Raw genomic sequence first — 55,821 nt, forward strand, 5'->3', positions numbered from 1 at the left:
CCACCTCGCAGAGGTCCTCGGCGGCGACCTTGGTCGCGCCGTAGACGTTGCGCGGGACCGGCACGACGTCCTCGTCGACCCAGGCCGCCGGCTCGCCCGGCGCCGGGGACAGGGCGCGCCCGTACGCGCTCGTCGTGCTCGTGACGACGACCCGGCCGACCCCGGCGCCGGCCGCCTCCTCGACCACCGCCAGGGTGCCCTGCACGTTGGTCCGGACGAAGGCCTCCCGGGGGTGGGACGCGACGTGCGGCTTGTGCAGGGTGGCGGTGTGCAGCACGCCGTCGGCGCCGCGCAGCGCGTCCCGCAGCGCCGCGCGGTCGGCCACGTCGGCGACGACGTCGGTGGTGGGCGAGGGCAGCAGGTCCAGGCCGAGCACCCCGTGGCCCTCGGCGCGCAGGACGCGCACGAGGGCCTCGCCGAGGTGCCCGGCGCTCCCGGTGACGACGAGGCGCACGGGGGAGTCGTACCACCGGCGGCCGCCCGGGCGCACCCCGGTAGCCTCGCGGCCGTGAGCGACCGGACCCTGCTCGTCACCCTGACCGGCCGCGACCGCCCGGGTGTCACGAGCGCGCTGTTCGAGGCCCTGGCGCGGGCCGACGTCGCGGTGCTCGACGTCGAGCAGGTCGTCCTGCGCGGGCACCTGGTGCTGGGCGTCCTCGTGCGCGCCGAGCGCGACGAGGCGGCGCTGGTGCGCGCCGCGGAGGCCGTGGGGGAGCGGCTCGGCCTGCAGGTGGAGGTGAGCGCCGGCGCGGGGGACGCCCCCCGGCGCGCGCCCGGCCGCAGCCACGTCACCGTCATCGGCGACCCGCTGCGCCCGGCGGCCATGGCCGCGCTCGCCGGGCGGATCGCCGACGCCGGGGCCAACATCGACCGGATCGTGCGCCTCGCGCGCTACCCCGTGACCGGGCTGGAGATGGAGGTCTCCGGCATGGCGCCGGAGCGGCTGCGCGCGGTCCTCGCCGCCGAGGCGGCCCGCCAGCGGGTCGACGTCGCCGTGCAGCGCTCGGGGCTGCACCGGCGGGCCAAGCGCCTCGTCGTCATGGACGTCGACTCGACCCTCATCCAGGGCGAGGTCATCGAGATGCTCGCCGAGCGGGCCGGGTGCCTCGAGGAGGTCGCGCGGGTGACCGAGCGGGCGATGCGCGGCGAGCTGGACTTCACCGCCTCCCTGCTCGAGCGCGTCGCGCTGCTCGAGGGGCTGTCCCTCGACGACGTCGCGGCGGTGCGCGACGCGGTGCGCCTCGCCCCGGGCGCACGCACCCTGGTCCGCACCCTCAAGCGCCTCGACCACGAGGTCGGCATCGTCAGCGGCGGCTTCACCCAGGTCACCGACCACCTCGTCGCGGACCTCGGGCTCGACCACGCCGCGGCCAACACCCTCGAGGTCGCGGACGGCCGGCTCACCGGCCGGGTCACCGGACCGGTCGTCGACCGCGCCGGCAAGCGCGCGGCGCTCGAGCGCTTCGCGGCCGCGGCGGGGGTGCCGCTCGCGCAGGCCGTCGCCATCGGGGACGGGGCGAACGACCTCGACATGCTCGAGGCCGCGGGGCTCGGCATCGCCTTCAACGCCAAGCCGGTGGTGCGCGAGGCCGCCGACACCGCGGTCAACGTGCCCTACCTCGACACGATCCTCTACCTGCTCGGCATCACCCGCGACGAGGTCGAGGCGGCGGACGCCGAGGCCGGCACGCCGACCCCCGCGCCGGCCATCGTGCGCTGAGCCGCTCAGGCGTGGTGGGCGGCCTCGTGCTCGCGGTGGCCCACCGGCTCGAGCTGGAAGGTGCAGTGCTCGACGTCGAAGTGCCCGGCCAGGCACTGCCCGAGCCGGTCGAGCACCTGCCCGGAGCGCCCCTCGGCGAGGTGCCGGGCGTCCACGACGACGTGGGCGCTGAGCACGGGCACGCCGCTGGTGATGGTCCAGGCGTGCAGGTCGTGCACGTCCACGACCCCCTCGACGGCCCGCACGTGGTCGCGGACGTGGTCCAGGTCCACCCCGCGCGGCGTCGCCTCGAGCAGCACGTCGACGACGTCGCGCAGCAGCGACCAGGCGCGCGGCAGGACCATGAGCCCGATGGCGACCGAGGCCACCACGTCGGCGCGCGACCACCCGGTGAGGGCCACGACCACCGCGGCGGCGACCACCGCGGCCGAGCCGAGCAGGTCGCCGAGGACCTCGAGGTACGCGCCGCGCACGTTGAGGCTCTCCCGCGCCCCGCGGCGCAGCAGGAGCAGGCAGCCCAGGTTGGCCGCGGCGCCGACCAGGGCGACGACGAGGACGAGCCCGCCCGACACCTCCGGCGGGTCGTCCCAGCGGCGCACGGCCTCCACGAGGACCCAGGCGCCCACCGCGGCGAGCAGCACGGCGTTCGCCAGGGCGGCGAGCACCTCGGCGCGCTGCAGGCCGTACGTCCGCGCGCCCGTCGCCGGCCGGGCGGCCAGCGTGGCCGCCACCAGGGCCGCCGCCACGCCCGCGGCGTCGCCCGCGACGTGCCCGGCGTCGGCGAGCAGCGCCAGCGAGCCGGACACCAGCCCGCCGACGAGCTGCAGGGCGGCGGTCGCGACCGCGACGACGAGCACCACGAGCAGCCGCCCCCGGTGCGCACCGGTCGCGGTGCCGTGGGCGTGGTCGTGCCCGTGCGCCTTCCCTGCGCGCACCGGCAGCGGGTGGTCGGCGCAGGGCTCGTGCGCCCGGGGCTCGTGCGCGCCGGGCGACCCGTGCTCGCTCATGCCCCCAGTGTGTCCGCGTCCGCCGCCACGACCGGGGTCAGGGGTCGACCTTCTGCCCCTTGCCGATGACGACGATCCCGCCGTCGGAGACCGTGAACCGCTCGCGGTCGCGGTCGAGGTCCACACCGATCTGCGCGCCCTCGGGGATGACCACGTTCTTGTCGACGATCGCGTTGCGCACCACGGCGTGCCGCCCGACCTGCACCCCGCCCATGAGGACGGTGCCGTCCACGTGGGCGTACGAGTGCACGGTCACCCCGGGGGACAGGACGCTGTTCTCGACGAGCGAGCCCGAGACGACGACGCCCGGCGCGACCATCGAGTTCACCGCCCGCCCGACCCGGCCCTGGTAGCCGTGGACGAACTTCGCCGGCGGCCACGGCGGGTGGTCGGTGTAGATCGGCCACTCGTGGTTGTAGAGGTTGAAGACGGGGTGGACCGAGATGAGGTCCATGTGCGCGTCGTAGAACGAGTCGAGGGTCCCGACGTCGCGCCAGTAGCCGCGGTCGCGGTCGGTGGTGCCGGGCACGTCGTTGTCGCGGAAGTCGTACACGGCGGCCTCGCCGCGCTCGACGAGCATCGGGATGATGTTGCCGCCCATGTCGTGCTTGCTGTCCGGGTCGGCCGCGTCCTTGGTCACCGCGTCGATGAGGACGTCGGTGCTGAACACGTAGTTGCCCATGGACGCGAAGATCTCGTCCGGGGAGTCCGGCAGCCCGGGCGGGTCGGCCGGCTTCTCCCGGAACGCCGTGATCCGGTTGCTGCCCTCGGCCACCTCGATGACCCCGAACTGGTCCGACATCGAGCGGGGCTGGCGGATGCCCGCGACCGTCACGCCGGCGCCGGTGGCCACGTGCTGGCGCACCATCTGGCCCGGGTCCATCCGGTAGATGTGGTCGGCGCCGAAGACGATGACGATGTCCGGGCAGTCGTCGGTGATGAGGTTGAGGCTCTGGTAGATCGCGTCGGCCGAGCCCGCGAACCAGTGCGGGCCGAGGCGCTGCTGCGCGGGGACCGGGGCGACGTAGTTGCCGAGCAGGGTCGACATGCGCCACGTCTTGGTGATGTGGCGGTCGAGCGAGTGGCTCTTGTACTGCGTCAGCACCACGATCTTGAGGTAGTGCCCGTTGACGAGGTTGGACAGGACGAAGTCCACCATCCGGTAGATGCCCCCGAAGGGCACCGCCGGCTTCGCGCGGTCCGCCGTGAGGGGCATGAGCCGCTTCCCCTCGCCGCCGGCGAGGACGATCGCGAGCACCTTCGTCGCTGCCATGGCCGCACGCTAGCGAGCGCACGTGACGACGACCACACCGGGCCTCCCGACACGCGGGCGCGCGGGTCTACGCTCCCGCACGTGCCGGACCCCACTGCAGCCCTGCGCGTCGACCTGCTCACCCGCGAGTACCCGCCCGAGGTGTACGGCGGGGCGGGCGTCCACGTCGAGTACCTCGCCCGCGACCTGCGCCGGCTCGCCGACGTGCGCGTCCACTGCTTCGGCGCCCCGCGGGACGAGCCGGGCGTCACCGCGTACGGCGACCCGCCCGGCCTCGCCGGGGCCAACGCGGCGCTGCGGACCATGGGCGTGGACCTGGAGATGGCCGCCGGCGCCGCGGGCGCCGACGTCGTGCACAGCCACACCTGGTACGCGAACCTCGCCGGGCACGTCGCCTCGCTCCTGCACGGCGTCCCGCACGTCGTCACCACGCACAGCCTCGAGCCCCTGCGCCCGTGGAAGGCCGAGCAGCTCGGCGGCGGGTACGCGCTGTCGTCGTACTGCGAGCGCACGGCGATCGAGGGCGCGGCGGCCGTCGTCGCCGTGTCGGCCGGCATGCGCCGCGACGTGCTCCGGGCGTACCCGTCGGTCGACCCCGACCGCGTCACGGTCGTCCACAACGGCATCGACACCGAGCAGTACGCGCCCGATCGGGGCACGGACGTCGTCGAGCGGATCGGCATGGACCCCTCCCGCCCGAGCGTGGTCTTCGTCGGGCGGATCACCCGGCAGAAGGGGCTGCCGTACCTGCTGCGCGCTGCCCGCTCGCTGCCCGAGGACGCCCAGCTCGTCCTGCTCGCCGGCGCCCCGGACACCCCGGAGATCGCCGCCGAGGTCGAGCAGCTCGTCGACGGGCTGCGCGCGACCCGCCAGGGCGTCGTGTGGGTCGCGGAGATGCTGCCGAAGCACGAGGTGGTGCAGGTCCTCACCCACGCCACGGTCTTCGTGTGCCCCAGCGTGTACGAGCCGATGGGCATCGTGAACCTCGAGGCCATGGGCTGCGAGACGGCGGTCGTCGCCTCCGCGACCGGCGGCATCCCCGAGGTCGTCGCCGACGGCGAGACCGGGGTGCTCGTCCCGCTGGAGCAGGCCGACGACGGCACCGGCACCCCGCTGGACCCCGACCGCTTCGTCGCCGACCTCGCCGCCGCGCTCACCGGCCTGCTCGAGGACCCGCAGCGCGCCGCGGGGATGGGCCGGGCGGGGCGGCGCCGGGCGGTCGAGCGCTTCAGCTGGGCGAGCATCGCCGAGCGGACGCTGGAGGTCTACCGCTCTGTCCTCTGAGGGGCCCGCGGCGCGCCCCTCAGTCGCGCGCCGGCTCCAGCACCGCGTTGCAGGCCGCGGCCACCGCCCGGCGCCCGGCCCGGTCCAGCGGTGCGAGGGCCCCGAGGCGCGCCGCCGCCTCCCCGGCGGTGGCGGCGCCGCCCGGGCTGCGCCGCGCGATGGCCGCGACGGCCAGCACCAGCCGGGCCTGCGCCATGACGCGGTGCGCGCGGGCGGGGTAGCCCGGGGCGAGGCCGTCGCCGGCCCCCTCGCGGGCCCGGGCGACCTCCGCCAGCGCGGCCGGGTCCGAGCGCGCGACGTCCAGCCGGGACAGCAGCTCGGTCGCCGCGCGCACGGCGCCGGCGAGCTCGCGCTCGGCCTCGGCGAGGGGCGGCAGGTCGCCGACCCGGGGGGCCGCGACCGCGTACGCGCCCCAGCGCACGGCCGTGCCCGAGGAGCCCAGCGCCTGCACGTCGGGGACGAGGCCGACCGGGCGGGCCCCGCCGTCGGTCAGCACGGCCTCGCCCGCCAGGACCGCGGGCGCGTTGAAGGCCGGCGGCCCGGGCAGCCCGGCCGCGTCGCCGGGGGCGGGCAGGACGAGCCGCAGGCCGGTGACGCCGGCCGCGCGCAGCGTGCCCAGGGCGAGGGTGAGCCCGACCTCGCCGTCGTCGAGGCCGGCCAGGCCCACGGGCACGTCGTCGGCGGCCCGCACCCGGTGCAGGTCGTCGCCGGCCACCACCTCGGCGGCGGCCTCGTCGAGGCTGGCGGCGCCGGCCAGCACCGCGTTGCCCCACGCCACGAGGCGGGCGGAGCGGGGCAGGGCGAGCGGGTCGGCGGCGGCGGGCGTCAGCGGCACGCGGACCAGGGTAGGTGGGCCCGGCGCCGCGTCGCCCGCCGAGCGCGAGGTCCCGCGCGCGGGAGGTCCGGCGAGCGCCGGGTCCGGGTCCCCGCGTAGGGTCCCGTGGTCGTGAGCCCCGCACCCCCCGTCCTGGACCTCGACGGCGTCAGCGTCGTGCGCGGGAGCACGACCCTGCTCGACCGCGTGAGCTGGACCGTGCGCGAGGGGGAGCGCTGGGTCGTGCTCGGGCCCAACGGCGCCGGCAAGACGACGCTGCTGCAGCTCGCCGCCGCGCAGCTGCACCCGACCTCGGGCACCGCGCACGTGCTCGGCGAGCAGCTGGGGCTCGTGGACGTCTTCGAGCTGCGGCCGCGGATCGGGCTGTCCAGCGCCGCGCTCGCCGAGCGCCTCCCGCGCCAGGAGCGGGTGCGCGACGTCGTGCTCACCGCCTCCTACGCGGTCGTCGGCCGGTGGCGGGAGGCGTACGACGCCGTCGACGAGGCGCGCGCCGACGAGCTGCTCGCCGCGCTGGGGGTCGCGCACCTCGCCGCCCGCCTCTTCGGCACCCTGAGCGAGGGCGAGCGCAAGCGGGTCCAGATCGCCCGCGCGCTCATGGCCGACCCCGAGCTCATGCTCCTCGACGAGCCGGCCGGCGGCCTCGACCTGGGCGGGCGGGAGGACCTCGTACGCCGCCTCGGCGCCCTCGCCGCCGACCCGGCCGCGCCCGCCATGGTGCTCGTCACGCACCACGTGGAGGAGGTGCCGCCGGGCACCACGCACGCCCTGCTGCTGCGCTCCGGGCGCGTGCTGGCCGCCGGCCCGGTCGGCGAGGTCCTCACCGCGCAGGCGCTCGGGGCGTGCTTCGGCCTGCCGCTCGTGCTCGACCGCGCCGACGGCCGCTGGGCCGCGCGCGCGGCCGTGGCGCCCCGCTGAGGACGCGCCGGCGACCCGCCGTGCGGCGGGTCACGGCGCGGGACGCTGCTCCTTTACCTACACTTGACGTGTGGGCGACTGGATCTCGGACAACGCGTGGCTGGCGTGGGTGATCGTCGCGCTGGTCCTCGCCGGCGTCGAGATCATGACCCTCGACCTCATCTTCATCATGCTCGCGGCCGGCGCCCTCGCCGGTGCGCTGGGCGCCGGCCTCGGCCTGGCCCTGTGGGCCCAGCTGCTCGTCGGCGGACTCTCCGCGCTCGCGATGCTGCTCGTCGTGCGCCCCGTCGCGCTGCGCCACCTGCGCACGCCGCACGAGGTCCGCACCGGCATCGCCGCCCTCGTCGGCAGCCAGGCCGTCGTCCTCGAGCGGGTCGACGCCCTCACCGGGCGGGTCAAGCTCGCCGGCGAGGTCTGGTCCGCCCGCTCGTACGACCCCCACGCGGCGATCGAGCCCGGGCGCACCGTGGACGTGGTGCAGATCGAGGGCGCGACCGCGATCGTCCTCGCCGCCGACTAGACCCGCCTCACCGAACCCCTGGAGGACCGCCCGTGGACACCGGATCCGCCGTCGCGCTCGCCGTCGCCGTCGTCGTCGTCCTGCTCGTGCTCGTCACGCTGGCCAAGACGGTGCGGATCATCCCGCAGGCGCGGGCGGGCGTCGTGGAGCGGCTGGGGCGCTACAACCGCACCCTCACGCCCGGGCTCTCGATCCTCGTCCCGTTCGTCGACCGCCTCGCGCCGCTCATCGACCTGCGCGAGCAGGTCGTGTCGTTCCCGCCGCAGCCGGTCATCACCGAGGACAACCTCGTCGTCTCCATCGACACGGTCATCTACTTCCAGGTGACCGACCCGAAGGCGGCCTCGTACGAGATCGCCAACTACATCCAGGCGGTCGAGCAGCTGACGGTCACGACGCTGCGCAACGTCGTCGGCGGGCTCAACCTCGAGGAGACCCTCACCAGCCGCGACCAGATCAACAGCACCCTGCGCGGCGTCCTCGACGAGGCCACCGGCCGCTGGGGCATCCGGGTCAACCGCGTCGAGCTCAAGGCCATCGACCCGCCGGCGTCGATCCAGGACTCGATGGAGAAGCAGATGCGCGCCGAGCGCGACCGCCGCGCGCAGATCCTCACCGCCGAGGGCACCAAGCAGTCGCAGATCCTCACCGCCGAGGGCCAGCGCCAGTCCGACATCCTGCGGGCCGAGGGCGAGGCGCAGGCCGCCATCCTGCGCGCGGACGGCGAGGCGCAGGCGATCCAGAAGGTCTTCGAGGCCATCCACGCCGGCGACCCGGACCCCAAGCTGCTCGCGTACCAGTACCTGCAGACGCTCCCGCAGATCGCCAACGGCTCGTCCAACAAGCTGTGGATCGTCCCCAGCGAGCTCGGCGAGGCCCTCAAGGGCATCGGCGGGATGCTGGGCCAGGGCGGCCCGGGCGCCGCCGCGGCGGGCCCGGTCGTCCCGGCCGGCGGCGCGGCCCCGGCGGGCACCGTCGAGCCGCCGCGGGCCGTCCCCCGCCCGGCCGCGCAGGTGGACGGCGCGGGCTCGGCCGGTCCGGCGGCGGGCGACGCGGGGCGCACGGGCGCCTGAGGGGCGCCCTCAGGCGCGGGGGACCTCCGGCGCCAGCGCCGGGTCGAGGTCGCGGGCGACGCCGAGCACGAGGTCGACGTACCACTGCGCGTGGTTGTAGTGCCACAGCGCCCGCTCGAGCGTCGCCGGGTCGCCCGCGCCGGTGGCGCAGAGGTACGCCGCTGCGCTGGCGACCGCGTCCGCCGGGTCGTGGACGTCGGTGTCACCGTCCCCGTCGCCGTCCACCCCGTACCGGGCGAACGTCGCCGGCATGAACTGCATCGGCCCCTGCGCGCCCGCGGAGGAGTCCACGGCGTTGGCCCCGTGGTCGGACTCGACCTGCCCGACGGCGGCGAGGACCGCCCAGGGCATGCCCGGGCAGGTCGCGGCGGAGCGGTGGTAGAGCACCGCGTACTCGGCCGGCACCCCCCGGCCCTCGGCCTGCGCGGCGCGGGCGCCCTCGGTACGGGCGGCGGCGACCTCGGCCCGCCGGGCGGCGGACGCGGCCCCGCGGGCGGCGGCGAGCGCCCGCGCCCGCGCGGCGGCCGCCGCCGCGGCCTCGGCGGCGGCCGCGGCCGAGGCGGTGGCCTCGGCCGCCCGCTGCTGCTCGGCGAGGCGCGCGGCCTCGGCGACGAGCGCGTCGTGGCGGGCCCGCGCCCCGGCGACGAGGGCGTCGAGCGCCTCGCGCCGGGCGCGCACGTCGTCGGCGCGCGACCGGACCGCGTCGGCCCGGCGGGCCGCGGCTCCGGCGGCGCGCTCGGCCCGGCGGGCGTCGCCCTGGCGCGCCAGCAGCAGCGCCCGGTCGGCGGCGACGACCCGCTGGACGTACGCGAGCCGCTGCAGGAGGTCGCCCCGGCTCGCGAGCGCCCCGGCGTACTGCCCGAGGGGCCCGCCGCCCATGTAGAGCGCGCGCACCCGCGCGGCCCGGGCGTCGTCGGCGGCGCCGGCGGCCCCGCGGGCGGCGTCCGCCCCCGCCGCGGCGCCGAGGGCCCGGGCGGTGGCCGAGGAGACGTCGGCGAGCGCGGCGTCGTACGCCGCCACGGCGTCCCCGAGCCGTCGCGCGAGGTCGTCGAGGTCCCGCTGGGCCTCGGCCGCCCCGGCCGCCGCACCGGCGGCGGCGGCGCCCGCGGCGGCCGCACCAGCGGCGGCCGCGGAGGCCCCGGACCCGCCCGCGGGCAGCGGGGCGGCGAGCGCCGGGGCCGCGGGGACCAGGACGGCGGGGAGCAGGGCCACCGGGAGCAGCAGGGCGAGGGCGGCGGCTGCGGCGGTGCGGCGGGGGAGGACCACGGGGTGCACGTCGGCACGCCGGGGGCCCTGCTGTAGCCCGCCGCGGGCGTGCGGGAGGATCGCGCGGTGACCGTCCTGGAGCTGCTCGGCGTGGCGCTGGCCGGGCTGGCGGCGGGGACGATCAACACCGTCGTGGGCTCGGGCACGCTCGTGACCTTCCCGGCGCTGCTCGCCGTCGGGCTGCCGCCGGTCGTCGCCAACACGTCCAACTGCCTCGGGCTGGTCCCGGGGTCCGTCGTGGGGGCGTGGGGCTACCGGCACGAGCTGCGCGGGCAGCGGGCGCGCGCCCTGCGGTTCGGCGCGGCGTCCCTCGTCGGCGGGGTCGTCGGCGGGGTGCTCCTGCTCGCGCTGCCCGAGGACGCGTTCTCGGCGGTCGTCCCGGTGCTCATCGTCGTCGCCTGCGTGCTCGTCGTGCTCCAGCCGCGGCTCGCGCGGCGCGCGGCGCGGCGCGGCGGGGCCCGTCCGCACGGCGGCCCGCTGCTGCTGCTCGGGGTGGCGGGCACCGGGGTCTACGGCGGCTACTTCGGCGCCGCGCAGGGCGTGATCCTCATGGGCCTGCTCGGGGCGACGCTCGCGGAGGACCTGCAGCGGCTCAACGCGCTGAAGAACGTCCTCGCCGGGCTCGTCAACGCCGTCGCCGCGCTGCTGTTCATCGTCGCGGGCGAGGTCGACTACCGGGCGGCCGCGGCCGTCGCGGTGGGCGCCGCCCTCGGCGGTCTCGTGGGTGCCCGGATCGGGCGCCGGCTCTCGCCGGCGGCGCTGCGCGGCCTCGTCGTCCTCGTCGGCCTGCTGGCCGTGGCGCAGCTGGTGGTGGCGTGACGGTGCGCGTCGTCGAGGTCGACAGCCCGGACGACCCGCGGCTCGCGGACTACGTCGGGCTCACCGACGTCGCCCTGCGCCGGCGCCTCGAGCCCGAGCACGGGCTCTTCCTCGCCGAGGGCGAGAAGGTGGTGCGCCGCGCCGTGGCGGCGGGCTACGCCGTGCGCTCGGTCCTGCTGGGGCGCAAGTGGCTCCCCGGGCTCACCGACCTGCTCGAGGCGACCGGCGCGACGGCGTACGTCGCCGACGACGCCCTGCTGGAGCGGCTCACCGGCTTCGCGGTGCACCGCGGGGCCCTGGCCTCGGTGCAGCGCAAGCCGCTGCCGCGGGTCGAGGACCTGCTCCGCACCGCGCGGCGGGTCGCGGTGTGCGAGGACGTCGTCAGCACGACGAACCTCGGCGCGGTCTTCCGCGGCGCCGCCGCCCTCGGCATGGACGCGGTGCTGCTGACGCCGCGCTGCGCCGACCCGCTCTACCGGCGCGCGGTGAAGGTCGGGATGGGCGCGGTCTTCTCGGTGCCCCACGCGCGCTTCGAGGCCTGGCCGGACGGGATCGACCTGCTGCGCGACGCGGGGCTGCCGGTGCTGGCCCTGACCCCCGCCGAGGGGTCGGTGGCGCTCGACGCGGTGCCGCCGCACGTGCGCGAGCGCTGCGCGCTGCTGCTGGGCACCGAGGGCGAGGGCCTCAGCGCGGAGGCGATCGCCCGCGCGGACCTGGCGGTGCGCATCCCCATGGCCCCCGGCGTGGACAGCCTCAACGTCGCCGCGGCCGCCGCCGTGGCGTTCTACGCCCTCGGGGAGCGGGGGGGCCGCGCGTGACGACGGGGGAGACGCCGCTGGAGCGGTCCGCGCGGCGCCGGGGCCAGCCCGAGGCGACGCTGCTCGACCGAAACCTCAACGAGCTGCTGCAGGAGCTGCGCGTCGCGCAGACCGGCGTGCAGATCCTCTTCGCCTTCCTGCTGACCCTGCCGTTCAACGCGCGCTTCGACGGCACCACCGAGGTCCAGCGGGTCGCGTACGTCGTCACGCTGCTGCTCAGCGCCGCCGCCACCGGCACCCTCATCGCGCCGGTGGCGTTCCACCGGCTCGTCTTCCGCCGCGGCAAGCGCGAGGAGCTCGTACGGGTCGCGAACACCCTGGCCGTCGTCGGCCTCGGCCTGCTCCTGCTCGCGGTCTCGGGGGCGGTGTTCCTCGTGGTCGACGTGGTCGTGGGCGGCACGGGTGCGGTGCTGCTGGCGGGCGGTGCGGCCGCGTGGTTCCTCGTGCTTTGGGTGCTCCTGCCGCTGCGCGCGCGCCACCGCTGAGCCCCCGGTCACCGCCGGAAGCGCGCCACCAGCCCCGCGAGGAGCGCGCCGAGGAAGGCGCCGGCGAGCCCGCTGAGCCCGCCGAGGAACGGCACGAAGAGGAACACCACGCCCACCACGGCGGCGATGGCCGCGGCGGGCACGATGGCCGCGGTCGCCGCCTGCCGGAGCCCGGCGCCGCGCGGCGCGCGCGGTGCGGGCGCCGAGGCCCCGCCGCGGGCGGGGCGCGCGGGGCGGCCCTGCGCCGACCCGCCGGAGAGGGAGCGGTCGACCTCCGCGAGGAGGGCGTCGATGTCGTCGGGGTCGCGTCCGGGCATGCCCCCATGCTCGCCCCTGCGCGCCGCGAGGTCGAGCCGCGCGCGGCGATCCCGGGGTCCGCTCAGGGACCTCCCCGAGGGGTCAGGCGCCGACCTCCACGCCCTGCAGCTCCACGCCGCGGTGGGCGGCGAGCCGCTCGGCCTGCCCCTGGGCGCCGTCGAGGGCGGCGGGGTCCCAGAGGTCCAGCTGCACCCGCAGCCGGCGCCCGGCGGCCCGGGGGCGCCACAACCCGGCGAGCTCGCCGTCGTGCAGGACGGCGCCGGGGCGCCCGAGCACCGGCCACAGCGCCTTCGCGCGGGCCCGGTCGGGCACGAGCAGGCTGCGGTCGCGCGCCTGCAGGAGCAGGTCGTACGGCCCGAGCAGGCGCGTCCCGCGGACCGGTCCGGCGGCGAGCCGGTCGGCGTCGGCCGCGAGCACCCAGCGCCGCTCGCCGTCGACCCGCACCTCGAGCGCGTCCTGCGGCCAGCGGGCCCGCACGTCGGCCACCGGCGCGTCGAGGTAGCCGGCGACGAGCTGCGGCGTCGCCGGGCCGAGGAACCGCAGGCAGCCGCGCACCACGTCCAGGTGCGCGGGCACGTCGTCCGCGGGGGCGAAGCCGGGCACGGGGCGCAGCACGGGCGGGCTCGTCCCGGGTTCGAGCTCGAGGCCGGCGCGCAGCGCGGCGAGCCGGAACGGCTGCTCGAAGAGGTGCACCGCACCGCACGGCCGGCAGTGGCGCACGTACGGGGCGGGCAGCGCGTCGGAGACCGCGCGCGAGACCTCGCCCTTGACCCGCGGGGCGGGGACCGCCGCGCGCATCGCCCCGGCGACGGCGTCGAGGGCGTCGAGGACGGGGATCCCGGCGGCCTTCAGCGGCTTGCTCGCGTCGTACACCCGCTTGGCCGCGTCGGCCTCCCCGAACGGCGCCACCGCCGCCGCCACGCCGGGCAGGTCCTGCCGCCGGTACGCGTGCGGCGCGCCCCGCACGGACCACACGAGCGCCAGGTGCCCGCCGGCGGTCCGCGCCCGGCGCACGCCCCGCAGGGCGAGGGCCCACGCGGCGCCGTCGGGGCCGGTGTCCTGCACGCCGAGGTCGAGGACGGCCGCGTCGTCGGCCGACCCCTCCTCCCGGTCGAGCTCCTGCGCCCGGACCCGGAACGCCAGCACCTGCCCCCGCGGCACGTCCACCCGGCGACGCTACCGCCCGCCCCCACCCCGCCGCGATCGTGCGCGCACGGTGGCGCGTGCGGTCAGTCCCGGCTGCGGGCCCCCTCGCGGGTGCGGCCCAGGTCGACGTCGCGCTCGGGGTGCCGGCGGAGGTACTCCTGCTCGAGGGCCGCCGTGCGGCCCGTGTGCGCGGACAGGGCGTCGCCCGAACCGTGCAGGAACGTCTCGTGGCGCGTCTCGTGCAGGTGGGCCAGCTCGCGCACGAGGTCGGCCTCGTCGAGGGTGCTGGGGTCGATGCCGTGCGCGCTGTCCGCCATGCGGTGCTCCTCCTGGTGGTCGGGCCCGGCCGGGTCGGCCCGTGGTCGGGGGCCGGGACGCCAGCCGCGTACCCGGGGGCGCGACGGGCCTAACGCCGCCGCGGCGAGGTGCATGGTCGCCGCCGGGGAGCCGCACGGTCGCGGGCGGGGAGCTGCAGGGTCACGACAGGGCGGGTTCAGGGGAGCAGGCGCCGCGCGGCGGCGAGGACCTCGTCGACGGTGATCCGCAGGGTGAGGGGGTCGGGGACGCCCGCCCGCCCGCCGCCGCCGGTGTCGACGCCCTCGACGCCGTGCCACAGCACGGCGTGCCGCTCGGGGTGCACGAGGGGCGCCCAGCGCCCGGGCGGCTCGGGCCCGAAGAGGTGCACGGCGGGGGCGCCGCAGGCCGTGGCGAGGTGCCCGACGCCCGTGTCGCCGACGACGACGAGCGCCGCCGACTGCAGCAGCGCGACCATGCCGGGCAGGTCGAGCGCGCCGGCGAGGACCGCGCCGGGGCCGAGCCCGCGGGCGACCTCCTCGGCGAGGGGGCGCTCGGGCGCCGAGCCGGTGACGACGACGCGCCGCCCCTCGGACGCCAGCGCCCGGGCGACCGCGGCGAAGCGCTCGGCCGGCCAGCGCCGCGCCGCGTACGCCGCGCCGGGGTGGACCACGACCGCCCCCTCGACCGCGGGGGCGTCCTGGGCCGGCGGCAGCAGCAGGTCGGCGGGGTCGAGCTCGTACGACGGCACCAGGCGGGCCCAGCGCCGCACCTCGTGCTCGCGCTCGTCCCACGCGGGACCGGGCACCCCCGGCACGTCGGGGTGGGCGAAGGCGACGAGGCGCGCCGGGCGGGTGGCCAGCAGCAGGCGGTGGCTCCGCGGCCCGCGCCCGTGCAGGTTGACCGCGACGTGCCCGTCGCCGGTCCACGCGAGCGGGGCGAGGTCCTCGCCGGCGGGCACGACCTCGTCGACCACCCCGGCGCGCCGCAGGAGCCCGCCGGCGGCAGGGCCGGTGGCGAGCACGACGCGGGCCCCCGGCCAGGCGCGGCGCAGGCCGCGCAGGGCCGGGAGCCCGGTGAGCGCGTCCCCGAGCCCGAGGGCCCGCAGGACGAGGAGCCTCACGGGTAGGAGGGCTCCTCCGACGTCGTGATGACGAGCTCGCGGACCTCGCAGCCCGCGGGCTGCTGCAGGGCGAAGAGCACGGCCTGCGCGACGTTCGCCGGGTCGTTGAGCTTGGCGTCGGGGCCGGGCTTGTACTGCTCGGTGCGCCCGTCGAAGAAGGCGGTCGCCATGCCCGAGGGGACGAGCAGGGTCACGCCGACCTGGCCCTTGGTCTCGGCGGCGAGCGCGCGGGTGAAGCCGATGACGCCGAACTTCGAGGCGCAGTACGCCGTCGCGTCCGAGACCGCCTTGAGCCCGAGGCTCGAGGACACGGTGACGACCTTGCCCTGGACCCGCTCGAGGTAGGGCAGCGCGGCGCGCACGACGGCGGCCGTGCCGAGCAGGTTGACGAGCACGACCTTGTCCCACTGCTCGCCGGGGATGTCGACGAGCCGGCCGCAGGCGTCGGTGCCGGCCGCGGTGAGGACCGCGTCGAGCCCGCCGTGCCGCTCGGCCACCCGGCGCACGGCCTCCTCGGCGGCCCGGGTGTCCGACAGGTCGACGACCTCGTGGTCGACCCCGTCCGCCGGGGCGTTCACGTCGAGGACGACCGGCGTGCCGCCGGCCTTGGCGACGGCCTCGACGGTCGCGGCGCCGAGGCCGGACGAGCCGCCGGTGATGAGCACGGTCCCGAGTGCCAACGCACTCCTCCTTGGTTCGTTCGTACGGGGGTCGGGGTCGCCCTAGCGGGGCGCGCCGCTGGTGATGCGGGTGACGAGGCCGGTCGTGGAGCGCCCGTCGAGGTACGGCAGCACCACGGGCTGCCCGCCCCACGAGCGGACCAGGTCGGACTCGGGCAGGGCGACGTCGGCGTAGTCCCCGCCCTTGGCCCACACGTCGGGGCGCAGCCGGTCGAGCACGGCCTCGGGCGTGTCCTCGTCGAACACCACGACGGCGTCGACGCACTCGAGCGCCTCGAGGACCCGCGCGCGGTCCCCGGCGGTGACCAGCGGCCGCGTGGGCCCCTTGAGCCGCGAGACCGAGGCGTCGGAGTTGAGGCAGACGACGAGCGCGTCGCCGAGGGCGCGGGCCGCGCGCAGCGTCGCCACGTGGCCGGCGTGCAGCAGGTCGAAGCAGCCGCCGGTCGCCACCACGGTGCCACCGGCCCCGACCGCGGCGCGCACCCGGCGCGCGACGTCCTCGGGCGTCGAGGTGCCGGGCGCGGCGGTGCCGGGCGCGGGGGCGGTGCCGGCCGGCGGGGCCGCGGCCGGCGCGCCGGAGGGCTCGTCCCGCACCTCCACCGACGCAGCGCCGCCGGCGGCGACGAAGGCGGCGGCCGTGGCCACCGCGTGCGTCAGGGCGTCGGACAGCCCGCCGCCGTGGGCGAGCGACTGGGCCGCCGCGGTGGCGAAGCGGTCGCCCGCCCCGCAGCTGTCCCCGTGCGCGGCGAAGGGGGCCGGGGCGACGACGGGCGTGCCCTGGCCGTACGACAGGAGCGCGCCGCGCGCGCCGAGCGTCACCGCGACGGCGCCGGCGCGCCAGCGCCGCACCAGCGCGGCGGCGCGCGCCTCGGCCGCGGCGAGGGGCGCCGCGGGCAGGTCGTCGAGCGGGCCGCCGAGGCGCTGGGCCTCGTCCGCGTTCGGCGTGACGAGGGTCGCCCCCGGGACGGGGGCGGCGCCGCGCGGGTGCGGGTCCCACACGAGGGGCACGCCGTGCGGGCGCTCCTGCAGGGCCGCGCGCACCTCGGGCAGCGAGGTCGTCCCGCCGCCGTAGTCGCTGACGAGCACCGCGCCCGCCCCGGCCAGGACCTCGCGCAGCCGCTCGGCCGCGCCGCTCGCGTCGGGGGCGCCGGGCCCGCCGCGGTCGAGGCGCACCAGCGAGGTGCCGCCCGCGCGCACCCGCACCTTCTCGCGCGTGCCGTGCGCGTCGGGCAGCGCCACGAGGGTCACGACGGGGGAGAGCAGGGCGCGCAGCCGCTGCGCGGCCGCGTCGTCGCCGAGCGCGGTGACGAGCACGACCTCGTCGCCGTCGCGCGCGGCGAGCAGGGCGGCCAGGCCCGCGCCCCCGGGGCGCACGCGCTCGCGCTCCACGTCGAGGACGGGGGCGGGGGCGTCCGGGCACAGCCGCGTCGTCGTGCCCTCGACGTCGACGTCGAGCAGGACGTCGCCGACGACGACCAGGGGCCCGCTCACGCCGGCACCTCCCGCGCCGCCGCGGCGAGGCCGCTGAGGTCGAGCACCTGCGCGGGCCGCCGCGCCACCCCGAGGGCGACGTCGACGGCGCCGGCGAGCATGTGCACCGCCACGAGGTGCAGCTCCTGCACGGTCGCGGTGGAGGGGGCGTCCACGCACACCGCCTCGTCGGCCGCCCGGGACAGGTCGTTGGGGCCGGGGCCGGTGAGCGCCCAGACCCGCAGCCCCGCGCGCCGGCCCGCCTCGGCGGCCGCCACGACGTTGCGGCTGCGCCCCGACGTCGACAGGAGGACGAGGACGTCGCCGGGGCGCCCGTGGGCGCGCACCTGCCGCGCGTAGACCTCGTCCGGGCCGTAGTCGTTGAGGATCGCCGTGAGGCTCGACGTCTCCGCGTGCAGGCTCAGGGCCGAGAGCGGCTCGCGGTCCTCCACGTAGCGGCCCACGAGCTCCGCCGTGAGGTGCTGCGCCTCCGCCGCGCTGCCGCCGTTGCCGGCCGCGAGCAGCCGCGCGCCGCCGCGCAGCGCGGCGGCCAGCTCGCGGCCCCAGCGGTCGAGGGCGTCGGCGTGCGGGGCGAAGGCGTCCAGGCTCTCGCGCAGGTGGCGCAGGTGCCCGGCCGAGGAGCCGGCGGTGGGCAGGCAGCCGCTCACCGGACCACCCCGGCGGCGCGCTCGCCCTCCAGCCCGCGCAGGTCCACCACGTCCCCGTCCTGACCGTCCTCGACCTCCGCCACGGGGGAGACCGTACGGGGCGACAGCACCTCGCCGTACACCCGTGCCGTCTCCGTCGCGATCCGCTCCCACGAGTAGCGCGAGCGGGCGCGGTCGATCCCGGCCTGGCCGTACGCCTCGAGGCGGAACGGGTCCGCGAGCAGGCGCCGCAGCGTGGCGCCGAGGCGGTCCGGGCGGCGCGGCGGGACCAGCAGCCCCGTGATGTCGTCGGCGATCGTGTCGAGCATCCCGCCGACGGCCGAGGCGACCACCGGGCGCCGGCAGGCCATGGCCTCCAGCGGCACGATGCCGAAGGGCTCGTACCAGGGGACGCAGACGACGACGTCGGCCGAGCGCAGGAGGGCCGGCATCTCCTCGCGCCCGACCTGCCCCACCATGAGCACGCGGTCCGAGACGCCCCGGCGCTCGGCGAGCGCGCGCAGGCGCCGCGCCTCCGGGTCCTCGCCGAGGTGGGCGGCGTCGGGGCCGCCGGCCACGACGAGCTCGGCGTCCGGCACCGCGGCCAGCGCCGCGATGGCCGTGTCGACGCCCTTGCGCTGCACGAGGCGACCCACGGTGAGGATGCGGGTGCGCTCGCCGCGCTCGGCCACCGGGCCCGACTCGGTGAACTGGTCGATGTCCACGCCGCAGGGGATGATCGCCACGTCGCGCCGGTCCGCGCCGAGCCGGACGAGCTCGGACAGCTCGTCGGTGCAGGTCGCGACGATCCGGTCCACGTCGCGGGCGATCGCCTTCTCCAGGCGGACCCGCTCCGGCGGGCTGGTGTCGGCCGCCCCCTGGTGCCGCCGCTTGACCACGCCCAGGGCGTGGAAGGTCTGCACGACGGGCACCCCGGTCGCGCGCCGCGCGATGAGCGAGGCGAGGCCGGACATCCAGAAGTGCGCGTGGGCGATGTCGGGGCGCTCGGCCCCCCAGCGCCGGGCCAGCTCGTGCCCGAAGTCGGGCATCCACGCCAGCAGCTCGTCCTTGGGCAGCGGCACCGGCGGGCCGGCGTCCACGTGGTCCACGACGAAGCCCGGCTCCACCTCGACCCGCTGCGGCAGCGAGGGGTCGTCGCGGCGGGTGTGCACGACCACCTCGTGCCCCTGGCGGGCCAGCGCGGCGGACAGCGCCGCGACGTGCACGTTCTGCCCGCCCGCGTCGACGCCGCCGATCGCCGCCAGCGGGCTCGCGTGCTCGGACACCATCGCGATCCTCATCGGACCACCTCCTCGATCAGCCGGTCCCAGTCGCCCAGGAACCGCTCGAGCCCGTAGCGGCCCAGGGCCGCGGACCGGGCCTCCTTGCCGACGGCCACGGCCCACTCGGGGTCGTGCACGAAGCGGCGCACCGCGTCCACGAAGGCGTCCACCCGCGTGGTGACCACGCCCGCGGCCTGCGGCACCGCCTCCACCGCCTCGGTCGTCGCGAGCGCGACGACCGGCATGCCGAGCGCCATCGCCTCGAGCAGCGACAGGCCCAGCGACGTCCAGCGCAGCGGGTGGGCGTAGACCCGCCGCCGCGCCAGCTCGGCGTGCATCGCCGCCTGCGGCAGGTCCTCGTGCACGGCCAGGCGGTCCGGGCCCAGCCCGAGGTGCCCGGGCAGCGCCGCGACCTTCATGCCGTAGACGTCCACGGGGGCGGCCGCCGCGATGCGCGGCACGAGGTCCGTGCCGGTGACCCGGCCCCGGCGCACCGGCTCGTTGACGACGACCCCGACCCGCGCGAGCTCGCCGGTGTAGCGGTGCCCGGGGTCGAGGATGCCGTGCTCGATGACCGTGGTCGGCGCCGAGCCGGCGTCCCAGAACAGCTCGTTGAAGTGCGTCACGTGCACGAGCGGCACGTCCGAGCGGTCCGCCACCGGGTGCCGGGTGGAGGGCACCTCGCCCTTGGGGGTGTTGTGCTCGAGGTAGACCGCGGGCACGTCGCCGCGGGCCCCGAGCGTGCGCCCGAGGAGCCGTTCGGCGAGCTCGAGCTCGTGCGGGCGCTGCAGGACGACGAGGTCGACCCCCTCCTCGCGCAGGGCGTCCGGGTGGACCTCGCGCGCGGCGGCCGGCCAGTCCCAGGTGGTCGCGCGGCCCATGCCGTCCGGCCCGCGCTCGGGCAGGCGCGGGAGGAGGTACTCGTGCCGGCCCTGGACGAAGGCGGTGGTCCACGAGCCGTGGACGTGCCAGACGAGGATCCTCACGCCGGGACCTCCCGGGCGTCGCGGGGGCGGGGGGCGGGGGCGGCGCCTGCGGCGCGCCCGTCGGTCAGCTGCGCCACGGCGGCGAGGACCTCCTCGGGGGTCAGGGAGTCGAGGCAGGGGTGGCCCGGGACGGGGCAGGTGCGGGCGCGGGTGCCGCGGCACGGCGCGGCGAGGTCGCCGAGGACGACGGTCGGGACGCCGTACGGGCCCCAGGCGCCGGGGTCGACCACTGGGGCGAACAGCGAGACGACGGGTGTGCGGACGGCGGCGGCCAGGTGCGCCGGCCCCGTGTTGCCGACGACGACGGCGTCGGCGGCGGCGAGCACCGCCGCGAGCTCCGGGTAGCCCGTCCTGCCGCCGAGGTCGAGGCAGCGGCCCCCGGCCACGTGGGCGGTCAGGCCCGCCTCGGACGGCGCGCCGGTGACGACCACGCGGTGCCCGGCCGCGGTGAGCGCCCCGGCGAGGGAGCGGGCCACGTCGGGGCTCGGCGCGCGCGCCGGCACCGACGCCGCGGGGTGCAGCACGACGAACGACCCCTCGCCGACCAGGTGCCGCACGTCGGGGAGCGGGTGCCGCACGGCCAGGCGACCGTCGTCGCCGGGCGGCAGCGGGAAGCCGGCCGCCGTGGTGAGGGACAGCGCTTTCTCGACCTCGTGCCACGTGTCGTCGACGCGGTGCCGCACGTCGAGCAGCGACCCGGGGTAGTCGACGCTGGTCGCGGCGAGGCGGCGGACGCCGGCCATGCGCAGCAGCAGCGCCATCGGCAGGGGCGACTGGTGGAAGGAGGTGAGGACCACGGCCTCGTCGGCGTCGAGCGCCCGCAGGCGCGCCACCACGTCGAGCACGTCGTCGGGGTCGAGGGGGTCGGGTGCGTAGCCGACCCAGGGCGCGTCCCACACGAGGACGTCGTCCACGCCCGGCAGGAGGGCCGCCGCCTGGCGCCCGCGCGGCCCGCAGACGAGGGTCACGCGGTCGGACGCGGCGGCCACCGCCCGCACGGCCGGTCCGGACAGGAGGACGTCGCCGTCGTTGTCGAGGCGGACGACGAGGACGTGGCCGCGCCTCACGCGCGCACCGCGCCCGCAGCGGCCCCGTCGAGCAGCAGGTCCACCGCCGCCGTGAGCGTGCCGACGACCTCGGGCGCGCGCCCGACCTCGTCGGGCAGCGTCACGGGGGTCGGCACGAGCACCCCGCGGGCGCCGGCCGCCGCCGCGGCGTCGACGTCGCGGCCGATGTCGCCGACCACGGCGCACTCCGCGGGGTCGACCCCGAGGGCCGCCGCGGCGGCGAGGACCATGCCGGGCGCCGGCTTGCGGCACGCGCAGGCGTCGGCCTCCCCGTGGGGGCACACCTGCCACGTGCCGAAGGGGCCGAGGAGCTCCTCGACGCGGGCGTTGACCGCGTCGACCTGGGCGCGGGTGAGCAGGCCCCTGGCGATCCCGGACTGGTTGGTCACCACGCCGGTGCGCACGCCCGCGGCGCGCAGCCGGTCGAGCGCCGCGCGCGCCCCCTCGACGGGGCGGACCAGCGCCGGGTCCCCGTTGTAGGGCACGTCGTGCACGAGGGTCCCGTCGCGGTCGAAGAGGACCGCGGCGGGACGGCCCGCGCGCGCGTCGGCCAAGGGCACTGCACACACCTCCGGCGGGGTCCCGGGGCCGGCGTGCGCGGACCCGTGTCGACGGGACGTGTGCCTGCTGCTCAAGCACTCGAATGGCTTCTAGCCACCTCAAGCGCGGATAACACCAAGGACTGGTAAATCATCACGCGCCCGCTCCCGTGGCTCGGACGCTACCCGAGGTCCTCCCCTCCCGCGCACCGGCCGCGCCGGGCGCGCGCCGGGTGCGCGCCGGTCTGGGCCCGGTCAGTGCGCGGAGGCCTGCGCCTTCGCGTACGCGTACTGCAGGAAGTCCGCGCCGGCGACGGCGGTCAGCGTGGCGGCCACGGCCCGCGTGCCGCGGGGGGCGAGCAGGTGCCCCGCGGTGAAGCCCGTGGCGACCCACTGGGCGAGGCAGAAGGGGCAGGTCAGGAGCTCGCCGACCGCGTGGCGCACCGGTCCGTCGTCGCGCACCTCCTCCGCGAGCTCGGAGGGCGCGGCGGCGCCGCGGTAGCGGGTGAAGGGGGCGCGCAGCGGGCTGGCCACGGCGTCCTTGCTGATGGTGCGCGCGAGGCGGTGGGTGGCCACCGACAGCAGGAGCACGTCCCAGGGGCTGATCCGCTCGGGCAGGCCGCGGCTCCGGGTGGCGGCGGCCACCGCGGCGACCAGGCCGGCGTACGCCGCCATCGCCCCGACGTAGCCGCGCAGGGGCCGCTCCTCGTCCGGGGAGTACGCCTCGCCCGCCGCCCGCAGCCGCGCGCCGAGCGCGCTCGTCGCGGTGCTGGCCTCGGTGCTGGCCTCGGTCCTGGCCTCGCTCATGGTCCCGGCTCCTGCCGTCGGGGTGGTGCCGGCGCCCCCCTGCTCGAGCCGCCGCCGGGCACGGGCTACCCAGGGCGGGGCGGCGCACACCGGCGGCGCCGGAGCGGCCCGGAGCGCTCGCGCACCGGTCGGCGTGTCGCGGCCGCGGGTGCCGGGCAGGAGCGCAGCGACGGCCCGCGGTCGGCGGGGCGCAGGGCGGCGAGGAGCGGGCATGCCGGTGGCGGGGACGGTCGACGCGGTCGTCGTGGGCGCGGGCCCGAACGGGCTCGTCGCGGCCAACGCGCTCGCGGACGCGGGGTGGGAGGTGCTCCTGCTCGAGGCGAACGACGTGGCCGGCGGGGCCGTCCGCACGGCCGAGGTGACCGCGCCCGGCGTCCGGAACGACCTCTTCAGCGCCTTCTACCCCCTCGCGGCGGCGTCGCCGGTGATCCGCGACCTCGACCTGCACGAGCACGGCCTGTCCTGGTCGCACGCGCCCCACGTCCTGGCGCACGCGCTCGACGACGGGCGCGCCGCGGTCCTGGACCGCGACCCGGCCGTGACCGCGGCCTCGCTGGAGGGGTTCGCCCCCGGCGACGGCGACGCGTGGCTCGCGATGCTGGGGCACTTCCGCCACCTGCGCGACCCGCTGCTCGACGCCCTCTTCACGCCCATCCCGCCCGTGCGCGCCCTGACCCGGCTGCTGGGCCGGCTCGGCCCGGCGGGGACGCTCGAGCTGGCCCGGCTCGCGGTGCTGCCGGTGCGCCGGCTCGGGACCGAGACCTTCCGCGGCGAGGGCGGGCGCCTCCTGCTGACCGGCAACGCCATGCACAGCGACGTGCCGCCGGACGCCGCCGGCAGCGGGGTCTTCGGCTGGCTCCTCGCGATGCTGGGCCAGGACGTCGGCTTCCCGGTGCCGCGCGGTGGGGCGCAGTCGCTGGCGGACGCCCTCGTCGCGCGGCTGCGCGCCCGCGGCGGGGAGCTAGTGACCGGCGCCCGCGTGACCTCGGTGCAGGTCGAGCAGGGGCGCGCCGCGGGGGTCACGACGGCCGACGGGCGCCGGGTCCGGGTGCGCCGCGGCGTCGTCGCCGACGTGCCCGCCCCGGTGCTCTACCGCGACCTCGTCGGGCTGGAGCACCTGCCGCCGCGCCTGCGCCGCGACCTCGACCGCTTCCAGTGGGACCACCCGACGCTCAAGGTCGACTGGGCGGTGCGCGACGGCGTGCCGTGGACGGCCGAGGGCGCCCGCGGCGCCGGCACCGTGCACCTGGGCGTGGACGAGGACGGCTTCGTCGACTTCGCCGCCGACCTCAGTACGGGCCGCACCCCCCGGCGCCCGTTCCTGCTCTTCGGGCAGATGACCACGAGCGACCCCACCCGGTCCCCGGCCGGGACCGAGTCCGCCTGGGCCTACACCCACGTGCCGCACGGCTGGTCGCGCGACGAGGTCGCCGCCCACGTCGAGCGCGTGGAGGAGACGGTGGAGCGCGTGGCGCCCGGGTTCCGCGACCGCGTCATGGCCCGGCACGTGGCCGGGCCGGCGGACCTCGAGGCGGCGGACAGCAACCTCGTCGGCGGCGCGGTGAACCAGGGCACCTCCTCGGTGCACCAGCAGCTGTTCTTCCGCCCGACGCCGGGCACCGGGCGCCCGGGCACCCCGCTGCCCGGGCTCTACCTCGGCAGCGCCTCCGCCCACCCCGGCGGCGGGGTGCACGGGGCGCCGGGGTGGAACGCCGCCCGGGCGCTGCTCGCGTCGTACGGCCCCGCGGGCTCGCTCGTGCGCGGCCTGCGGCACACGGCCTGGAGCCGGCTGCTCGACCGGGAGCCCTGAGCCCGGGGGTCCCCGAGGGCCCGGGGGTCCCCGAGGGCCGGGGGCCCCTCAGTCCTCCTCGCCCCGCGCCGGGCGGCCCGCCCGGCCGGCGCAGAGCAGGGCCAGGCGCTGGAGCGACTCGCGGTTGCGCGGGTGCAGGACCAGGTGGCGCAGCGGGGCGGGGACGAGGCGCCCGGGCCCGCTCGTCGCATCCTCCTCGAGCACCACGCGGGTGCGGTCACCGGAGAGCGGCGACAGCAGCAGCCGGATGCGCGCCTCGCCCGCGGGCCAGCCGCGCGCCTGCAGCACGAGCTCGCGGCCGGGGTCGCGCCGCACGACCGTCGTGGTGTCGTCGAGCACCAGCGGCCACGCGCCGGCCGAGTGGTGCAGGCGACTGCCGGGTGCGGGCCAGGCCGCGTCGACCGCCCGGATGCGCGAGGCCCCGACGACCCAGGAGACGTAGCTCCACCCGTCGTCGAGGACGGACTGGACCACGTCGACGGGTGCGTCGACGTCCTGCTCGACCCTGATCACCCGGGCATCATGCCCCAGTCAGGAGAGCCGGTCGCGCATCTCCTCGTCGTAGTCCTCGTGCTCCTCAGCCACCTCGACGAGGGACATCTCCTCCGGCAGCGCGTCCGCGGTGGTGCGCTCCAGCAGGAACTCGAAGGTCGCCCGTACGAGGGCCGCCCCGTCGTCCTCGTCGAGCAGCAGCCGGTCGAGGACCCCCGACGGGACGACGACCCGGTGCTGCGTCGCCGCACCGGGGTCGTCGTCCTCGTCGAGGACCTCGACCGCGTACTCCCGCAGCCCCAGCTGCTCCACGTCGATCCGCACCGCCATGCGGCGGGGCTACCCCCGCCGCCCCGTCCGGAACCCGGGCCGGGCGCCGGTCCCGGTCCGGCGCGGCGGGGCGGCCCTCAGGCCCAGCGCAGCAGGGCGGCGGGGGCCCCGCCGAGGGCGAGCCGCGCCTCGTCGGTGACGAGGAGCCGCGCGTCGGTGCCCGCGGCCGCGCGCAGCAGGACGTCGAGGACGGGGGCGCGGCGCAGGTCCTGCTCGCCGAGCGCGGTGAGCTCGCCCGCCTCGAGCGCGAGGTCCGTCGGCGCGGGCCCGAACACGGCCAGGTGCTCGTCGCGGGACTCCTCGGTCAGCACGAGGGTGTCCACCTGGGCCTGGCGCAGCGCCTCGACGACGGCGGCGAGCCCCTCGGTGGCCCGGTCGTGCCGCTCGCGCAGCTCGACGAAGCGGTGCAGCACCTCGCTGTCCCGGGAGGCCCCGGAGTCCTGCAGGAGCGCCTGCAGCGACTCCTCGAAGCGCTGGTCGTCGAGCTCCGCGCCGCGGGTGGCGTGCTCGAGGTGGCGCAGCGCGGCGCCGGCGCGCTGGCCGAGGTGCTCCTCGAGCAGCTGCACGGCCCGCACGTCGCCGCCGACGGCGACGAGCTCGGCGCCGGTCAGGGCGACCAGCTCGTCGACCTGCTGGGCGACGTCCTTGGCGGACTGGTCCCAGGCGTTCTCGGTGCTGTGCTCGTAGCGCAGCGCGGCCCAGCCGCCGATGCCGGTCTTGTGGATCGGGTAGCGACCGCTGTCCAGCGTCACCTCCTTGCCGTCCAGGGCGCTGCGCGGCGCCCGGACGCGGATGTCCGCCCCCGTGCGGTCGGTGAGCACGACGACCGCGGACACCTCGCGGGCGCGGTGCACGAGGAACGGCATGAGCGCCGGCAGCTCGCCCCAGGTGGCGGTGTCGTCCAGCCGCGCGGGCACGGTCTCGTCGAGCCGGACGTCCCCCTCGGCGCCGACCACGAGCACGCGGCTCGCCGCCCCGCCCTCGCGCTGCACCTCCAGGGCGAGGGCCTCGGCGGCCTCGAGGACGGCGTCGGGCGCGCCGGCGCCGGCCAGCTGCTCGCGCAGGGCGCGCCACCGCAGCTCGACCTCGTGGGCGCCGGTCGCGCTGTCCCGGCTCGTCTCGAGGACGACCGTCGCGACCGGGCCTGCGGCGGCGTAGACGTCGGACAGGGCGCCGAGGCGCATGGGGGGTCCTCCTCTGGTGGCGTACGGGTGACCGACGGCGGCGGCGGGTCGTCGCGCGCCATCGCCCCGCGCCTACCCGCGGGGGCACGCCCCATGCCTGCGCCGTGCCCGGCGCCGGTCGAGCGCGGTGCCCGGCACCGCCGCCGCGGGACCTGCGCCACGTCCCTGCCGCGTTACGCGCCGCGACCGCGGGGGTAGCGACCGGACCAGCCCCGCCGGTGGGGCGGCCCGGGCCCACGGCACCGGATCGGCGCACCGCGCGACGACCGCGCCGAGGCGGCGGGGGCGCGACGACGAGGAGGCACCTGTGGAGCGGGGCAGCGACAAGCACAGCGCCCGTCAGGACGACGCCCTGGCGCACGAGACCGAGGGCCTCGTGCGGGCCGGGCGCTCGACGCACGCCGAGGAGTGGAAGGACCCCGAGCCCTCGGGCGAGGACCAGCCCGACGTCGACCTCGTGCCGGACGGCACCCTCACCGGCGGCACCCCCGAGGGCATGACGCCCGAGGACGTCGAGCGGCGCAGCGCGCTGGCCCAGGCGCTGGGCCGGCACCTCTGGCCGGCGACGCGCGAGGAGGTCGTCAGCGCGGCCCAGCAGGGCCAGGCCCCCGGCGTGGTGCTCACCGACCTCGCGCGCCTGCCCGGCGGCCGCGAGTACCAGAACGTGCAGGAGGTCTGGGAGGCGATCGGCGGCGGCGTGGAGACGCACCGCGCCTGACCCGTCGCCCGGGCCGGGGCCCGGGCGACCGGGCGAGGACCACCGAGACGCGCCGCACCGCGGCGCAGGAGCAGGAGAGACACGTGACGAGCAGCCCGCAGGACGACCGCCACGCGAGCCCGCCGGACGTCCCCGCGGACCCCGAGCGCGCCGCCGAGCCGGTGATGCGCCGACCGTTCGACCCGGACGACGACGCGGTGCACGACATGGGCGGCTCGATCGGCGCGGCGCCGATGACCCCGTCCGACGCGCGGGTCGCCGAGGCGGGGGCCGACGCCGAGCGGGACCCGTACGCCGAGAGCCGCGAGCCGTCGACGCCGCCGGCGCCGGCGGAGACGGCGATGGCGCTGTCGACGCTCGGCGACGACGACCCGTTCCAGGACCAGCAGGGCGGCGACACGGTGCCGCCGCCCGCGCCCCACGGCGGCGACTACGTCGACGCGGACCCGCCGGGCCCGGGCGGCGCCGCGGGGCAGGGCGCCGACGGCGACACGCAGGCCCGGCGCGAGCTGGCGGAGGGGGAGGACCGCACCCCGGCGGCGGCGCCGGGGGAGGACGACGACCCCGACCAGAGCCTGCGCTACGACTCCTCGCTGGCGGCGGAGACGCCGCCGCAGCCCGACGCGGAGCAGATGGAGGCGGCCCTGCGCGAGGGCGGCCCGGTGCTGCTGCCGCACGAGGAGCGCGCGAAGCTCCACCGGGCCGAGGAGCCGTCCGTGGAGGACGGCCCCGGCACCAGCCTGACCTGAGGACGACGAGCGAGCGGGAGGAGCACGCGGTGGAGCAGGAGCAGCAGCCGGGGCGGTCGGGTCCCGCGGCCTGGGCGGCCGGCCTCGGGGGCGCGGTGCGCCGGGTCCCCGTGGTGGGTCCGCTCGCGGGGCGCGCGGGCGCGGTGGCCGCCCCCGTGCTCGGACCGGTGGTCGGGCGCGTCGCCGGCGCCCTGGCCGACGTCGTCGGGAGCGTCGCGCGCGGCGGCTCCGGGAGCAGCACGGGGAGCGGCTCCGGGAGCAGCACGGGGAGCGGCTCCGGCACGGGGGCCGGCGCGCCCGCGCGGGCCGAGGCGGACCTCCCGGTCGCCGGCTGGGACGCGCGCAGCGCGGTCTCGCTGCGCCCGAGCGTCCGCGCCCTCGACCTGCCCGAGCTCGAGGTGCTCCGGGAGTGGGAGCGCAGCCACGCCGCGCGCCCGCCCGTGCTGGAGCTCCTCGAGGAGCGCATCACCGAGGTCTCGGCCGGCTAGGCCGGCACCCGTCCCGGGGCCCCCGCGCGCGCCCGCGCCGGGGGCCCTGGCTTGCCCGCGGGGGCCGCGGCTGGGCAGGCTGCCCCCGGGCCGTACGCCCGCCACCACCGTCCCGAGGAGCCACCGCGTGCCCGAGCAGCCCACCGCCCCCCTGCGCCCCGTCGACCCCGCGACGGGGGAGCCGCTGCCGGAGGTGGCCGTCACCGGCGCGCCGGAGGTCCGGGCCGCCGTCGCCGCGGCCCGTGCGGCAGCCCCGGGCTGGCGCCGCACGCCCCCCGCCGAGCGCGCGGCGGCGCTGCGGCGGGTCGCCGACCGGGTCCGCGAGCAGGCCGACGAGCTGGCGCGCTGGACCACCCGCGAGATGGGCAAGCCGCTGGGCGACGCCCGCGGCGGGGTCGAGGCCGCGATCGGCACCATCGAGCAGTACGCCCAGCTCGGCCCGGTGCACCGCGGCCGCTCCCTGCTCGGGGCGCCGGGCGCCACCGACCTCATGGTCCCCGAGCCGCGCGGCGTCGTCGGGGTCATCACGCCGTGGAACGACCCGGTGGCCGTGGCCGCCGGGCTGCTCGCCGCGGCGCTCGTCACCGGCAACACCGTGGTGCACAAGCCCAGCGAGCGCACGACCTCCACCGGCCTCGCCCTCGCCGCGTGCTTCGCCGCGGAGCTGCCGGCCGACGTCCTGCGCGTCGTCACCGGCGACGGCGCCACCGGCGCGGCGCTGGCCTCGGCCGACCTCGACCTCGTGGCCCACGTCGGCTCGACCGCGACCGGGCGCAGCATCGCCCGGGCCGCCGCCGCCACCGGCGCGGCCGTGCTGCTCGAGAACGGCGGCAACGACCCGCTCGTCGTGGACGCCGGGGTCGACCCCGCGTGGGCCGCGGAGCAGGCGGCGCTGGGCTCCTTCGCCAACGCCGGGCAGATCTGCACGTCCGTCGAGCGGATCTACGTCCACGCCGACGTCGCCGACGCGTTCCTCGACGAGCTGGCGGCGCGGGCGCGCGACGCCGTCGTGGGTCCCGGCCTCGACCCGGCGACGACGGTGGGCCCGCTCGTCGACGCCCGGCACCGCGAGGGCGTGCACCGCCACGTGGAGGACGCGCTGGAGCGCGGCGCCAAGGCCCTGGTCGGCGGGGAGCTGCCCCACGGGGAGGGGGCGTACTACCCGCCCACCGTGCTGGTCGGCTGCACGCCCGAGATGCTCGTCATGCGGGAGGAGACCTTCGGCCCGGTCGCGCCGGTGCAGGTCGTCCCGTCGTTCGACGCGGCGCTCGAGGCGGCCTGCGAGGGCCCGTACGGCCTGGCCGCCGTCATCCTCACCGCGGACATGGAGCACGCCCAGCGGGCGTGGCGGGAGCTGCCGGTCGGGACCGTCAAGGTCAACGCGGCGTTCGGCGGGGCCCCGGGCGGCGCCGCGCAGCCGCGGGGCGCGAGCGGCGCGGGCTTCGGCTACGGCCCGGAGCTGCTCGACGAGATGACGACGACCAAGGTCGTCCACGTCGAGCCGGCGCCCGCGCCGCGCGGCTGACGGACCGTCCCCGCGGGCGCGCCCGCTCAGCGGCGCGCCCCCTGGGCCTCGCGCAGGGCGCGGATGAGCTCCTCGCGGCTCATCGCCGAGCGACCGGGGATCCCGGCGCGGCGGGCCTGCTCGTAGAGGTCGGCCTTGGGCACGTCGAGCCGGCGCGGGGTGCCCCGGGACGTCCCCGCGGCGCGGGCCTTGAGCTCGGCGTCCCGCTTGCGCAGGTACGCCGCCCCGAGGTCCCGCAGGCGCGGCACCTCGACGCTGCGCGCCGCCTCGCTGAGCAGGTCCCCCTCCCGGCTGGCGTACGTGACGAACCTCTCGCGCAGCGCCTCGACGCGCGGCGCGTACGACGGCGTGGTCGGGTCGGTGCCCGCCACCCCGTCGGCGACCTGCACCAGCTCGTCCTGAGTGCTGTCGAGCGCGGCGACCTCGTCGCTGCGCTCGGGCACCCGCTGCAGGACGAAGTCGTGCACCTCGGCGCGCAGGGCGCGCAGGTGCGCGTTGACGAGCGCGACCGCCTCGTCGCGGTGCTTCTCGCGCGAGCCCCGCCCCTTGACCGACCGCACGAGCAGCTCGTCGATGCGGCGGTGCTCGGTGGCGACGAGGCTGATGACGTTCCGGGCCATGGCATCCCCCTCCGGGGCGCCGGGTACCCGCCGGGAGCGCGACCATGCGCAGCCCGCGCTGCGTTTCGACCCGCCCCCAGCGGTCATCCGCGCCCTGCACCGTCCCGCCCGGGCCGGTGCGACCGACCTGTGCCAGACCCCAGGAGGACGAGACCGTGAGCACCCCCCGTGGCACCGCCCCCGCCGGCCGCACCGTCCCGCAGCTCGTCGCGCTGGTCGTGGGCGCGGCGTACCTGCTCGCCGGGCTCGCCGGCTTCCTCGTGACCGGCTTCGACGACTGGCTGGGCACCAACCCGGACGAGACGCTGCTCGGCTTCGGCGTCAACCCGCTGCACAACGTCGTGCACCTCGTCATCGGCGCCGCCGGCATCGCCCTGGCGCGCACGACGGCGACGGCCCGCACCTTCGGCTGGCTGCTCGTCGTGGGCTACGGGGCGACCTTCGTGTACGGCCTCTTCGCCGCCGAGGACGACGACGTCGACATCCTCAACATCAACTGGGCCGACAACTGGCTGCACCTGGCCAGCGTGCTCGCCGGGCTGGTGGCCGCGCTGTACCCGGTCCGCCACCGCCGCCGCGCCTGAGCGGGGGACCCGGGCCCGGACCGGCTACCGCCCCGGCAGCCGGTCGGGCACCGCCGGGAGCACGTCGGCGACGGGGGCGCGCAGGCCGCCGGGCGCGGAGCCGGGCCACCACGCGGGCCCGGCGGGGACGGCCGCCAGCAGCAGGACGGCGACGAGGAGGACGCCCGCGCCGACGACGAGCGCCCGGCTCGTCGGGGTGCCCGCCACCCGGTCCAGGGACCACGACGAGGCCCGGCGCACCGCCTGCCCCCGCTGCCCGCGCCAGGAGAGCGCCAGCACGGCGGCCGCGGCCACGGCCGCCCCCAGCTGCAGGGCGCGACCGGCGCTCCCCGCGCCCGCGGCGGGCGCGGCGAGCGCGGCGGCGCCGCCGAGGACGCCGCCCGCGGCCAGGGGCACGGGCAGGTGGAACAGCGCCGCCCACGTCCCGGCCAGCAGGTGCCACGGCAGCGCCAGCGCGGTGCGCCACCCCTGGCGGCGGTCCGGGCGGCGCTCGCGGCGGCGCACGTGCGCGAGCGCGGCGCTGTCGGCGACCCGCAGCAGGACCAGCAGGACCACGAGCAGCGCGGCGCCGAGCCAGGGCGCCGCGGTGGCGACGAGCACGACGACGAGCCCCAGGAGCAGCGCGAGCAGGGGCTGGTGCTGCGGCTGCCGGGCGCGCACGTGCCGGGGCGGGGCCGGCACGGGCGCGCCCGGGCCGGCCGCCGCGCCGGCGCGCTCGACGTCGCCGCGCCCGCCCGCGGCGGGCTGCAGGGCCGCGGGACCGACGGCCGGGGATCCGGCGGCGACCGCCGTGGGCGGCGCGGCGACCGCGGTCGGGGGAGCGGCGACGGACGTGGGCGGTGCCCCCACCCGGGTCGGCGGTGCCGCGGGGCGGGCAGGGGGCGGTACGGGGCCCGCGGGCCGCTCACCGGGCCGCACGACCCGGGTCGCCGCGCCGGGGTCCGCCGGGACGACGGCGGTCGCAGCGGCCCCGGCGCCGCCGGCGTCCACCGGGACCACCGGCGCCGCGGGCGGCGAGGGGACGGCGCCGCTGCCGGGGACCGCGTCGAGCAGCGCGCGGCAGCGCGCCCGGAGCTCGCGCGGGGCCGGCCGCCGCGCGGGGTCGGGGTCGAGGCAGGCGCGCACCAGCGGGGCGAGCGGCGCCGGCACCCCGGCGAGGTCGGCCTCGGCGCGGGTCACCCGGAACAGGACCGCGTCGAGCGGCCCGGAGCCGAACGGGGAGCGGCCCGTGGCGGCGTACGCGACGGTCGTCCCCCAGCCGTGCGCGTCGGCCGCCGGGCCCGCCTCGTGGCCCAGGACCACCTCGGGCGCGAGGTAGCCCGGCGTGCCGACGAGCAGCCCGGTGCTCGTCACGCGCGTCTCGTCGGCGAGCCGGGCGATGCCGAAGTCGATGACGACGGGCTCGCCGTCCTCGAGCAGCACGTTGCCGGGCTTGAGGTCGCGGTGCACCACGCCGGCCGCGTGGACGTCGAGCAGGGCGTCGGCGAGGCCGGCGCCGAGGCGCAGCAGGGCGGGCAGGTCGAGCGGGCCGGCCGCGGGGACGACGTCGTGCAGCGCCCGGCCGTTGACGTAGCGCATGACGACGTACGGGTGCTCCGCGTCGGCGGCGGCGTCGAGGACCTCGGCCACGTGCCGACCCCGGACCCGCCGCAGCGCGCGCACCTCGCGGGCGAAGCGGGCCCGCCCCTCGGCGTCGCCCGCGACGTGGGGCTTGAGCAGCTTGAGGGCCACCGCGCGGCCCGCGGGGTCGAGCGCGAGGTGCACGACGCTCATGCCGCCCTCGCCGAGCCGCCCCATGAGCCGGTAGGGGCCGACCGCCTCCAGCGTCCCGCCCGCGCCCGGCAGGGGGGCACCGTGCGCCGTCACGACCTCCGCTCCACGGACGGCACCGTACCGGCGGGCGCGCGCGGGCGCCCGGGGCGCCGCAGGATGGGACCGTGCCGGACGTCCCGACGAAGACCTGCGCCGCGTGCGGGCGCACCATCACGTGGCGCAAGCGCTGGGAGCGCGACTGGGACGAGGTCCGCTGGTGCTCCGCGGCCTGCCGCCGCCGCGGGGTGTCGCCGACCGACGTCGCGCTGGAGCGGGCGCTGCTCGACCTGCTGGGGCGCCGGGCCGGCGGCGCGACCGTGTGCCCGAGCGAGGCGGCCCGGGCGGTCGGCGGCGAGGACGAGGCGGCCTGGCGGCCGCTCATGGAGCCGGCCCGGGCGGCCGCCCGCCGGCTCGTCGCCCGCGGCGAGGTCGAGGTGCTCCAGCGCGGGCGGGTCGTGGACCCGTCCACCGCGCGCGGCCCCGTGCGGGTCCGGCGGGCCCGCTAGGCCGGCGCGGGCCCGCTCAGCGCAGGCGGCGGGGGACCTCCACCCGCACCACGTCGTAGGGGGTGGTGGGCGTCGGCGGCACGGCGAAGCGCCCGTTGACGAGGTAGAGGGCCCGGGCGGTGATGATCCCCGTCGTGGGGCGGTCGAGGTCCGGGTCGCCGACCCGCCCGACGACGCGCCCGGCGAGGCCGCGCCGGTCCAGCCGCACCACGGCCGCCTCGTCGGTCGAGAAGCCGTAGACGACGTAGAGCGTGCGCCCGCGCAGGACGAGCCCGTCGCCGCCGGTCAGGTCCGGTCCCGAGACGTCGATCCGCTGGGTGCGCCCGCTGCGCGGGGAGACGCGGTAGAGGTCGCCGGTGGCGCTCTGCGTGACCACCAGCCACTGGCCGCCGGGCAGGGCGCGGACGCCGTTGGCGTTGAAGCCCTCGACGTACTGCAGGTCGCCGGTCAGCGGCAGGGTGCGCGCGCCGTCCGGGCCCGGCAGCCGCGAGCCCCGGCCGAGGGGCACCACCACGAGGCGCTGCACCGCCGAGTCGGTGACGTACACCGCGTGGCGGGTCACCTCGACGTCGTTGAGGAAGCCGCTGCCCGGCACCACCCAGCGCCCGAGCTCGCGGCCGGTGCGCCCGTCGTACGCGGTCACGGCGCCGGTCGCGCCGCCGGCCACCCACAGCCGCCCGGTCGCGGCGTCGTAGCGCATGCCCACGGCGACGCGCCCCTCCTGACCGCGGACGAGGACGCGGCTCTCGCCGGTGCGTAGGTCGCCGCGCACGATGCTCCCGTCGGTGCGCGCGCCGGCGAAGAACGTGGTGCCGGGGCCGCCGGCGATGCCCTCGGGCTGGCTGCCCGCCGGCAGCGGGACGGTGCCCGGGAACCGGGGCTGCGCCTCGGCCGGGGGCGTCAGCGCGACCCCGAGGACGAGGGCGCAGCTCGTGAGCAGGGCGGCCGCGAGGCTGCGCGGCGAGGTGCGGGGCAGCGTGGCGCGGCGCATGGCCAGGACCGTAGGGCGCCCGGGCGCACCCCGCCACCCGGTCCGCTGCACCGGCTCCTGACTGAGCGCTTGCTCGCCCCGTACGCCACGCCTACGGTCGAGGGGTGGCCGGCACCGACGCCCCCGACGCGCGGCGCGGCGCCCCCGTCGAGCGGGGCGCCGCGCGCGCCGGCGTGCTCGCCCCCCTGGCCGGGACCGGGGACGGCGCGCGGGCCGGGGCGGGGAGCGGCCCGCGGGCGCGGAGCGCCTGCTGGCGGCCGGCGTGGAGGCGTTCGCCGAGCGGGGCTACCACGCCACCACGACCCGCGACATCGCCGCGCGGGCCGGGGTCAGCGCCGGTGCGCTCTACGTGCACTTCCGCTCCAAGGAGGAGCTGCTGCACGCGATCTGCCGGCGGGGGCACGAGCGCGCGCTGGCGCTGGTGGGCGAGGCCGTCGCGGGCGCGGACGGGCCGGAGGCGCGCCTGCGGGCGTACGTGCGGACGTTCACCTCCTGGCACGCCCGCGAGCACCTCGTCGCCCGGGTCGTGCAGGACGAGCTCGACGCCCTCGACCCCGAGCACTTCGCCGAGGTCGCGGCCCGCCGCCGCGAGCTGGAGCACCTGCTGCGCGGGATCGTCGAGGACGGCGTCGCCGCGGGGGCCTTCGCGGTGGACGACGTGCCCGCGGTCGCCCTAGCGGTGCTCTCCCTCGGCATCGACGTCGCGCGCTGGTCACCGCGCTCGCCCGGGCGCAGCCCCGAGCAGGTCGGCGACCTCTACGCCGACCTCGCGGTGCGCATGGTGCGCGCGTGAGCCCGCCCGCGACGGCCCCGACCGACGACCGGCCCGACCGACCCCGACCGACCCCGACCGCGAGCACGAGGAGAGAACGACCGTGACGGCGTACGAGGTGTCCCGAGGGCTGGGGACGGACTGCTTCGGCCTCGCCGGCGAGCTCACCGAGGAGGAGGTCGAGCGCTGGCGCCGGGTGCGCGCGTTCGTCGACGAGGAGGTGCTGCCCGTCATCAACGGCTACTGGGAGCGCGCCGAGGTGCCGGTGGACCTCGTCCGCCGGCTCGGCGACCTCGACCTGGTCGGGGACGGCATCGACGGCTACGGCTGCGCGAAGATGACGCCGACCGCGTCCGGCCTCGTCGCGATGGAGCTCCACCGGGGCGACGGCAGCCTCGCGACGGTGCACGGCGTCCAGTCGGGCCTGGCGATGCGCTCGATCGCCCTGCTCGGCTCGGACGAGCAGAAGGAGCGGTGGCTGCCGCGCATGGCGCGGATGGAGGCGCTCGGCGCCTTCGCGCTCACCGAGCCGGAGCACGGCTCGGACTCCGTCGCGCTCGGCACGACGGCCCGGCGCGACGGCGCCGCGTACGTGCTCGACGGCACCAAGCGGTGGATCGGCAACGGCGCGATGTGCGACGTCGCCGTGGTCTGGGCCCGCGGCGACGACGGGCAGGTGCAGGGCTTCCTCGTCGAGCGCGGCACGCCGGGCTTGCACGCCGAGCCCATCACCGGCAAGGGCGCGATGCGCGCCATCCACCAGGCGGACGTGCGGCTGGAGGGCGTGCGGGTGCCGCTCGACGCGCGGCTGCCCGGTGCCGGCAGCTTCCGGGACGCCGGGCGGGTGCTCGCCGCCACCCGCGCGGGCGTCGCCTGGGCCGCCCTCGGGCACGCGACGGCGGCGTACGAGGCCGCGCTGAGCTACGCGCAGCAGCGCGAGCAGTTCGGCAGGCCCCTCGCGGCGTTCCAGATCGTGCAGGACCGCCTGGTCCGCATGCTCACCGAGCTGACCGCCATGCAGCTCTACTGCCTGCGCACGTCCCGCCTCGAGGAGGCCGGCGGGCTGACCGGCACCATGGCCTCGCTGGCGAAGGTCCACAACACCCGCAAGGCCCGGGCGATCATCGCCGACGCCCGCGACCTGCTGGGCGGCAACGGCATCCTGCTGGAGCACCACGTCATCCGGCACATGGGCGACATGGAGGCGATCCACACCTACGAGGGGACGGAGACCATCCAGACCCTCATCGTCGGCCGCGACATCACCGGGCGCTCCGCCTTCGCCTGACCGCCTCCGCCCCACCGCCCGCGGCGGTCATGCGGGGACGGCGCGCTGCGCGAGCAGGTCGCGGGCGTGGGCGAGGACCTCCTCGCCGGGCACGTCGTCGAGCACGGTCTCGCCGTGCCCGCAGTCGCCGGCGAGGTACGGCATCCCGCAGCGGGCGCAGGCCGAGCCCCAGGACACCGCGGTGCGGTGCCAGGTGCGGGTGAGCGGTGCGACGTCGACGGCGTTGGCGCTGGTGAACACGGCGACCGTCGGCGTCCCGAGGGCGGCGGCGAGGTGGCGGGGCCCGCTGTCGTTGCCCAGCAGCAGGTCGGCCCGGGCGAGCAGCCCCAGCAGGCCCCGCAGGTCGACCGCGCCGGTGAGGTCGGTCCAGCGGTCCGAGCGGGCGGCGGCGGCGACCTGCGCGGTGAGCGGGCGCTCCGCCGGGCTGCCGAGCAGCACGACCCGGGCGCCCTCGGCGGCCAGCGCGTCGCCGACCTCGGCGAGGCGCTCCGGGCGCCATCGCCGCCGCGGCTCCGTCGCTCCGGGGTGCACCGCGACGAACGGCTCCCCGTCGGGCAGGGCCTCGCGGCTGCGGCGCAGGTCGTCCTCGGTGAGGGCCAGGCGCGGCTCGAGGCGCACCGCGGGCGCGCCGGCCGCCGCGGCGACCTCGAGCCAGCGCAGCACGTCGTGCTGGTACGGCGACCAGGGCACCGTGCGGTCCAGGCGGGGCGCTCCCGGTGCCGCCGTGCCGGCGGTGGTCCGCGCGCCCAGGCGCAGCAGCAGCGGGTTGCTGTTGCCGCCGCCGCCGTGCAGCTGCACGGCGAGGTCGTAGCCGCGGGCCCGCTGGGCCGCGCACCAGGCCTCGACCTCCTCGCCGGGCGCGTCCGGACCGTCCCCGGCCCGCACCCCGGGCACCGCGGGGACGACCTCGAGCCGGTCGCAGGGGCCGGGCCGGCCCTCGACGAGCGGGCGGTGGTGCGCGGCGCCGAGGAGGGTGATCTCGGCCTGCGGGTACGCCGCGCGCAGCGCGGTGAGCGCGGGCTCGGCGTTGAGGTAGTCGCCGATGCCGCCGCTGCGCAGGACCGCGACGCGCCGCACCCCCGGCACGGGGTCGGCGGGCTCGAGCCCGGGGCGCACCGCTCCGACCGGTCCGGCCGCACCCTGCACCGCTGGCCCCACTGCGCCTCCTGCCCTCGTCGCGTCCCCGGGCGCGGCGGGGGCGCGGCTAGCATCGCCGACCGTGCCCCTCACGCCGCCCCTGGTCCTGCTCGCCTGCGGCGGCTACCGCTCGGGGAGCACTCTGGCGTACAACCTGCTGGGTGAGCACGCCGAGCGCTCGCTGGCCGGCGCGCGCCTGGGGTACGTCGAGCCGGAGCAGGTGCCGCTGCTCGACGGCCCGGCCTGGTCCTTCGTCGAGGCGCTCGGCGTGGCGGTGGCCAAGGCGCACCACAGCCCGGCGATCCCCGAGGGCGCCGACTGGAGCGGGCTGCTCGCCCGCGGGAGGCTCCTGCCGGTGCTCACCCTGCGGGACTGGCGCGACGTCCTGCACTCGTTCTGCCGCGCCTTCGGCCAGGACCCGGCGCAGGCGCTGGCCTCGCGGCGGTGGCGGGTCAACCTCGACAACGTGCGCTGGTGGCGCGACGCGGGCGCCCTCCTCGTCCCGTACGACGACCTGGTGGCCCACCCGGCGGACGTCCTGGCGCGGGTGTGGACCGCGACGGGGCTGCCCCTCGACGAGCGCGCCGCCGCCGCCGCGGTGCGTGCCGCTGCCGCGGTCGAGGCGGGGCCGGCGGACGCGATGGGCGACGCCGCGCACGGGCGCACCCTGCTGCACGAGGGGCACGTCGCGACGCCCGGCGGCGGGGGCTGGCGGGCCTGGCCGGCGGACGTGCTGGCCGAGGTCGAGGACGCGCTGGCGCCGGTCCAGGCCGACCTCGGGGTGACGGCCGGCACGCGCGGCGCGGGTTCCCGGCCCGGCGCCGCCGGGTAGTCCCTCGGGCATGCCTGACGTGCCCTACGTGACCTTCAACAACGGCGTCGGCATCCCGCAGCTCGGCTACGGGGTGTTCCAGGTCGACCCGGCCGAGACCGAGCGCAACGTCTCCCTGGCCCTCGAGGCCGGGTACCGCCACATCGACACCGCGGCGGCGTACCAGAACGAGGAGGGCGTCGGGAAGGCCCTGTCGAACGCGGGCCTGCCGCGCGACGAGGTCTTCGTGACGACCAAGCTCTGGAACGCCGACCAGGGCTTCGACAGCACCCTGCGCGCCTTCGACACGAGCATGGCGAAGCTGGGGCTCGACGTCCTCGACCTCTACCTCATCCACTGGCCGACGCCCGCGCGCGACCTCTACCTCGACACCTGGCGCGCCTTCGAGCGGCTCTACTCCGAGGGCCGGGTCCGCGCGGTCGGCGTGTCCAACTTCCAGCCGAACCACCTGCGGCGCCTGTTCGACGAGACGGACGTGCGCCCGGTCATCAACCAGGTCGAGCTGCACCCGTACCTCGCCCAGGACGCGCTGCGCGCCTTCCACGACGAGCACCAGGTCGTGACCGAGGCGTGGAGCCCCCTCGGGCAGGGCGGCGAGCTCATGGCCGACCCGGCGGTCGCCGCCGTCGCGCAGGCGCACGACCGCACGCCGGCGCAGGTCGTGCTGCGCTGGCACGTCCAGCGCGGCACCGTCGTCATCCCCAAGTCGGTGACGCCGGAGCGGATCCGCTCCAACATCGCGGTGTTCGACTTCGAGCTGTCCACCGAGGAGATGGCCACGCTCACCGGGCTGGACCGCGGCCAGCGCCTCGGCCCGGACCCCGACACCATGAACGTCGCCTGAGCAGGGCACCGCACGGACGAGGGCCCCGCAGCCGACCGGCTGCGGGGCCCTCGTCGTGCCGGTGCGGCGGCGTCAGGAGACGGCCGGGCCGGACTCGGAGCTGCCGGACAGCTCCTTCATGAACTCGTGGCAGCGGCGCGCGCGCTCGCTGTCCTGCGCCATGACCTCCTCGAAGAACGAGGCGATGTCCTCGCGGCCGGCGTTGCGCGCGTCCCGGACGTACTGGCCGTAGTCGTGGCCCGCCTTGAGCGAGTGGTACTGGACGGAGATGAGGTCGAAGGTGACGTCGTCGAAGCCGGTCTCGCCGGTGGCCATGGGACTCCTCCCGTCGTGCGTCGCGCCGCTGGGCGCCGGTCGTGGTGCGGCGGTACCCGGCGGCGCGGGCCCGACACGCGCCCGCCGCGCCTCGGCGGGCGGCTCCTGCGGCCGCTGGGGTAGGAAGGGCGCAGTCGCACGAAGGAGGGGCCGTGGGGTCCAGCAAGGACGAGGACGAGGGCAACGGGCGCACGGGCGGTAAGCGCAAGCCGGAGGACGAGGCGAAGGGCAAGGCCGGCAAGGGCAAGGGCGGCAAGGGCAAGGACGTCAAGGACGGCAAGGGCAAGGGCGGCAAGGGCAAGGACGCGACGGGCAAGGGCGCCAAGGGCAAGGACGCCAAGGGCAGCAAGGGCAAGGGCAGCAAGGACGTCAAGGCCAGCAAGGACGCCAAGGCCAGCAAGGACGCCAAGGCCAGCAAGGGCAGCAAGGGCAAGGGCGCGAAGGGCAAGCGCGGCAAGGGCGAGGGCACGAGCCCGTACACCGACCCGGACCTGCGCGAGCGCCTCAAGGCCGAGATCACGGCGGGGGGCAAGGGCGGGCGCGCGGGGCAGTGGAGCGCGCGCAAGGCGCAGCTCCTCGTGCAGCGCTACGAGGCCGCCGGCGGCGGCTACACGGGGCCGCCGCGGGAGTCCCAGCGCCACCTCGAGCAGTGGGGCGACGAGCACTGGCGCACCGAGGACGACGCGGAGCGCGCGCGCACCGACGACGGGGGCACGAAGCGGTACCTGCCCGACGCCGCGTGGGAAGAGCTCTCGCCGGAGCAGCGCGAGAGCACCGAGCGCGCGAAGCAGGAGGGCACCCGCGAGGGTCACCAGCACGTCGCCAACCCGCCCGCCGCGCGCCGGGCGGCCCGGCGCGCCCGGCACGACAGCGCACCCTGGGAGGGGTACGACGAGCAGACCGTGGCCCAGGTGCGCCAGGCGCTCGCGGACCTCGACCAGCGCGCGCTCACGCACGTGCGCGACTACGAGCAGGCGCACAAGGCCCGCAGCACCCTGCTCACCGCCGTGGACCGCCGCCTGGGCTGAGCGCGCGGCGGGAGGGGCCTGCGCCCGTACGCATGAGGGGCACCCTCAGGCGTCCGACGCCCCTGGGGGTGCCCCTCAGCAGACTCGAGTCTGCTGAGGGTGCCCTTCATGGGCGCTGCGCGCCTCGGGGTGCCCTTCATGGGCGCTGCGCGCCTCGGGGTGCCCCTCAGGGGTACGGGCCCGGCGGTGCCGCGCGAGCGGAGGGCTCAGCCCGGCGCAGCGACGAGCCGGACCCTGCGCCCGCCGTGCGCGACGACGTCACCGACGCGCAGCTGGGCCCCCCTGCCCCTGGCGGGGCGGCCGTTGACCTGCACCTCGCCGGCCTCGAGCAGCGCCTTGACCTCGCCGCCCGTGTCGACGGCGCCCCACACCTTGAGCAGCTGGCCGAGGCGGATGCCCCGCTCGTCCACGGCGATCTCGTCCACGGGCCCATCCTGCCCCGCGGCGGCGCACCGGCCCGTCAGAGCCCCTCGCAGGCCCGCGGCGCCCGCCGCCCCAGCACCCCCAGCCCCCTCAGCGCCCCAGCCCCCTCAGCGGCCGCGCGTGCTCTCGCGCTCGACGAGCACGTGCCCGGCCACGGTCTCCTGCGGCCCGTGGCCCTCGCCGCGCAGCAGCCGGGCCGCGAGGTGGTCGACGGCGACCCGGGCGATCTGCGCCTTGTCCGGCGCCACGGTGGTCAGCGTCGGCGTGCTCCAGCGGCCGTCCTCGACGTCGTCGAAGCCGCACACGGCGACGTCCTGCGGCACCCGCAGCCCTGCCTCGTGCAGCGCGCGCAGGGCGCCGAGCGCGAGCAGGTCGTTGAAGCAGAACAGGGCGTCGGGCGGGTCCCCGCCCTCGAGCAGCCGCGCCACGGCGCGCGCACCCTCGGCCCGGTCGAAGGCCGCGACGGGCACCACGAGGTCGTCCCGCGCTCCAGCCCGGGACAGCGCTTGCTCCGCGCCGCGCAGGCGCAGTCGCGCCGTGCCCGCCCGGTCGCCCTCCTGCGCGCCCACCACGCCGACCCGCCGCCGCCCGAGGCCGAGCAGGTGCTCCACCGCCTGGCGGGCGGCGGTCACGTTGTCGATGGCCACGTGGTCGGCCGGGCCGTCGTACACGCGCTCGCCGAGCAGGACCATCGGCGTCGCGTCGGTGCGGGCGGCGATCCCGGCCGCGTCGAGCGCGACGGGGCTGAGGATGAGCCCGTCGATGAGGTGCCCGCGGATGCCGTCGATGACGAGCTGCTCGCGCTCGGCCACGCCGTCGGTCTGGTCCACGAGGACCGTCCAGCCGTGCACCTCCGCGGCCTTGATGACGTGCCGGGCCAGCTCGGCGAAGTAGGGCAGGCCGATCTCCGGGACCGCCAGGGCGATGACCCCCGAGCGGCGCAGGCGCAGGTTCCGCGCGGCGAGGTTGGGCCGGTAGTTGAGGTCGTCGAGCACCCGCTGCACCCGCTCGCGCGTGGTGGGCGCCACGTGGACGTAGCCGTTGACCACGTTCGACACGGTCTTCACGGAGACGCCGGCCAGCGCGGCGACGTCCTTCAGGCTCGCCCCCGTCGGCCGTGCACGTCCGGTCACGGCAGGCAGCGTACGCGGCGCGCCGTGTCCGGACCGTGGCTTTACAACGTTGCAAGCCCCGTGTACGAAGGGGTGCGTGCAGCCGGCCTCCTTCGTCCTCGACCCCTCGTTCGCCCTCGCCCCCGTGGACCGGCGGGTCTTCGGCACCTTCGTCGAGCACATGGGCCGGTGCGTCTACACCGGCATCCACGAGCCCGAGCACCCGAGCGCGGACGCGGACGGCTTCCGCCGCGACGTCCTGGACCTCGTGCGCGAGCTCGGCCCCACCGTCGTGCGCTACCCCGGCGGCAACTTCGTGTCCAGCTACCGCTGGGAGGACGGGGTCGGCCCCGTCGACGAGCGCCCCGTCCGCCTCGAGCTCGCCTGGCGCGCCATCGAGCCGAACACCGTGGGCCTCGACGAGTTCGCCGGCTGGGCGCAGCGCGCCGGCCTGGAGCCGATGATGGCGGTCAACCTCGGCACCCGCGGCATCCAGGAGGCGTGCGACGTCCTGGAGTACGCCAACCACCCGTCCGGCACGTACTGGTCCGACCTGCGCATCGCCAACGGGGCGAAGGAGCCGCACGGCATCAAGCTCTGGTGCCTCGGCAACGAGCTCGACGGCCCGTGGCAGGTGGGGCGCAAGACCCCCGACGAGTACGGCCGCCTCGCCGCCGAGACGGCCAAGGCCATGCGCCTCGTCGACCCGTCGGTCGAGCTCGTCGCGGTCGGCAGCTCGCACTCGCAGATGCCGACCTTCGGCACCTGGGAGGACCGGGTGCTGGAGCACACGTACGAGCACGTGGACTACGTGTCCATGCACGCGTACTACGAGGAGCTGGTGGGCGACCTCGGCACCTTCCTCGCGACGGCGGTCGACATGGACGCGTTCATCGACGCCGTCATCTCCACGTCGGACGCGGTCGGCGCCCGGCTGCGCCAGCGCAAGCGGCTCAAGGTCGCGTTCGACGAGTGGAACGTCTGGTACCAGCGGCGCTTCGTCGGGGCCCCGAACCTCGACTGGCAGTACGCGCGCCCGCTCATCGAGGACCGCTTCAACGTCGCGGACGCCGTCGTCGTCGGCTCGTTCCTCGTCACGCTGCTCAACCACGCCGAGCGCCTCACCGTCGCCTGCCAGGCCCAGCTGGTGAACGTCATCGCGCCGATCATGACCGAGCCCGGCGGGCGGGCCTGGCGGCAGACGATCTTCCACCCCTTCGCCCAGGCCTCCCGCCTGGCGCGGGGGCAGGTGCTGCGCGTCGAGGCGCACGGGCCGACCTACGCCACGGCGGCGTACGGCGAGGTGCCGCTGCTGCACGCCACCGCCACGCACGACCCCGCCACGGGCGAGGTCGTGGTCCTCGCCGTCAACCGGGGCACCGAGGAGCCGCTGCCGCTCGAGGTCGCGCTGCACGGCTTCGGCCCGCTCGTGCTGGCCGAGCACTCGGTCCTCGCCGACGACGACCCGTACGCGGTGAACACCGCCGACGACCCCGACCGCGTCGTGCCCCGCGAGGGCCGCGACGCCCGGGTGCTCGACGGGCGGCTGGAGGCCCTCCTGCCGCCCGTGTCCTGGAACGTGCTCCGCCTGGCCCCACCCCCGAGGAGCTGACCATGGGACGCCGACCGACGACGCTCGCGCTCTCCCTCACCACCGCCCTGGCCACCGCGCTCGCCCTGCCCGTCGCGGTGCCCGCGGGCGCCGCCCCGGCGGGGGTCCCCGCCGTGGTGGCCCGCCCCTACGCGAACCCGCTCGGGCCCGCGGGGGCGGACACCTACGCCGACCCCGCGGTCCTGCGCGGCAAGGACGGCTGGTGGTACGCCTACGGCACCACCGACCCGCTGCGCGAGGGGGAGGGGCGCCGGCACCTCCTGCCGATCAGCCGCTCGCTCGACCTCGTGCGGTGGGAGTACGTCGGCGACGCGTTCTCCGAGGAGAGCGCGCCCGCGTGGCTCGACCGGGAGGTGCCGGGGGCGCTGTGGGCCCCGGACGTGCGCTACGTCGAGGGCGAGTACCGGCTCTACTACGTCGTCACCGACACCACGCTCACCGACGAGCGGGGCGACGGCGCGATCGGCGTCGCGACCGCCCCGACCCCCGCCGGGCCCTGGACCGACACCGGCGCGCCCGTCGTCGGCCCGCGCCGCGGCGCCTCCGGGGCGCCCGGGGACTTCCTGTGGACCTTCGACCCGCACCACGTCACCGACGCCGACGGGACCCAGCACCTCTTCTACGGGTCCTACTACGGCGGGATCTGGGTCACCGAGCTCGACGCCACCGGACGGCGGGCGGTGGGGGAGCCGACGCAGGTCGCCATCGACAACAAGTACGAGGGCGCGTACGTGGTGCGCCGCGACGGCTGGTGGTACCTCTTCGCGTCCTCGGCGAACTGCTGCGCCGGGCCGACGACCGGCTACAGCGTGCACGTCGGGCGCTCGCGCGACCTGCGGGGGCCGTACGTCGACCGCGAGGGCCAGCGCCTCGACGTGTCGCGGGCCGGCGGCACTCCGGTGCTCGCGCCCAACGGGAACCGCTGGGTGGGCCCGGGGCACAACGCGGTCGTCACCGACCTGGCCGGGCAGGACTGGATGGTCTACCACGCCATCGACCGGAGGGACCCGTACCTCGACGGGACGGACGGCATCAACGAGCGGCCCATGCTCATCGACCGGCTGGACTGGGTCGGCGGGTGGCCCGCGGTGCGCGCCGGCGCCTGGGCGTCCGAGGGGCGCCAGCGGGGGCCGGTGACCGGCGGGCGCGCGGCGACCCGCTTCGAGGGCGGCCGGGACGGGTTCGCCCGGACCGGGCGCTGGACGCTCGCCGAGGACCGCGCGACGGACGCGGGCACGTACGCCGACGCCGCAGGGCGGGCGTCGCTGCTGGCGCGGGCCGGCGGGCGGGTCCGGGTGGAGGCCGACGTGCGCCAGCCGGACGGCGGCGCCCTCGCGCTCGTCGCCGGCCGGGCCACCGGGGGCGGCACCCAGGTCCGGGCCACGGTCGACGCCGACCGCGGGCGGCTCGTCCTGAGCGCCCACCGGGGCGCGCGGGTCGTCGCCCGCACCAGCGCGGCGCTCGCGCGGCCGCGCGACGCGGCGGCGTGGCACAGCGCGGCGCTCGAGGTGCGCGACGGGGTCGCCCGCGCGGAGGTGAGCGACGCGCGGCTGTTCGATGCCGAGGCGTCCCTCGCCCTGCGCCTGCCCCGCGGCAGCCGCACGGCGGGCCCGGCCGGCGTGGTGGCCGGACGCGAGGGCGGCGAGGTCGACAACCTCAGCGCCCTGCCGGCCCACCGCCCGGTCACCCGGCTCGTCCCGGCCCCGCGGCCGGGGCGCACGGTCTTCGCGGACGGCTTCGACGGCGGGCTGCGCCCGGGCTGGCAGGAGGTCCGCGACCCGGACGTGCGCGTGCGCGGCGGCGACCTCGTCTGGCCGGTCGAGGTCGCCGACCTCGGCGGGCCCGGCGGCACGGCCTCGCTGCTGCTGCGCGACGCGCCGGCGGGGGACTGGACCGCGCAGACCCGGGTCACGCTCGACGTCGGCGTCGACGTCGTGCGCAACTACCAGCAGGCCGGGCTCGTGGCGCACGTGGACGACGACCACTGGGTGCGGCTGTCCCACGTCGCCATCTGGAACACCCGGCAGACGGAGTTCGGCACCGAGCGGCCGTACGCGGGCCGGCTGCAGTACGGCGGCACGATCGTCGGGCCGCCGGCCCGCACGACCTGGCTGCGCATCACCCGCACCGAGGACGCTTCGGGCGAGCAGGAGCTGCAGGCGTCCACGAGCCGCGACGGGCGCACCTGGGTGCGCGGCGGGGTGTGGACGCTCCCAGCGGGGGCACACGTGCGCGTCGGGCTCGCCGCGCACGGCGGCCAGCCGGACGCCGAGGGGGACGTGCCGCCGCCGGCGACGGCGCGCTTCCACGAGTTCCGCATCACGCGCGACTGACGAGGGACGGGACCGAGGGTGGACTCACGAGGAGGTGGGTGCCGGTGACCGGCATCAGCAGGCGCACGGACGGCGCGGGGCTCTCGCGGCGCGGCTTCCTGGCGGCGGCCGGCGCGCTCGGCGGCGCGGCCCTGGCCGGCTGCGGGTCGGCGGAGCCGCAGGTGGCGACCGGGCCGGCGCTGCAGGACGAGTACACCGGGGAGCCGGTGACCCTGCGCTACTGGCACGGCTTCACGGGCGGCGACGGCCCCGCGATGCAGGCGCTGGTGGACCGGTTCAACGAGAGCCAGGACCGCATCACGGTCGAGCCGAACACGATCCAGTGGAACCAGTACTACCAGCGGGTCATCGCGGCGGTGCACGCCGGCAAGGGGCCCGACGTCGGCACGCTGCAGATCGACCAGCTGGCCAACCTCGCGGCCCGGCAGACCATCAACCCGCTCGACGAGGTCGTCACCCAGCTGGGGCTGCAGGAGTCGGAGTTCCCGCAGGAGGTGTGGCGCAACGGCGTCTACCGCGGGTCGCGGTACGGCGTGCCGCTCGACGTGCACTCCCTCGCCTCGTACGGCAACCGGGCGGTGCTGCAGCAGGCGGGCCTCGAGCGCCAGCCGCGGACGGGGGAGGAGCTCGAGGAGCAGACGAGGGCCCTGCTCGCCGCCGGCGTCGAGACCCCCTTCTGGATGCCGAACCGCTGGCCGGCCCACCTCATCTTCCTGTCGCTGCTGTGGCAGTTCGGCGGCGAGCCCTACGCGGAGGACGGCAGCCGCGCCACCTTCGACAGCGACGCCGGCGTCCAGGCGCTCACCTGGATGCGCCGCCAGGTCGACGCCGGCATCAGCCCGCCCGACGTCGCCCAGGACTCCCAGTACGTCGGCTTCAAGAACGGCCAGGGCGCCTACACCTGGGACGGGATCTGGCAGATCAACGACCTGCAGTCGACCGACCTCGACTGGGACATCGCACCCGTGCCGCAGGTCGGGGACCAGCCCGCCTCGTGGGCCAGCAGCCACCACCTGGTGCTGTTCCGCCAGCGCGACCCCGACGACGACAAGCTCCTCGCCGGCAAGGCCTTCATGCGCTACCTGCTCGAGGCGTCCTCCGAGTGGACCGCCGCGGGCATGATCCCGGCCCTGGCGAGCGCCCGTGAGACGCCGGAGTTCCAGGAGAGCCCCCAGGCGGCGCTGGCTGACGCCGTGCCGACGCTGCGGTTCCTGCCCCCCGTGCCCGGCCTCGGCGACGTGCAGGTGCAGACGCTGGAGATCGCGGTGAGCAACGCGGTCCTCGGCCGGGAGCAGCCGGCGGCGGCCCTCAGCGGGGCGGCCGCGCGGGCCACCGAGCAGATGCAGGCCAACCAGCAGAAGTTCGAGGTCTGAGCCATGACCGACACCAACGTCTCGCGCCCCGCCACCGGCGGGGCGTCCGCGCTCAGCGTCGAGGCCGCGCCGCGGAGCGCCGCGCCCCCGGTGCGCGGCGACCGCTCGCGCAAGCGGGACACGCGCGACGCGGTGCTGTTCCTCGCGCCGTACCTCGTGATCTTCACGGTCTTCGTGCTCGCCCCGCTCCTCTACGGGATCTGGGTGAGCCTGCACGACTACGACTTCACGCTGCCGGAAGCCCCGTGGGTCGGGCTGGAGAACTACACGGGCCTGCTCACGGGCGACTCCCCGTTCGCCGAGACCTTCTGGCAGTCGGTGCAGGCGACCTGGCTGTTCACCGCGCTGACGGTGCCGCTGCTGCTCGTGCTGCCGCTGCTCGTCGCGCTGGTGCTCAACCAGAAGTTCCCCGGCCGCAACCTCTTCCGGGCGCTCTACTTCGCCCCGTACGTCCTCGGCGTCGCCGTCGTGGCGGTCCTGTGGCGCTACCTGCTCGACACGAACATCGGCCTGGTGAACCACTACCTCGGCGTGATCGGGCTGCGCGACACCGTCCCGTGGCTCACCTCGCTGCCGTGGGCGTGGATCTCGCTCGTCGGGGTCACGGTGTGGTGGACCCTCGGGTTCAACACCGTGATCTACCTGGCTGCGCTGCAGGACATCTCGCCCGAGCTCTACGAGGCCGCGCGCGTCGACGGTGCGAACGCGGTGCAGCGGTTCCGCAACGTCACGCTGCCCGGCCTGCGCCCCGTGGTGCTGTTCATCACCAGCGTCACGATCATCGCGTCGGTCAACATGTTCGGCCAGTCCTACCTCATGACGGCCGGCGGCCCGGGCACCGAGACGCGCACCGGCATCTACGAGATCGCCGAGGTGGGCCTGCGGCAGTTCAACACCGGCCAGGCCGCCGCGATGTCGCTGATCTTCACCTTCTTCCTCATGGTCGTGAGCCTCGCGGTGTTCTACGCGTTCCGCGACCGCGACGCCCGGCGCTGACGGAGGCCACGATGTCCACTGCCACGACCAGCAGGCACACCACCGCCGCCCCCACGCCCCCGCCGCGGCGGGGCAGCAGCGGCCCCAACCCGCTCAAGCGGATCCTGCAGTACGGCGTCCTCGGCGCGCTGACGATCCTCTTCATCAGCCCGCTCATCTACATGGTCTCGACGTCCTTCAAGGACACCGCCTCGGCCGCGTCCCCGGACCCCCAGTGGATCCCGAGCGACCCGACCACGCAGGCCTACGACACGGTGCTGGGCACCGAGGGCACGCCCGTGCTGCGCTGGCTGCTCAACAGCCTGCTCAGCGCGGCCGGGCAGACCCTGCTCATCCTCATCACCGCGTCCATGGCCGCCTACGCGCTGGCCCGCATCGACTTCCCCGGCAAGAAGGTCGTCTTCGCGGTCATCATCGGCACGCTCTTCGTCCCGCCGGTGATCCTGCTCATCCCGAACTACCTCATCGTCGGGCGCCTCGGCTGGCTCGACACGCTGTGGGCGGTGATCGTGCCGGGCGCTGCGGGCGCCTTCGGCGTCTTCTTCCTGCGCCAGTTCTTCCTCGGCCTGCCCGCGGAGCTGGAGGAAGCGGCCGCCATCGACGGCGCGAGCCGGTGGCGCACCTTCCTGCAGGTCGTGCTGCCGCTGTCGAAGCCGGCGCTGGTGACCCTCGGCATGCTGTCGTTCCTCACCAACTGGAACGACTTCCTCTGGCCGGTGTACGTGCTGTTCTCGCCGGAGAACCAGACCCTGCCGGCCGGCCTGTCGACCCTGCAGAACGCCAACGCGGTCCGGTACGACCTGCTCATGGCCGGCGCGGTCATCGCCAGCGTGCCGGTGCTGCTGCTCTACCTCGTCGCCCAGCGGTTCGTCGTCGAGGGCGTCTCGCGGGCCGGCCTCAAGGGCTGACCCCCTCGGGCCCGGGGCCGCCCCAGCGCGCGAGGTTCGCGCTCGGGGCGCCCCCGGCCTCCGGGAACTCCCCGCCGACCCAGACGCCGGTGGCGGGGTGGTGCGCCACGGCGAGCGCCCAGCTCCCGCCGCGCGCGCCGTCGCCGAGCCCGTCGCCGAGCGGCTCCCAGGACCGGGTGCCGGGGTCGTACCGGGCCACCCGGGCGGCGCCCGTGGCGCCGGCGGTCGCGAACCACCCCGCCGCGACGAGCGCCCCGTCCACGGCGGCGAGCGCCTGCACCTGCCGGTCGGTGCCGCCGCCGACGCCCTCCCAGGTGCCGTCGCCCGCGAAGTGCCACACCGCGAGGTTGGACGCCGGGAAGCCGGCGGAGGGTCGCTCGCCGAGGGCCATGATCCCGGCGACGTCGAACCAGCCGCCGACGTAGAGGTCGCCGCCGACGACGCGCAGCGCGTGGACCCAGCCCGGGGCGCCGTACCGGCTCACGCCCTCCAGCAGGTGGTAGCCGCGCAGCAGGTCCTCGGACGGCTCGTGGGCCGTGTCGAACAGGCACAGGCCCCAGAGGCCCTCGACCACGGTCGTGCCCTGCGCGAAGAAGCGCTGGAAGGTGCCGCCGACGACGAGCCACCGGTCCCCGACGACCTCGAGCGCGCGGATGTCGTGGTCGTACGTCGGGGCACCGCCCACGGCGGACCACTCCTGCGCGGCGGGGTCCCAGCAGGCGAGGTGCCCGGCCGCCACGCGCCCGGCGAGGGCGAAGGTCCCGCCGACGTAGAGCTTGCCGCCCACGGCGGCGAGGGCGTGAGCGGCGTCGGAGAGCCCGTCCCCGAGCGGGTGCCAGGCGGCGCCGTCCCAGCGGGCGATGTTGCGCACGACCCGGCCGCCGGCCGTGTCGAACCGGCCGGCGACGTAGAGGTCGCCGTCCAGCTCGAGCATCGCGAAGACCTGCCCGTGGCTGATCGCGGCGCCGACGCCCCCGGCCATGGTGTCCCACCCGGTGCCGTCCCAGCGGGCCACGGACCCCGCCGGCAGGTGCCCGGCCTGGTCGAACAGCCCCCCGACGTACGCGCCGTCGCCGACCGGCACGACGGCGCTCACCGTCCCGCCGCCGTAGGGGTCGCTGAGCACGCCCTGGCCGAACGTCCGCCACCCGGTGCCGGTCCACACGGCGCCGTGCTCGAGCCGCAGCGTCCCCGAGACGCCGAAGTCGCCGAGCACGACGACCCCTCCGCCCTCGACCGGGGCGAGGGCGCGGACCACGTTGTCCAGCCCCTCGCCGACCCCCGACCAGGCCGCTCCGTCCCACTGCGCGAGGTGCTCGACCGCGGCGCCGCCGACGGCGGTGAAGCCGCCGCCGAGGAACAGCCGCCCGCCCGAGACCGCGAGGGCCTCGACCGAGGCGCTCGTGCCGCCGTACGAGCTGACGTCCCCCAGCGAGGACCACCTGCCGTCCCGGAGCACCGCGAGGTTCCAGGCCCCGACGTCGCCGGCGCGGGTGAAGGAGCCGCCGACGTGCAGCGCACCCGTGGCGGGGTCCAGGGCGAGCGCGGTGACGCCGCCGGTCGTCCCGTCGTCGGTGAGGCCGCCGCCGGGCGCGGGCGTCCACGCCCCGGTGTCGAGGTCGACGGCGGCGAGGCCGCCGCAGGGCACCCCGCCGGCCCCGCCGGCGAGGTCGAAGCGGCCGCCGACCCAGACCGTGCGCCCGTGCAGCGCGAGGGCCCGCACCTCGGACGGCTCGCTGGACCAGCTCGACGCCACCCCGCCGCCGAGGTCGCTCCACGTGCCGGTGGCCAGGTCGAGGGCGGCCAGGCTCGCGGCCGGCACGTCGCCCGCGCGCGTGAAGACGCCGCCGACCACGAGGGTGCGCCCGTCGCAGGCGAGCGCCGCGACCCGGGTGCCGTACGTCCGCTCGGGGTCGCTCACGCCGCCGGCGACGGCGTGCCAGGCCGCCCCGTCCCAGCGGGCGAGGCGCAGGGCCTGGACGCGGCCGTCCGCGACGGTGAACTCGCCGCCGGCCCACACGTCGCCGCCGTGCACGGCGAGCGCGTGGACGGTGCCGTCGACGCCCTCGCCCATCCGCCGCCAGCCGGTGCCGTCCCAGTGCGCGACGCGCTGGTACGTGCCGCTCGCCATGGCGGCGACGCCGTAGGTGAAGCCGCCGCCCACCCAGACCTGGTCGCCGGCGACGGCGGCGGCGAGGGGGTCCGGGCCGAGGACCGGGGCTCCGTGCTCGCGCGCCCACGCCCCGCCGGCGGCCGCCGCCGCGCGCTGGGCCGGCACGCCGGCCGGGAGGCTCGGCGGGCGCTGCCGCAGGCCCCCGAGGTCGGCTGCCCCGCTGCTCGTCATGGTCGTCCTCCCCGTCGCCCCCGTCGCGGACGGTCGGCACCGTACGAGCGCGGGCGGGCTCCCGTCAGCCGTTCGGCGCAGTCCGGCGCAGCTGGGCGCACGGGGGAGCCGGGGGCCGTCCGTGCAGGTGCGGACGTCACGGGGCACCCTGGACGGGTGACGGAGCGCAAGCCGCACGGGGTGACGTACGAGGACTGGGTCGACCGGCAGATCCGCCGCGCCCAGGAGCGCGGCGCCTTCGACGGGCTGCCCGGGGCCGGCAAGCCGCTGCGCGACCTGGACCGCGGCAAGACCGGCGAGGAGTGGGTCGTCGACTGGGCCCGCCGCGAGGAGGCGGACCTGCGCGCGGCGCTGCCGCCGAGCCTGGCGTTCCGGCGGGAGAAGCAGGACCTGCTGGAGGACCTGGCCCGGGTGCCGGCGGAGCGGCGCCTGCGCGAGGCGGTCGAGGACTTCAACGCCCGGCTGCGCCGCGCCCTGCTGCGCCCGCAGGAGGGGCCGCCGCTGACGACGATGCCGCTCGACGTCGAGGCGCTCGTCGAGCGCTGGCGCGCGGAGCGGCCCCCGCCGCCCCCGCCCGCGCCGCCGACGCGGGCCCGCGCCGAGGAGCGCCGCCGCCGGCGCTGGTGGTGGCGCAGGCCGTGACGCTCAGGCGCCGAGCAGCGCGACCGTGCGCGGGTCCTCGCCGCCGCAGTACCGCGCGAGCACCTCGCCGTACGGGCCCTGCGGGTCAGCCCGCGCGAAGAGCGTCATCGACGAGCGCAGCTTGAGCGCGTCGACCTCGCCGAGCACGGCGACCGGGTCGTCGCCGGGCAGGTCCAGCAGCGCCCGGGCGCAGGCGGCGAGCCGCGGGCCGAGCACCGGGTGCCCGGCGTAGGCCCGCGCCTCCGCCAGGCCGGTGAGCCCGTAGCGCTGCGCGGCGGGGCTGCGCCCGAGGCCGCGCAGCTGCGGGAGGACGAACCACATCCAGTGCCCCGTCTTGCGCCCGCGCCGCAGCTCGGCGAGCGCCCCGTCGTACGCCCCCTCCTGGGCCTCGACGAAGCGCCGCAGGTCGTACGGGTCCTCCTCGCTCGCGTCCACGCCCCGCCCGTACCCCGCCGCGCGCCGTACGGCACCCCTAGGCCGGCGCCGCCCGGTGGCGGGCGGCGAAGGCGCCCGGCGTGGTCCCGGTGACCCGGGCGAAGTCGCGGGTGAGGTGCGCCTGGTCGGCGTAGCCGAGCTCCGCGGCGACCTGCGCGGCCGTCGCCGTCCCGTCGCGCAGCCGCACCGCGGCGTCCTGCAGCCGGCGCCGCTGCACCAGCCAGCGCGGTGCGATGCCGAGGCGCCGGTGCACGAGGCGCTGCAGGGACCGCTCGCCGAGGCCGCTGGCCGCGCACAGGTCACCGACCCGGCGCACGCCGCGGTGCTCGACGAGGTCGACGACGCGGTTGACGAGCAGGCCCTCCTCGTCCACCGGCAGCCAGCGCCGGGCGACGGCGGTGACCAGGCCCGTCGCGGCGCGGTGCGCCCCGGGGTCGAGCGGGTCGGGGTCCATGACCTCGCGCACGCGGGCGGCCAGCGCCGTCCCGTCGGGGCCGAGCACCTCGGCGAGGTCGACGTGCCGGTCGGTGTACGGCGCCACCGACCCGCTGGCCACCAGCGCCCCTCCGGCGGGCGCCAGCGACAGCCCGACCGCCCAGCCGTCGCCGGACAGCGTCGTCGTGGACAGCCCGCGCACCACGCCATAGAAGCGGGCGTACGTGCTGCTGACGACGAGCAGGCACGCGGGGTACTGCAGCACCCGCTGCGGCGCCTCCCGCCCCGGCGGCACCGACCAGACCGGCACCCAGAAGCGCCGCAGCAGGTCGGCGCAGGCGGGGTCGGGCTCGTACGCGTGCATGACGTGCGAGGCGTCGCCCGGCTCGCGCAGGTGCGCCCGCTCGATCCACCGCCGCGGCGAGGTGTCGGCTTCCATCAAGCCCCAGCCTGCCGCACCCGCCTAGCGTCCCGGGCGTGAACGCGACGCTGACCCGCTACCGCGCGGCGGGGGAGCCCCTCGGGGCCCTCCTCGCCGCCCTGCCCGCCGGCGCCTGGGGCGCCCCCTCGCCCTGCGAGGGCTGGGCCGCCCGCGACGTGGTCCGCCACCTCGTCGACACCCAGCGCGAGTTCCTCGCCGGGCGCGGGGTCGAGCTCGGCCCGGCGCCGGACGTCGACGCCGACCCGGCCGGCGCGTGGGCGCGGCACGCCGGTGCCGTCGAGGCCGCGCTCGCCGACGAGGCCGTGGCCGCGGCGCCCTTCGACGGGTACTTCGGGCCGACGACCACCGGCGAGACCCTCGAGCGCTTCTACGTCTGGGACATGGTGGTGCACCGCTGGGACGTCGCCACGGCGGCCGGGCTCGACGCGGGACTGAGCGAGGAGGAGCTGGACCGGGTCGAGGAGGGCGCGGCGGGCTTCGGCGAGGCGCTCTACCTGGAGGGGGTCTGCCGCCCCGGGGTGCAGGCGCCCGCGGGCGCGGGGCGCGCGGCACGGGTGCTGGCCCGCCTCGGCCGGCGCGCCTGAGGGGCGAGGCCCGCCTCAGGCCGAGGCCGTGCCGCCCGCGCCGCGCTCGAGCTCCACGTGGGGGCGGGACCGCCACAGCGCCCACTCGGCGCTGACGTCGCCCGCGGTCCGCAGCAGCAGCGGCAGGTGGTCCTGCAGCAGCCGCTCGACGGAGGTCTCGGCCGCGTGGACGGTCACGTTCATCGCGGCGCGCACGCTGCCGGTGCCGTCGCGCACCGGCACCGCGACCGAGCGCACCCCGGGCGCGAGCTCGGAGTCGGCGAGGGCCCAGCCCCGGGCCCGCACCTGCACGAGCTCCTCGCGCAGCGCGGGGAGGGGACGGCCGATGTACGGCGGCAGGCCCGACCGGCTCGGCTCGCCCAGGACCGCCTCGAGGCGGTCGTCGGGCAGCGCGGCGAGCAGCACCTTGCCCTGCGAGGTCTGCGGCGCCGGGAAGCGCGTGCCCACGTCCACCCGCAGGGCGATGAGCTTCGGGACCGACACCCGGGCGACGTAGACGATGTCCGAGCCGTCGAGCTGGGCCATCGACGTCGACTCGCCGGTGCGGGCGACCAGCGCCTCCATGTGCGGGCGGGCGACGTCCCACAGCCCGAGCGAGCTCACGTACGCCGTCCCCAGCGCGAGGACGCGCGGCGTGGGGGAGAAGGCGCCGGCGGACGAGCGGACGTACCCGAGCTCCTCGAGGGTGAGCAGCAGCCGGCGCGCGGTCGGCCGGGCGAGCCCGGTGCGCGCCGCGACCTCGCTCAGCGTCATCGCCGGGTGCTCGCCGTCGAAGCTGGCCAGGACGTCGAGGCCGCGAGCCAGCGCCTCCACGAAGTCCGGGCCCTCGCCCCGTCCCGCCACGCGCCCTCCTCGTCCCCGCCCCGCCGGTCCCGCGCCTCAGCCGAGCACGCGGTCGCTGCCCGCCGCGTGCGTGGAGGCGGACCTGTAGTCGGTGTACTGGTACGGGTTGTCCAGCACCTCGGTGCCCGGCAGGTCCGGGTCCATGCCCCGGGCCCAGTCGTCCTCGCCGATCGTCGCACGCAGGTGCTCGACCGTGGCCTCGGCCTGCGCCCGCAGCGCGGCCAGGTCCACCCCGACCAGCGCGCCGTGGTGCTTCACGACCCGCCCGTCGACGAGGACGGTGTGCACGTCGCCGCGCTGCGCCTGGAACGCGACGTGCCCGTACGGGTTCAGCAGCGGGAAGGAGACGGGGGAGCGGTCGTTCTTGACGAGCACGAGGTCGGCCTTGGCGCCCGGCGCGACCAGGCCGAGGTCGTCCCGCCCGAGGGCACGCGCCCCGCCGCGGGTGGCCCAGTCCACGACGTGCTCCGCGCGCAGGTGCACGTGGGTCACCGTGTCGCCCCGCTGGTGCGCCTCGAGGTGCTCGCGGGAGCGGTCGGCCCCCAGGGTGGTGCGCATGGCCGAGAAGAGGTCGCTGCTCCACCAGACGCTCGTGTCCATCGAGAGCGAGACGGGGATGCCGTGGCGGCGCAGCTGCCAGGTGGGCGGGTAGCCCTGCCCGGCGCTCTGCTCGGACTCCGTGGACACCGACACCGAGCCGCCGGTGGCGGCGATGCGGTGGTAGGAGTCGGTGGAGAGGGTCGCGGCGTGGACGTAGACCGTGTCGGGCCGCATGAAGCCGTGCTCGTGCATGAGCCGGATGCCGTCGTCGCCCGTGGCGCCCCAGACGCCCGCGTGCGTGGTCACCGGCAGCCCGAGCTCGCGGGCCACCTCGAAGGCCGCCCGCTCGGGGAAGGCGGGGTCGCCGGTGACGTCGAAGGCGAGCTGCACGCCGAGGCG

At 77.7% G+C, this 55,821-nt stretch carries 59 protein-coding genes (2 of these 59 cut by a window edge); 27 read left to right on the forward strand and 32 right to left on the reverse strand.

Annotated elements, in window-relative coordinates; genetic code table 11:
- Window positions 1-454 carry the 5' portion of an NAD-dependent epimerase/dehydratase family protein gene (locus tag D5H78_RS15795; protein WP_119951460.1) on the reverse strand. 539 nt of this gene lie to the left of the window's left edge, so 454 of the gene's 993 nt are visible here — the first part of the coding sequence; its start codon is at window positions 452-454; its stop codon lies off the left edge, out of view.
- 54 nt (window positions 455-508) lie between these two features.
- Here D5H78_RS15795 and serB point away from each other — a divergent pair, with 54 nt between their 5' ends.
- Window positions 509-1,720 (forward strand): phosphoserine phosphatase SerB, encoded by a 1,212-nt coding sequence (gene serB, locus D5H78_RS15800; protein ID WP_119951548.1) that lies wholly within the window; start codon window positions 509-511, stop codon window positions 1,718-1,720.
- A gap of 5 nt (window positions 1,721-1,725) precedes the next feature.
- Here serB and D5H78_RS15805 read toward each other — a convergent pair whose 3' ends face one another.
- Entirely contained in the window at window positions 1,726-2,727 is a 1,002-nt protein-coding gene (locus D5H78_RS15805; RefSeq protein WP_119951461.1) for a cation diffusion facilitator family transporter, read from the reverse strand.
- Window positions 2,728-2,764: 37 nt separating this feature from the next.
- The gene (glgC, locus tag D5H78_RS15810) at window positions 2,765-4,000 is read right to left on the reverse strand and encodes a glucose-1-phosphate adenylyltransferase (protein ID WP_119951462.1); all 1,236 of its coding nucleotides are present in this window, start codon (window positions 3,998-4,000) and stop codon (window positions 2,765-2,767) included.
- Window positions 4,001-4,102: 102 nt separating this feature from the next.
- On the opposite strand from glgC, the gene glgA reads away from it, so the two are divergent.
- Window positions 4,103-5,284, forward strand: a complete 1,182-nt coding sequence (gene glgA, locus D5H78_RS15815; RefSeq protein WP_119951549.1) for a glycogen synthase — start codon at window positions 4,103-4,105, stop codon at window positions 5,282-5,284.
- Between the two features lie 19 nt (window positions 5,285-5,303).
- Here glgA and D5H78_RS15820 read toward each other — a convergent pair whose 3' ends face one another.
- Window positions 5,304-6,119: a hypothetical protein gene (locus tag D5H78_RS15820; RefSeq protein WP_218566688.1), complete on the reverse strand. Its 816-nt coding sequence runs from the start codon at window positions 6,117-6,119 to the stop codon at window positions 5,304-5,306.
- Between the two features lie 111 nt (window positions 6,120-6,230).
- Here D5H78_RS15820 and D5H78_RS15825 point away from each other — a divergent pair, with 111 nt between their 5' ends.
- From D5H78_RS15825 to D5H78_RS15835, 3 genes are all read left to right on the forward strand, one after another.
- Window positions 6,231-7,034, forward strand: coding sequence for an ABC transporter ATP-binding protein (locus D5H78_RS15825; protein WP_218566689.1), 804 nt, complete (start codon window positions 6,231-6,233; stop codon window positions 7,032-7,034).
- Between the two features lie 70 nt (window positions 7,035-7,104).
- Complete coding sequence (locus tag D5H78_RS15830; protein WP_218566690.1) at window positions 7,105-7,554, forward strand: NfeD family protein; 450 nt, start codon at window positions 7,105-7,107, stop codon at window positions 7,552-7,554.
- A gap of 32 nt (window positions 7,555-7,586) precedes the next feature.
- Complete coding sequence (locus D5H78_RS15835) at window positions 7,587-8,627, forward strand: SPFH domain-containing protein (RefSeq protein WP_119951464.1); 1,041 nt, start codon at window positions 7,587-7,589, stop codon at window positions 8,625-8,627.
- 9 nt (window positions 8,628-8,636) lie between these two features.
- Here D5H78_RS15835 and D5H78_RS20325 read toward each other — a convergent pair whose 3' ends face one another.
- Window positions 8,637-9,893 (reverse strand): lytic transglycosylase domain-containing protein, encoded by a 1,257-nt coding sequence (locus D5H78_RS20325; RefSeq protein ID WP_281268708.1) that lies wholly within the window; start codon window positions 9,891-9,893, stop codon window positions 8,637-8,639.
- A 66-nt stretch (window positions 9,894-9,959) separates the two neighbouring features.
- Between D5H78_RS20325 and D5H78_RS19600 the strand changes: the two genes are divergently transcribed.
- From D5H78_RS19600 to D5H78_RS15855, 3 genes are read left to right on the forward strand one after another with little or no spacing between them, the layout of a single operon-like run.
- Window positions 9,960-10,712 (forward strand): sulfite exporter TauE/SafE family protein, encoded by a 753-nt coding sequence (locus D5H78_RS19600; RefSeq protein WP_119951465.1) that lies wholly within the window; start codon window positions 9,960-9,962, stop codon window positions 10,710-10,712.
- Window positions 10,709-11,530 carry a TrmH family RNA methyltransferase gene (locus D5H78_RS15850; RefSeq protein ID WP_218566691.1) on the forward strand — a complete coding sequence of 274 codons (822 nt, stop codon included), beginning with the start codon at window positions 10,709-10,711 and terminating at the stop codon, window positions 11,528-11,530. The genes D5H78_RS19600 and D5H78_RS15850 overlap by 4 nt, the downstream gene beginning before the upstream one ends.
- Entirely contained in the window at window positions 11,527-12,015 is a 489-nt protein-coding gene (locus tag D5H78_RS15855) for a DUF6328 family protein (RefSeq protein WP_218566692.1), read from the forward strand. The genes D5H78_RS15850 and D5H78_RS15855 overlap by 4 nt, the downstream gene beginning before the upstream one ends.
- A gap of 8 nt (window positions 12,016-12,023) precedes the next feature.
- Here the strand turns inward: D5H78_RS15855 and D5H78_RS15860 are convergent, their stop codons facing one another.
- The 12 genes from D5H78_RS15860 to D5H78_RS15915 form a co-directional block, all read right to left on the reverse strand.
- The gene (locus D5H78_RS15860; RefSeq protein ID WP_119951466.1) at window positions 12,024-12,332 is read right to left on the reverse strand and encodes a hypothetical protein; all 309 of its coding nucleotides are present in this window, start codon (window positions 12,330-12,332) and stop codon (window positions 12,024-12,026) included.
- A gap of 82 nt (window positions 12,333-12,414) precedes the next feature.
- Window positions 12,415-13,500, reverse strand: a complete 1,086-nt coding sequence (locus tag D5H78_RS15865; RefSeq protein ID WP_119951467.1) for a DNA glycosylase AlkZ-like family protein — start codon at window positions 13,498-13,500, stop codon at window positions 12,415-12,417.
- Between the two features lie 62 nt (window positions 13,501-13,562).
- On the reverse strand, window positions 13,563-13,796 hold the full coding sequence (locus D5H78_RS15870) for a DUF6158 family protein (protein WP_119951468.1): 234 nt from the start codon (window positions 13,794-13,796) through the stop codon (window positions 13,563-13,565).
- 176 nt (window positions 13,797-13,972) lie between these two features.
- Window positions 13,973-14,896, reverse strand: coding sequence for a glycosyltransferase family 9 protein (locus tag D5H78_RS15875; RefSeq protein WP_218566693.1), 924 nt, complete (start codon window positions 14,894-14,896; stop codon window positions 13,973-13,975).
- Window positions 14,893-15,576 (reverse strand): SDR family oxidoreductase, encoded by a 684-nt coding sequence (locus D5H78_RS15880; protein WP_119951469.1) that lies wholly within the window; start codon window positions 15,574-15,576, stop codon window positions 14,893-14,895. Before D5H78_RS15880 ends, D5H78_RS15875 begins: the two co-directional genes overlap by 4 nt.
- A 42-nt stretch (window positions 15,577-15,618) precedes the next feature.
- Complete coding sequence (locus tag D5H78_RS15885; RefSeq protein ID WP_119951470.1) at window positions 15,619-17,067, reverse strand: PfkB family carbohydrate kinase; 1,449 nt, start codon at window positions 17,065-17,067, stop codon at window positions 15,619-15,621.
- A complete protein-coding gene (locus tag D5H78_RS15890) occupies window positions 17,064-17,714 on the reverse strand; it encodes a D-sedoheptulose-7-phosphate isomerase (RefSeq protein ID WP_218566694.1) in 651 nt (216 codons plus the stop codon). Before D5H78_RS15890 ends, D5H78_RS15885 begins: the two co-directional genes overlap by 4 nt.
- On the reverse strand, window positions 17,711-18,994 hold the full coding sequence (locus D5H78_RS15895; RefSeq protein ID WP_119951471.1) for a glycosyltransferase: 1,284 nt from the start codon (window positions 18,992-18,994) through the stop codon (window positions 17,711-17,713). The genes D5H78_RS15890 and D5H78_RS15895 overlap by 4 nt, the downstream gene beginning before the upstream one ends.
- Window positions 18,991-19,962: a glycosyltransferase gene (locus D5H78_RS15900; RefSeq protein ID WP_119951472.1), complete on the reverse strand. Its 972-nt coding sequence runs from the start codon at window positions 19,960-19,962 to the stop codon at window positions 18,991-18,993. Before D5H78_RS15900 ends, D5H78_RS15895 begins: the two co-directional genes overlap by 4 nt.
- The gene (locus D5H78_RS15905; RefSeq protein WP_119951473.1) at window positions 19,959-21,029 is read right to left on the reverse strand and encodes a glycosyltransferase family 9 protein; all 1,071 of its coding nucleotides are present in this window, start codon (window positions 21,027-21,029) and stop codon (window positions 19,959-19,961) included. The genes D5H78_RS15900 and D5H78_RS15905 overlap by 4 nt, the downstream gene beginning before the upstream one ends.
- Entirely contained in the window at window positions 21,026-21,589 is a 564-nt protein-coding gene (locus D5H78_RS15910; RefSeq protein WP_218566695.1) for a D-glycero-alpha-D-manno-heptose-1,7-bisphosphate 7-phosphatase, read from the reverse strand. The genes D5H78_RS15905 and D5H78_RS15910 overlap by 4 nt, the downstream gene beginning before the upstream one ends.
- Before the next feature lie 234 nt (window positions 21,590-21,823).
- Window positions 21,824-22,375 carry a DUF1360 domain-containing protein gene (locus D5H78_RS15915; protein ID WP_119951475.1) on the reverse strand — a complete coding sequence of 184 codons (552 nt, stop codon included), beginning with the start codon at window positions 22,373-22,375 and terminating at the stop codon, window positions 21,824-21,826.
- Between the two features lie 211 nt (window positions 22,376-22,586).
- On the opposite strand from D5H78_RS15915, the gene D5H78_RS15920 reads away from it, so the two are divergent.
- A complete protein-coding gene (locus tag D5H78_RS15920) occupies window positions 22,587-24,185 on the forward strand; it encodes a phytoene desaturase family protein (RefSeq protein WP_119951476.1) in 1,599 nt (532 codons plus the stop codon).
- A gap of 48 nt (window positions 24,186-24,233) precedes the next feature.
- Here the strand turns inward: D5H78_RS15920 and D5H78_RS15925 are convergent, their stop codons facing one another.
- The 3 genes from D5H78_RS15925 to D5H78_RS15935 form a co-directional block, all read right to left on the reverse strand.
- A complete protein-coding gene (locus tag D5H78_RS15925; protein ID WP_119951477.1) occupies window positions 24,234-24,698 on the reverse strand; it encodes an SRPBCC family protein in 465 nt (154 codons plus the stop codon).
- Window positions 24,699-24,716: 18 nt separating this feature from the next.
- Window positions 24,717-25,007, reverse strand: coding sequence for a hypothetical protein (locus D5H78_RS15930; protein WP_119951478.1), 291 nt, complete (start codon window positions 25,005-25,007; stop codon window positions 24,717-24,719).
- 77 nt (window positions 25,008-25,084) lie between these two features.
- The gene (locus D5H78_RS15935) at window positions 25,085-26,191 is read right to left on the reverse strand and encodes a baeRF2 domain-containing protein (RefSeq protein WP_119951479.1); all 1,107 of its coding nucleotides are present in this window, start codon (window positions 26,189-26,191) and stop codon (window positions 25,085-25,087) included.
- Window positions 26,192-26,498: 307 nt separating this feature from the next.
- On the opposite strand from D5H78_RS15935, the gene D5H78_RS15940 reads away from it, so the two are divergent.
- From D5H78_RS15940 to D5H78_RS15955, 4 genes are all read left to right on the forward strand, one after another.
- Window positions 26,499-26,909, forward strand: coding sequence for a DUF2795 domain-containing protein (locus tag D5H78_RS15940; RefSeq protein WP_119951480.1), 411 nt, complete (start codon window positions 26,499-26,501; stop codon window positions 26,907-26,909).
- 83 nt (window positions 26,910-26,992) lie between these two features.
- Window positions 26,993-27,658: a hypothetical protein gene (locus D5H78_RS15945; RefSeq protein ID WP_119951481.1), complete on the forward strand. Its 666-nt coding sequence runs from the start codon at window positions 26,993-26,995 to the stop codon at window positions 27,656-27,658.
- Window positions 27,659-27,687: 29 nt separating this feature from the next.
- Window positions 27,688-28,146, forward strand: a complete 459-nt coding sequence (locus D5H78_RS15950) for a DUF8129 domain-containing protein (RefSeq protein WP_119951482.1) — start codon at window positions 27,688-27,690, stop codon at window positions 28,144-28,146.
- Between the two features lie 127 nt (window positions 28,147-28,273).
- Entirely contained in the window at window positions 28,274-29,671 is a 1,398-nt protein-coding gene (locus D5H78_RS15955; RefSeq protein WP_119951483.1) for an aldehyde dehydrogenase family protein, read from the forward strand.
- Window positions 29,672-29,697: 26 nt separating this feature from the next.
- Here D5H78_RS15955 and D5H78_RS15960 read toward each other — a convergent pair whose 3' ends face one another.
- Window positions 29,698-30,291: a hypothetical protein gene (locus tag D5H78_RS15960; protein WP_119951484.1), complete on the reverse strand. Its 594-nt coding sequence runs from the start codon at window positions 30,289-30,291 to the stop codon at window positions 29,698-29,700.
- A 155-nt stretch (window positions 30,292-30,446) separates the two neighbouring features.
- Between D5H78_RS15960 and D5H78_RS15965 the strand changes: the two genes are divergently transcribed.
- Window positions 30,447-30,875 (forward strand): DUF4383 domain-containing protein, encoded by a 429-nt coding sequence (locus D5H78_RS15965; protein ID WP_218566696.1) that lies wholly within the window; start codon window positions 30,447-30,449, stop codon window positions 30,873-30,875.
- Window positions 30,876-30,899: 24 nt separating this feature from the next.
- Here D5H78_RS15965 and D5H78_RS15970 read toward each other — a convergent pair whose 3' ends face one another.
- Window positions 30,900-32,741, reverse strand: coding sequence for a serine/threonine-protein kinase (locus D5H78_RS15970; protein WP_119951486.1), 1,842 nt, complete (start codon window positions 32,739-32,741; stop codon window positions 30,900-30,902).
- A gap of 71 nt (window positions 32,742-32,812) precedes the next feature.
- On the opposite strand from D5H78_RS15970, the gene D5H78_RS15975 reads away from it, so the two are divergent.
- The gene (locus D5H78_RS15975; protein WP_119951487.1) at window positions 32,813-33,193 is read left to right on the forward strand and encodes a DUF2256 and DUF3253 domain-containing protein; all 381 of its coding nucleotides are present in this window, start codon (window positions 32,813-32,815) and stop codon (window positions 33,191-33,193) included.
- Between the two features lie 16 nt (window positions 33,194-33,209).
- Here D5H78_RS15975 and D5H78_RS15980 read toward each other — a convergent pair whose 3' ends face one another.
- Complete coding sequence (locus D5H78_RS15980; RefSeq protein WP_119951488.1) at window positions 33,210-34,184, reverse strand: NHL repeat-containing protein; 975 nt, start codon at window positions 34,182-34,184, stop codon at window positions 33,210-33,212.
- Between the two features lie 247 nt (window positions 34,185-34,431).
- On the opposite strand from D5H78_RS15980, the gene D5H78_RS20330 reads away from it, so the two are divergent.
- Both D5H78_RS20330 and D5H78_RS15990 read left to right on the forward strand, forming a co-directional pair.
- Window positions 34,432-34,977, forward strand: coding sequence for a TetR/AcrR family transcriptional regulator (locus D5H78_RS20330; RefSeq protein ID WP_119951489.1), 546 nt, complete (start codon window positions 34,432-34,434; stop codon window positions 34,975-34,977).
- A gap of 82 nt (window positions 34,978-35,059) precedes the next feature.
- Window positions 35,060-36,244 carry an acyl-CoA dehydrogenase family protein gene (locus D5H78_RS15990; protein ID WP_119951490.1) on the forward strand — a complete coding sequence of 395 codons (1,185 nt, stop codon included), beginning with the start codon at window positions 35,060-35,062 and terminating at the stop codon, window positions 36,242-36,244.
- Between the two features lie 27 nt (window positions 36,245-36,271).
- Here the strand turns inward: D5H78_RS15990 and D5H78_RS15995 are convergent, their stop codons facing one another.
- The gene (locus D5H78_RS15995) at window positions 36,272-37,402 is read right to left on the reverse strand and encodes a glycosyltransferase family 9 protein (protein WP_218566697.1); all 1,131 of its coding nucleotides are present in this window, start codon (window positions 37,400-37,402) and stop codon (window positions 36,272-36,274) included.
- Between the two features lie 61 nt (window positions 37,403-37,463).
- Between D5H78_RS15995 and D5H78_RS16000 the strand changes: the two genes are divergently transcribed.
- Together D5H78_RS16000 and D5H78_RS16005 are read left to right on the forward strand one after the other, a co-directional pair.
- Window positions 37,464-38,213, forward strand: coding sequence for a sulfotransferase family protein (locus tag D5H78_RS16000; RefSeq protein ID WP_119951491.1), 750 nt, complete (start codon window positions 37,464-37,466; stop codon window positions 38,211-38,213).
- Window positions 38,214-38,223: 10 nt separating this feature from the next.
- Window positions 38,224-39,057, forward strand: a complete 834-nt coding sequence (locus tag D5H78_RS16005; protein ID WP_119951492.1) for an aldo/keto reductase — start codon at window positions 38,224-38,226, stop codon at window positions 39,055-39,057.
- 72 nt (window positions 39,058-39,129) lie between these two features.
- Here the strand turns inward: D5H78_RS16005 and D5H78_RS16010 are convergent, their stop codons facing one another.
- Window positions 39,130-39,372 carry an acyl carrier protein gene (locus tag D5H78_RS16010; protein WP_119951493.1) on the reverse strand — a complete coding sequence of 81 codons (243 nt, stop codon included), beginning with the start codon at window positions 39,370-39,372 and terminating at the stop codon, window positions 39,130-39,132.
- Window positions 39,373-39,524: 152 nt separating this feature from the next.
- On the opposite strand from D5H78_RS16010, the gene D5H78_RS19845 reads away from it, so the two are divergent.
- Window positions 39,525-40,400 carry a hypothetical protein gene (locus D5H78_RS19845; protein WP_218566698.1) on the forward strand — a complete coding sequence of 292 codons (876 nt, stop codon included), beginning with the start codon at window positions 39,525-39,527 and terminating at the stop codon, window positions 40,398-40,400.
- Window positions 40,401-40,606: 206 nt separating this feature from the next.
- On the opposite strand, the gene D5H78_RS16020 is transcribed toward D5H78_RS19845, so the two are convergent.
- Together D5H78_RS16020 and D5H78_RS16025 are read right to left on the reverse strand one after the other, a co-directional pair.
- Entirely contained in the window at window positions 40,607-40,825 is a 219-nt protein-coding gene (locus tag D5H78_RS16020) for an RNA-binding S4 domain-containing protein (protein ID WP_218566699.1), read from the reverse strand.
- A gap of 105 nt (window positions 40,826-40,930) precedes the next feature.
- A complete protein-coding gene (locus D5H78_RS16025) occupies window positions 40,931-41,956 on the reverse strand; it encodes a LacI family DNA-binding transcriptional regulator (protein ID WP_218566700.1) in 1,026 nt (341 codons plus the stop codon).
- 76 nt (window positions 41,957-42,032) lie between these two features.
- Between D5H78_RS16025 and arfA the strand changes: the two genes are divergently transcribed.
- Genes arfA through D5H78_RS16055 form a run of 5 tightly spaced genes read left to right on the forward strand, consistent with a single transcriptional unit; the run spans window position 42,033 to window position 49,157 of the window.
- On the forward strand, window positions 42,033-43,547 hold the full coding sequence (gene arfA / locus D5H78_RS16030) for an arabinosylfuranosidase ArfA (RefSeq protein ID WP_218566701.1): 1,515 nt from the start codon (window positions 42,033-42,035) through the stop codon (window positions 43,545-43,547).
- 2 nt (window positions 43,548-43,549) lie between these two features.
- Entirely contained in the window at window positions 43,550-45,880 is a 2,331-nt protein-coding gene (locus tag D5H78_RS19850) for a family 43 glycosylhydrolase (RefSeq protein WP_218566702.1), read from the forward strand.
- A 44-nt stretch (window positions 45,881-45,924) separates the two neighbouring features.
- Complete coding sequence (locus tag D5H78_RS16045; protein ID WP_119951497.1) at window positions 45,925-47,253, forward strand: ABC transporter substrate-binding protein; 1,329 nt, start codon at window positions 45,925-45,927, stop codon at window positions 47,251-47,253.
- Window positions 47,254-47,256: 3 nt separating this feature from the next.
- A complete protein-coding gene (locus D5H78_RS16050) occupies window positions 47,257-48,249 on the forward strand; it encodes a carbohydrate ABC transporter permease (RefSeq protein WP_119951498.1) in 993 nt (330 codons plus the stop codon).
- A gap of 11 nt (window positions 48,250-48,260) precedes the next feature.
- Window positions 48,261-49,157 (forward strand): carbohydrate ABC transporter permease, encoded by an 897-nt coding sequence (locus tag D5H78_RS16055; RefSeq protein ID WP_119951499.1) that lies wholly within the window; start codon window positions 48,261-48,263, stop codon window positions 49,155-49,157.
- On the opposite strand, the gene D5H78_RS16060 is transcribed toward D5H78_RS16055, so the two are convergent.
- Window positions 49,147-51,501 (reverse strand): hypothetical protein, encoded by a 2,355-nt coding sequence (locus D5H78_RS16060; protein WP_119951500.1) that lies wholly within the window; start codon window positions 51,499-51,501, stop codon window positions 49,147-49,149. The genes D5H78_RS16055 and D5H78_RS16060 overlap by 11 nt on opposite strands.
- 156 nt (window positions 51,502-51,657) lie before the next feature.
- Between D5H78_RS16060 and D5H78_RS16065 the strand changes: the two genes are divergently transcribed.
- Complete coding sequence (locus D5H78_RS16065; RefSeq protein WP_119951501.1) at window positions 51,658-52,143, forward strand: DnaJ family domain-containing protein; 486 nt, start codon at window positions 51,658-51,660, stop codon at window positions 52,141-52,143.
- A 3-nt stretch (window positions 52,144-52,146) separates the two neighbouring features.
- Here the strand turns inward: D5H78_RS16065 and D5H78_RS19855 are convergent, their stop codons facing one another.
- Together D5H78_RS19855 and D5H78_RS19860 are read right to left on the reverse strand one after the other, a co-directional pair.
- Window positions 52,147-52,578: a DUF1810 domain-containing protein gene (locus D5H78_RS19855; protein ID WP_119951502.1), complete on the reverse strand. Its 432-nt coding sequence runs from the start codon at window positions 52,576-52,578 to the stop codon at window positions 52,147-52,149.
- 37 nt (window positions 52,579-52,615) lie between these two features.
- A complete protein-coding gene (locus tag D5H78_RS19860; RefSeq protein ID WP_119951503.1) occupies window positions 52,616-53,452 on the reverse strand; it encodes a helix-turn-helix domain-containing protein in 837 nt (278 codons plus the stop codon).
- A gap of 38 nt (window positions 53,453-53,490) precedes the next feature.
- Here D5H78_RS19860 and D5H78_RS16080 point away from each other — a divergent pair, with 38 nt between their 5' ends.
- A complete protein-coding gene (locus D5H78_RS16080; protein WP_119951504.1) occupies window positions 53,491-54,039 on the forward strand; it encodes a maleylpyruvate isomerase family mycothiol-dependent enzyme in 549 nt (182 codons plus the stop codon).
- Between the two features lie 15 nt (window positions 54,040-54,054).
- On the opposite strand, the gene D5H78_RS16085 is transcribed toward D5H78_RS16080, so the two are convergent.
- Together D5H78_RS16085 and D5H78_RS16090 are read right to left on the reverse strand one after the other, a co-directional pair.
- Window positions 54,055-54,882, reverse strand: coding sequence for an IclR family transcriptional regulator domain-containing protein (locus D5H78_RS16085; protein ID WP_119951505.1), 828 nt, complete (start codon window positions 54,880-54,882; stop codon window positions 54,055-54,057).
- A gap of 36 nt (window positions 54,883-54,918) precedes the next feature.
- Window positions 54,919-55,821 carry the 3' portion of an amidohydrolase family protein gene (locus tag D5H78_RS16090; RefSeq protein WP_119951560.1) on the reverse strand. 501 nt of this gene lie beyond the right edge of the window, so the window shows 903 of its 1,404 coding nt (coding positions 502-1,404); its start codon lies off the right edge, out of view; the stop codon is at window positions 54,919-54,921.

The sequence above is a fragment of the Vallicoccus soli genome, assembly GCF_003594885.1.
In the GTDB taxonomy this organism is placed as follows: domain Bacteria; phylum Actinomycetota; class Actinomycetes; order Motilibacterales; family Motilibacteraceae; genus Vallicoccus; species Vallicoccus soli.

Coding starts and splice junctions, on each gene's coding strand:
- D5H78_RS15805 (WP_119951461.1), bottom strand. CDS start 2,727: ATGAGCGAGCACGGGTCGCCCGGCGCGCACGAGCCCCGGGCGCACGAG.
- glgC (WP_119951462.1), bottom strand. CDS start 4,000: ATGGCAGCGACGAAGGTGCTCGCGATCGTCCTCGCCGGCGGCGAGGGG.
- D5H78_RS15860 (WP_119951466.1), bottom strand. CDS start 12,332: ATGCCCGGACGCGACCCCGACGACATCGACGCCCTCCTCGCGGAGGTC.
- D5H78_RS15870 (WP_119951468.1), bottom strand. CDS start 13,796: ATGGCGGACAGCGCGCACGGCATCGACCCCAGCACCCTCGACGAGGCC.
- D5H78_RS15895 (WP_119951471.1), bottom strand. CDS start 18,994: ATGAGGATCGCGATGGTGTCCGAGCACGCGAGCCCGCTGGCGGCGATC.
- D5H78_RS15915 (WP_119951475.1), bottom strand. CDS start 22,375: ATGAGCGAGGCCAGGACCGAGGCCAGCACCGAGGCCAGCACCGCGACG.
- D5H78_RS15920 (WP_119951476.1), top strand. CDS start 22,587: ATGCCGGTGGCGGGGACGGTCGACGCGGTCGTCGTGGGCGCGGGCCCG.
- D5H78_RS15930 (WP_119951478.1), bottom strand. CDS start 25,007: ATGGCGGTGCGGATCGACGTGGAGCAGCTGGGGCTGCGGGAGTACGCG.
- D5H78_RS15935 (WP_119951479.1), bottom strand. CDS start 26,191: ATGCGCCTCGGCGCCCTGTCCGACGTCTACGCCGCCGCAGGCCCGGTC.
- D5H78_RS15960 (WP_119951484.1), bottom strand. CDS start 30,291: ATGGCCCGGAACGTCATCAGCCTCGTCGCCACCGAGCACCGCCGCATC.
- D5H78_RS15980 (WP_119951488.1), bottom strand. CDS start 34,184: ATGCGCCGCGCCACGCTGCCCCGCACCTCGCCGCGCAGCCTCGCGGCC.
- D5H78_RS16005 (WP_119951492.1), top strand. CDS start 38,224: ATGCCTGACGTGCCCTACGTGACCTTCAACAACGGCGTCGGCATCCCG.
- D5H78_RS16010 (WP_119951493.1), bottom strand. CDS start 39,372: ATGGCCACCGGCGAGACCGGCTTCGACGACGTCACCTTCGACCTCATC.
- D5H78_RS19850 (WP_218566702.1), top strand. CDS start 43,550: ATGGGACGCCGACCGACGACGCTCGCGCTCTCCCTCACCACCGCCCTG.
- D5H78_RS16050 (WP_119951498.1), top strand. CDS start 47,257: ATGACCGACACCAACGTCTCGCGCCCCGCCACCGGCGGGGCGTCCGCG.
- D5H78_RS16055 (WP_119951499.1), top strand. CDS start 48,261: ATGTCCACTGCCACGACCAGCAGGCACACCACCGCCGCCCCCACGCCC.
- D5H78_RS16060 (WP_119951500.1), bottom strand. CDS start 51,501: ATGACGAGCAGCGGGGCAGCCGACCTCGGGGGCCTGCGGCAGCGCCCG.
- D5H78_RS19860 (WP_119951503.1), bottom strand. CDS start 53,452: ATGGAAGCCGACACCTCGCCGCGGCGGTGGATCGAGCGGGCGCACCTG.